The 55,559-nt window shown below is 72.2% G+C and carries 57 protein-coding genes and 1 pseudogene (2 of these 58 cut by a window edge); 27 read left to right on the top strand and 31 right to left on the bottom strand.

Annotated elements, in window-relative coordinates; genetic code table 11:
* A protein-coding gene (locus RM590_RS27425) for a TerD family protein (RefSeq protein ID WP_311707409.1) crosses the window boundary here: on the top strand, positions 1-421 show its 3' portion. 278 nt of this gene lie to the left of the window's left edge; the window shows 421 of its 699 coding nt (coding positions 279-699); its start codon lies beyond the left edge, outside the window; the stop codon is at positions 419-421.
* Positions 422-429: 8 nt separating this feature from the next.
* Here RM590_RS27425 and RM590_RS27420 read toward each other — a convergent pair whose 3' ends face one another.
* The 5 genes from RM590_RS27420 to RM590_RS27400 all read right to left on the bottom strand — a co-directional run bounded on the left by RM590_RS27420 (position 430) and on the right by RM590_RS27400 (position 4,131).
* Positions 430-1,182 (bottom strand): Tellurium resistance, encoded by a 753-nt coding sequence (locus RM590_RS27420; RefSeq protein ID WP_311707408.1) that lies wholly within the window; start codon positions 1,180-1,182, stop codon positions 430-432.
* Between the two features lie 90 nt (positions 1,183-1,272).
* Complete coding sequence (locus RM590_RS27415; RefSeq protein WP_311707407.1) at positions 1,273-2,403, bottom strand: DUF475 domain-containing protein; 1,131 nt, start codon at positions 2,401-2,403, stop codon at positions 1,273-1,275.
* A 48-nt stretch (positions 2,404-2,451) separates the two neighbouring features.
* On the bottom strand, positions 2,452-3,039 hold the full coding sequence (locus tag RM590_RS27410; protein ID WP_311707406.1) for a TerD family protein: 588 nt from the start codon (positions 3,037-3,039) through the stop codon (positions 2,452-2,454).
* Between the two features lie 87 nt (positions 3,040-3,126).
* Positions 3,127-3,585 (bottom strand): peroxiredoxin, encoded by a 459-nt coding sequence (locus RM590_RS27405; RefSeq protein WP_311707405.1) that lies wholly within the window; start codon positions 3,583-3,585, stop codon positions 3,127-3,129.
* A gap of 111 nt (positions 3,586-3,696) precedes the next feature.
* Complete coding sequence (locus tag RM590_RS27400; RefSeq protein ID WP_311707404.1) at positions 3,697-4,131, bottom strand: DUF3052 domain-containing protein; 435 nt, start codon at positions 4,129-4,131, stop codon at positions 3,697-3,699.
* Positions 4,132-4,521: 390 nt separating this feature from the next.
* On the opposite strand from RM590_RS27400, the gene aceE reads away from it, so the two are divergent.
* From aceE to RM590_RS27385, 3 genes are all read left to right on the top strand, one after another.
* Positions 4,522-7,254: a pyruvate dehydrogenase (acetyl-transferring), homodimeric type gene (aceE, locus tag RM590_RS27395; protein WP_311707403.1), complete on the top strand. Its 2,733-nt coding sequence runs from the start codon at positions 4,522-4,524 to the stop codon at positions 7,252-7,254.
* Positions 7,255-7,402: 148 nt separating this feature from the next.
* Positions 7,403-8,593, top strand: coding sequence for an alpha/beta hydrolase (locus RM590_RS27390; protein ID WP_311707402.1), 1,191 nt, complete (start codon positions 7,403-7,405; stop codon positions 8,591-8,593).
* Positions 8,594-8,667: 74 nt separating this feature from the next.
* Positions 8,668-9,540, top strand: a complete 873-nt coding sequence (locus tag RM590_RS27385) for a DUF4429 domain-containing protein (RefSeq protein ID WP_311707401.1) — start codon at positions 8,668-8,670, stop codon at positions 9,538-9,540.
* Between the two features lie 22 nt (positions 9,541-9,562).
* Here the strand turns inward: RM590_RS27385 and RM590_RS27380 are convergent, their stop codons facing one another.
* Positions 9,563-10,579 (bottom strand): aldo/keto reductase, encoded by a 1,017-nt coding sequence (locus RM590_RS27380; RefSeq protein WP_311707400.1) that lies wholly within the window; start codon positions 10,577-10,579, stop codon positions 9,563-9,565.
* Positions 10,576-11,076: a MerR family transcriptional regulator gene (locus tag RM590_RS27375; protein WP_311707399.1), complete on the bottom strand. Its 501-nt coding sequence runs from the start codon at positions 11,074-11,076 to the stop codon at positions 10,576-10,578. Before RM590_RS27375 ends, RM590_RS27380 begins: the two co-directional genes overlap by 4 nt.
* A gap of 89 nt (positions 11,077-11,165) precedes the next feature.
* On the opposite strand from RM590_RS27375, the gene RM590_RS27370 reads away from it, so the two are divergent.
* Entirely contained in the window at positions 11,166-11,978 is an 813-nt protein-coding gene (locus tag RM590_RS27370; protein ID WP_311707398.1) for a serine hydrolase domain-containing protein, read from the top strand.
* Between the two features lie 127 nt (positions 11,979-12,105).
* On the opposite strand, the gene RM590_RS27365 is transcribed toward RM590_RS27370, so the two are convergent.
* Entirely contained in the window at positions 12,106-12,510 is a 405-nt protein-coding gene (locus RM590_RS27365; RefSeq protein WP_311707397.1) for a type II toxin-antitoxin system VapC family toxin, read from the bottom strand.
* Positions 12,507-12,788, bottom strand: a complete 282-nt coding sequence (locus RM590_RS27360) for a type II toxin-antitoxin system Phd/YefM family antitoxin (RefSeq protein ID WP_311707396.1) — start codon at positions 12,786-12,788, stop codon at positions 12,507-12,509. The genes RM590_RS27365 and RM590_RS27360 overlap by 4 nt, the downstream gene beginning before the upstream one ends.
* An 88-nt stretch (positions 12,789-12,876) precedes the next feature.
* On the opposite strand from RM590_RS27360, the gene RM590_RS27355 reads away from it, so the two are divergent.
* From RM590_RS27355 to RM590_RS27330, 6 genes are all read left to right on the top strand, one after another.
* The gene (locus RM590_RS27355; protein WP_311707395.1) at positions 12,877-13,449 is read left to right on the top strand and encodes an AAA family ATPase; all 573 of its coding nucleotides are present in this window, start codon (positions 12,877-12,879) and stop codon (positions 13,447-13,449) included.
* 54 nt (positions 13,450-13,503) lie between these two features.
* Entirely contained in the window at positions 13,504-15,933 is a 2,430-nt protein-coding gene (locus RM590_RS27350) for a glycosyltransferase family 2 protein (RefSeq protein WP_311707449.1), read from the top strand.
* A complete protein-coding gene (locus RM590_RS27345; RefSeq protein WP_311707394.1) occupies positions 15,930-16,484 on the top strand; it encodes a SigE family RNA polymerase sigma factor in 555 nt (184 codons plus the stop codon). The genes RM590_RS27350 and RM590_RS27345 overlap by 4 nt, the downstream gene beginning before the upstream one ends.
* Positions 16,481-16,960, top strand: coding sequence for a hypothetical protein (locus RM590_RS27340; protein WP_311707393.1), 480 nt, complete (start codon positions 16,481-16,483; stop codon positions 16,958-16,960). Before RM590_RS27345 ends, RM590_RS27340 begins: the two co-directional genes overlap by 4 nt.
* 155 nt (positions 16,961-17,115) lie before the next feature.
* Complete coding sequence (locus RM590_RS27335; protein WP_311707392.1) at positions 17,116-17,445, top strand: hypothetical protein; 330 nt, start codon at positions 17,116-17,118, stop codon at positions 17,443-17,445.
* Between the two features lie 33 nt (positions 17,446-17,478).
* Complete coding sequence (locus RM590_RS27330; protein WP_311707391.1) at positions 17,479-17,988, top strand: NUDIX hydrolase; 510 nt, start codon at positions 17,479-17,481, stop codon at positions 17,986-17,988.
* On the opposite strand, the gene RM590_RS27325 is transcribed toward RM590_RS27330, so the two are convergent.
* The 6 genes from RM590_RS27325 to RM590_RS27300 all read right to left on the bottom strand — a co-directional run bounded on the left by RM590_RS27325 (position 17,918) and on the right by RM590_RS27300 (position 24,815).
* Positions 17,918-19,432, bottom strand: coding sequence for an ABC transporter ATP-binding protein (locus RM590_RS27325; RefSeq protein ID WP_311707390.1), 1,515 nt, complete (start codon positions 19,430-19,432; stop codon positions 17,918-17,920). The genes RM590_RS27330 and RM590_RS27325 overlap by 71 nt on opposite strands.
* On the bottom strand, positions 19,429-20,229 hold the full coding sequence (locus RM590_RS27320) for an ABC transporter permease (protein WP_311707389.1): 801 nt from the start codon (positions 20,227-20,229) through the stop codon (positions 19,429-19,431). The genes RM590_RS27325 and RM590_RS27320 overlap by 4 nt, the downstream gene beginning before the upstream one ends.
* Complete coding sequence (locus tag RM590_RS27315; RefSeq protein WP_394813983.1) at positions 20,226-21,170, bottom strand: ABC transporter permease; 945 nt, start codon at positions 21,168-21,170, stop codon at positions 20,226-20,228. The genes RM590_RS27320 and RM590_RS27315 overlap by 4 nt, the downstream gene beginning before the upstream one ends.
* Positions 21,167-22,732 (bottom strand): ABC transporter substrate-binding protein, encoded by a 1,566-nt coding sequence (locus RM590_RS27310; RefSeq protein ID WP_311707388.1) that lies wholly within the window; start codon positions 22,730-22,732, stop codon positions 21,167-21,169. The genes RM590_RS27315 and RM590_RS27310 overlap by 4 nt, the downstream gene beginning before the upstream one ends.
* Before the next feature lie 75 nt (positions 22,733-22,807).
* The gene (locus RM590_RS27305; RefSeq protein ID WP_311707387.1) at positions 22,808-24,037 is read right to left on the bottom strand and encodes an MFS transporter; all 1,230 of its coding nucleotides are present in this window, start codon (positions 24,035-24,037) and stop codon (positions 22,808-22,810) included.
* 109 nt (positions 24,038-24,146) lie between these two features.
* Positions 24,147-24,815, bottom strand: a complete 669-nt coding sequence (locus RM590_RS27300; protein WP_311707386.1) for a pirin family protein — start codon at positions 24,813-24,815, stop codon at positions 24,147-24,149.
* A gap of 179 nt (positions 24,816-24,994) precedes the next feature.
* On the opposite strand from RM590_RS27300, the gene RM590_RS27295 reads away from it, so the two are divergent.
* The 5 genes from RM590_RS27295 (at position 24,995) to fabF (ending at position 29,874) form a co-directional block, all read left to right on the top strand.
* Positions 24,995-26,134 (top strand): PucR family transcriptional regulator, encoded by a 1,140-nt coding sequence (locus RM590_RS27295; RefSeq protein ID WP_311707447.1) that lies wholly within the window; start codon positions 24,995-24,997, stop codon positions 26,132-26,134.
* 88 nt (positions 26,135-26,222) lie between these two features.
* A complete protein-coding gene (locus RM590_RS27290) occupies positions 26,223-27,188 on the top strand; it encodes an ACP S-malonyltransferase (RefSeq protein WP_311707385.1) in 966 nt (321 codons plus the stop codon).
* A gap of 11 nt (positions 27,189-27,199) precedes the next feature.
* Positions 27,200-28,198 carry a beta-ketoacyl-ACP synthase III gene (locus RM590_RS27285; protein WP_311707384.1) on the top strand — a complete coding sequence of 333 codons (999 nt, stop codon included), beginning with the start codon at positions 27,200-27,202 and terminating at the stop codon, positions 28,196-28,198.
* Positions 28,199-28,256: 58 nt separating this feature from the next.
* Entirely contained in the window at positions 28,257-28,505 is a 249-nt protein-coding gene (locus RM590_RS27280) for an acyl carrier protein (protein ID WP_311707383.1), read from the top strand.
* Positions 28,506-28,611: 106 nt separating this feature from the next.
* The gene (gene fabF, locus RM590_RS27275) at positions 28,612-29,874 is read left to right on the top strand and encodes a beta-ketoacyl-ACP synthase II (protein WP_311707381.1); all 1,263 of its coding nucleotides are present in this window, start codon (positions 28,612-28,614) and stop codon (positions 29,872-29,874) included.
* On the opposite strand, the gene RM590_RS27270 is transcribed toward fabF, so the two are convergent.
* From RM590_RS27270 to RM590_RS27260, 3 genes and pseudogenes are all read right to left on the bottom strand, one after another.
* Positions 29,816-30,676, bottom strand: a complete 861-nt coding sequence (locus tag RM590_RS27270) for an MFS transporter (RefSeq protein ID WP_311707380.1) — start codon at positions 30,674-30,676, stop codon at positions 29,816-29,818. The genes fabF and RM590_RS27270 overlap by 59 nt on opposite strands.
* 57 nt (positions 30,677-30,733) lie before the next feature.
* Positions 30,734-31,138, bottom strand: a pseudogene (locus RM590_RS27265) (Ada metal-binding domain-containing protein); the annotation flags it as partial.
* A gap of 91 nt (positions 31,139-31,229) precedes the next feature.
* On the bottom strand, positions 31,230-32,162 hold the full coding sequence (locus RM590_RS27260; RefSeq protein WP_311707378.1) for a beta-ketoacyl-ACP synthase III: 933 nt from the start codon (positions 32,160-32,162) through the stop codon (positions 31,230-31,232).
* 45 nt (positions 32,163-32,207) lie between these two features.
* Between RM590_RS27260 and RM590_RS27255 the strand changes: the two genes are divergently transcribed.
* On the top strand, positions 32,208-32,828 hold the full coding sequence (locus RM590_RS27255) for a TetR/AcrR family transcriptional regulator (RefSeq protein ID WP_311707377.1): 621 nt from the start codon (positions 32,208-32,210) through the stop codon (positions 32,826-32,828).
* Between the two features lie 134 nt (positions 32,829-32,962).
* Here the strand turns inward: RM590_RS27255 and RM590_RS27250 are convergent, their stop codons facing one another.
* On the bottom strand, positions 32,963-33,841 hold the full coding sequence (locus tag RM590_RS27250) for an NAD(P)-dependent oxidoreductase (protein ID WP_311707376.1): 879 nt from the start codon (positions 33,839-33,841) through the stop codon (positions 32,963-32,965).
* A 23-nt stretch (positions 33,842-33,864) separates the two neighbouring features.
* Positions 33,865-34,359, bottom strand: coding sequence for a DUF3145 domain-containing protein (locus tag RM590_RS27245; protein WP_311707375.1), 495 nt, complete (start codon positions 34,357-34,359; stop codon positions 33,865-33,867).
* A 235-nt stretch (positions 34,360-34,594) separates the two neighbouring features.
* On the opposite strand from RM590_RS27245, the gene RM590_RS27240 reads away from it, so the two are divergent.
* The 8 genes from RM590_RS27240 to RM590_RS27205 all read left to right on the top strand — a co-directional run bounded on the left by RM590_RS27240 (position 34,595) and on the right by RM590_RS27205 (position 44,142).
* A complete protein-coding gene (locus RM590_RS27240) occupies positions 34,595-35,515 on the top strand; it encodes an SGNH/GDSL hydrolase family protein (protein ID WP_311707374.1) in 921 nt (306 codons plus the stop codon).
* 134 nt (positions 35,516-35,649) lie between these two features.
* Complete coding sequence (locus tag RM590_RS27235; protein WP_311707373.1) at positions 35,650-36,816, top strand: mandelate racemase/muconate lactonizing enzyme family protein; 1,167 nt, start codon at positions 35,650-35,652, stop codon at positions 36,814-36,816.
* The gene (locus RM590_RS27230) at positions 36,813-37,832 is read left to right on the top strand and encodes a zinc-dependent alcohol dehydrogenase (protein ID WP_311707372.1); all 1,020 of its coding nucleotides are present in this window, start codon (positions 36,813-36,815) and stop codon (positions 37,830-37,832) included. Before RM590_RS27235 ends, RM590_RS27230 begins: the two co-directional genes overlap by 4 nt.
* A gap of 86 nt (positions 37,833-37,918) precedes the next feature.
* Positions 37,919-38,947 (top strand): hypothetical protein, encoded by a 1,029-nt coding sequence (locus tag RM590_RS27225; protein WP_311707371.1) that lies wholly within the window; start codon positions 37,919-37,921, stop codon positions 38,945-38,947.
* Positions 38,948-38,963: 16 nt separating this feature from the next.
* The gene (chvE, locus tag RM590_RS27220; protein WP_311707370.1) at positions 38,964-40,067 is read left to right on the top strand and encodes a multiple monosaccharide ABC transporter substrate-binding protein; all 1,104 of its coding nucleotides are present in this window, start codon (positions 38,964-38,966) and stop codon (positions 40,065-40,067) included.
* Between the two features lie 26 nt (positions 40,068-40,093).
* A complete protein-coding gene (gene mmsA, locus RM590_RS27215; RefSeq protein WP_311707369.1) occupies positions 40,094-41,653 on the top strand; it encodes a multiple monosaccharide ABC transporter ATP-binding protein in 1,560 nt (519 codons plus the stop codon).
* Between the two features lies 1 nt (position 41,654).
* On the top strand, positions 41,655-42,884 hold the full coding sequence (gene mmsB, locus RM590_RS27210; protein WP_311707368.1) for a multiple monosaccharide ABC transporter permease: 1,230 nt from the start codon (positions 41,655-41,657) through the stop codon (positions 42,882-42,884).
* A gap of 121 nt (positions 42,885-43,005) precedes the next feature.
* On the top strand, positions 43,006-44,142 hold the full coding sequence (locus tag RM590_RS27205) for an aldose epimerase family protein (RefSeq protein WP_311707367.1): 1,137 nt from the start codon (positions 43,006-43,008) through the stop codon (positions 44,140-44,142).
* A 16-nt stretch (positions 44,143-44,158) separates the two neighbouring features.
* Here the strand turns inward: RM590_RS27205 and RM590_RS27200 are convergent, their stop codons facing one another.
* Together RM590_RS27200 and RM590_RS27195 are read right to left on the bottom strand one after the other, a co-directional pair.
* On the bottom strand, positions 44,159-44,563 hold the full coding sequence (locus RM590_RS27200) for a PIN domain-containing protein (protein ID WP_311707366.1): 405 nt from the start codon (positions 44,561-44,563) through the stop codon (positions 44,159-44,161).
* On the bottom strand, positions 44,560-44,793 hold the full coding sequence (locus tag RM590_RS27195) for a hypothetical protein (protein ID WP_311707365.1): 234 nt from the start codon (positions 44,791-44,793) through the stop codon (positions 44,560-44,562). The genes RM590_RS27200 and RM590_RS27195 overlap by 4 nt, the downstream gene beginning before the upstream one ends.
* A gap of 80 nt (positions 44,794-44,873) precedes the next feature.
* On the opposite strand from RM590_RS27195, the gene RM590_RS27190 reads away from it, so the two are divergent.
* Complete coding sequence (locus RM590_RS27190) at positions 44,874-45,218, top strand: hypothetical protein (RefSeq protein WP_311707364.1); 345 nt, start codon at positions 44,874-44,876, stop codon at positions 45,216-45,218.
* Positions 45,219-45,294: 76 nt separating this feature from the next.
* Positions 45,295-46,167 carry an intradiol ring-cleavage dioxygenase gene (locus RM590_RS27185; RefSeq protein ID WP_311707363.1) on the top strand — a complete coding sequence of 291 codons (873 nt, stop codon included), beginning with the start codon at positions 45,295-45,297 and terminating at the stop codon, positions 46,165-46,167.
* Between the two features lie 6 nt (positions 46,168-46,173).
* Here the strand turns inward: RM590_RS27185 and RM590_RS27180 are convergent, their stop codons facing one another.
* Positions 46,174-46,746, bottom strand: coding sequence for a hypothetical protein (locus tag RM590_RS27180; RefSeq protein WP_311707362.1), 573 nt, complete (start codon positions 46,744-46,746; stop codon positions 46,174-46,176).
* Positions 46,743-48,464: a PHP domain-containing protein gene (locus tag RM590_RS27175; RefSeq protein WP_311707361.1), complete on the bottom strand. Its 1,722-nt coding sequence runs from the start codon at positions 48,462-48,464 to the stop codon at positions 46,743-46,745. Before RM590_RS27175 ends, RM590_RS27180 begins: the two co-directional genes overlap by 4 nt.
* A gap of 213 nt (positions 48,465-48,677) precedes the next feature.
* A complete protein-coding gene (arfA, locus tag RM590_RS27170) occupies positions 48,678-50,204 on the bottom strand; it encodes an arabinosylfuranosidase ArfA (RefSeq protein WP_311707360.1) in 1,527 nt (508 codons plus the stop codon).
* Positions 50,205-50,359: 155 nt separating this feature from the next.
* Complete coding sequence (locus RM590_RS27165) at positions 50,360-51,211, bottom strand: carbohydrate ABC transporter permease (protein WP_311707359.1); 852 nt, start codon at positions 51,209-51,211, stop codon at positions 50,360-50,362.
* Between the two features lie 88 nt (positions 51,212-51,299).
* A complete protein-coding gene (locus tag RM590_RS27160; protein ID WP_311707358.1) occupies positions 51,300-52,247 on the bottom strand; it encodes a carbohydrate ABC transporter permease in 948 nt (315 codons plus the stop codon).
* Complete coding sequence (locus RM590_RS27155) at positions 52,244-53,581, bottom strand: extracellular solute-binding protein (RefSeq protein ID WP_311707357.1); 1,338 nt, start codon at positions 53,579-53,581, stop codon at positions 52,244-52,246. Before RM590_RS27155 ends, RM590_RS27160 begins: the two co-directional genes overlap by 4 nt.
* 143 nt (positions 53,582-53,724) lie before the next feature.
* Positions 53,725-54,609 (bottom strand): carbohydrate ABC transporter permease, encoded by an 885-nt coding sequence (locus RM590_RS27150; RefSeq protein WP_394813985.1) that lies wholly within the window; start codon positions 54,607-54,609, stop codon positions 53,725-53,727.
* Between the two features lie 5 nt (positions 54,610-54,614).
* Complete coding sequence (locus tag RM590_RS27145; protein ID WP_311707356.1) at positions 54,615-55,559, bottom strand: carbohydrate ABC transporter permease; 945 nt, start codon at positions 55,557-55,559, stop codon at positions 54,615-54,617.
* On the bottom strand, positions 55,556-55,559 hold the 3' end of the coding sequence (locus RM590_RS27140) for an extracellular solute-binding protein (protein ID WP_311707355.1). The gene runs 1,343 nt beyond the window's last position; the window shows 4 of its 1,347 coding nt (coding positions 1,344-1,347); the start codon falls outside the window, past its right edge; its stop codon occupies positions 55,556-55,558. Before RM590_RS27140 ends, RM590_RS27145 begins: the two co-directional genes overlap by 4 nt.

Here is a 55,559-nt window from a genome sequence, read left to right as displayed (position 1 = left end):
CATCGAGGCGGATCTCGCGCGGCTGGACGCGTCGGTTTCGCGACTGGTGCTGGCCGCCTCGGCGGACGGCGGGTTCCGCGCGGCCGAGAGCGGCCCGCGGCTGGTGCTGGAGAACGCGGCGGGCGGCGCGCCGCTGGCCGTGCTCCCGCTGACTCCGGAGCCGGAGGAGACGGCGGTGGTGTGCGGCGCGGCGGTGCGCACGGCGAGCGGCTGGGAGTTCCACGCGGTGGGCCGCGGCTACCGGGGCGGACTGATCGCCCTGGCCGCCGACTTCGGGATCGGCGCGGCGAGCCGCCCGGCCGAGCCCGACCCGCGCAGCCAGCCGTCCTACGGCTACCCGCAGCCCGACCCGGCGTTCACCCTGCCCCCGCAGGGCCCGCAGTTCCTGCCGACCGGGCAGCGGCACCGCGCGCGGGGATGACCGGAGGCTCAGCGCTGGCGGCTCGGCTTGACCCCGCGGCCCCAGGACATGCCCCAGCCGTAGAGGCGGTCGATCTCGGACTGGAATCCGTAGACGTACTTGACCTCGCGGCGGGCGACCAACTGCCCCTTGTGGTGCTCGATCAGCGCCACCGCGCAGGCCCGGGCCTGCGGCACGGGGTCGGTCAGGCCGATCTCGACGTTCTTGCCGTCGGCGGTCACCAGCGTGACGACCACGTCGGCGCGGTCGAACGCGGGCACGCCGTCGTAGATGTAGACGAAGACCAGCAGCCGCTTGAACTCCTCGGCGTGGTCGAGGTTCACATAGATGCTCTCGCCGGACGCCGTGCCGAACCGGTCGTCGCCGCTGAGCTTGATGTACGGCGCGGCGCCGAAGTCGCCCAGCAGGTCGCCCAGGGACTGCACGACGCCCCGGGAGCCGTCCTTCAGCTCGTACAGGCAGGCCAGGTCGAAGTCGATGCTGGCGACGCCCTGGGAGTGGCCCTGGATCTCGGCGGGTTTGAAGATCTCCAGCGGGCGGCGCCAGAACGCGGACCGGGCGGAGCGGTCGAAGTCCGTGCTGCTGCGCATCCGCCAGGACAGGTCGACGCGTAACGTGCCGGTCTCGGACCCGGCGCCGGTCAGCGGGGCGGTCGGCGAGCGCTTGGTCAGCTCGACCGCGTAGCTCGACATGCCGCCGACGGTGTCGAACTTCTGCTTGGGCATGCCACCGTGCCGCCAGTACGACCACAGGGACGCCATGGCCGCGCCACCCCCTCGAAGATGTACCGCTACGCAGCGGGACGGCCGGTCACCGTCCCGCTACGTAAGGCTTCCGCGATCCGCCGGGGCTCACACCCCGGAGCTCACCGCCGGCTTCTTCCCCTCTTCCTCGGCCGCGTCGAGCCTGTTCTGCCGCACCGACGACCAGAACGACGCGCCGATCAGCGCCACGCCCAGCAGGCCCGTGATGACCTCGTTGATGTGCCAGCGGATGCTGATCAGGAGCAGCACGGCCAGCGCGCCGATGGCGTAGTGGGCGCCGTGCTCCAGGTAGCGGTAGTCGTCCAGCGTCCCCTGGCGGACCAGGTAGATGGTGAGCGACCGGACGTACATGGCGCCGATGCCGAGGCCGAGCGCCATCCAGAAGATGTGGTTGGTGATGGCGAACGCGCCGATGACGCCGTCGAAGGAGAACGAGGCGTCCAGGACCTCCAGGTAGAGGAAGAGGAAGAACGCGGCGCGGCCGGCCAGGCCCAGGGCGGTCGGCTCACCGGCGCGGTGCGCGGCCTCCTCGGCCTCCTCGGCCCGTTCCTGGTCCTCCTCCAGCCGGTGCTCGAAGAAGCCCGACAGGCCGCCGACCAGGAGATAGGTGAGCACACCCCCGACGCCGGAGAGCAGCACGGTGTCGGTCTTGTCGACGTAGTGGCCGCCGTGCTGGGCGGCGTTGCTGGCGATGGTGGTGGCGGTCAGCAGCAGCGCGGCGAGGGCGACGCCGACGGAGAAGCCGTCGATCTGGCCGAGCTTGGACAGCGGCTTCTCCAGCCACTTCAGCCACTTGTTCTCCCGCTCTTCGAAGATGAAGTTCAGGAAGATCATCAGCAGGAACATCCCGCCGAACGCGGCGATCGCCGGGTGGGCGTCGGTGACGAGCTGCTCGTACTGGTCCGGCTCGTCCAGCGCCAGCTCGACGGCCTCGACGGGCCCGAGCTGGGCGGTCATGGAGACGATCAGCACCGGGAACACCAGCCGCATGCCGAAGACGGCGATGAGGATGCCGATGGTCAAGAAGATCCGCTGCCAGAACTCGTTCATCCTCTTCAGGACACCGGCGTTGACCACCGCGTTGTCGAAGGAGAGGGAGATCTCCAGGACGGAGAGGATGGCGACGATGGCCAGGGCTTCCCAGCCCCAGAAGACGAGGGCGGCGACGAGGCCGGCCCCGGTGACGGCGAACGACCAGCCGAAGGTTTTCAGAATCACAAGAAGTCCAGTCTCCCGCGCGGGGTCGCGGATATGCAGGCTGACATGTCAGACGTTGACCCCGTAGTCCAGGGCGATCCCGCGCAGTCCTGAGGCGTATCCCTGGCCGATGGCGCGGAACTTCCACTCGCCAGCGTGCCGGTACAGCTCGCCGAAGACCATCGCGGTCTCCGTCGAGGCGTCTTCCGTCAGGTCGTAGCGGGCCAGTTCCCTGCCGTCGGCCTGGTTGATGATGCGGATGTAGGCGTGGGAGACCTGGCCGAAATTCTGATGCCGGGACTCCGCTTCGTAGATGGACACCGGAAAGACGACCTTGTCGACCTCGGGAGCCATGGCGGCCAGATCGACCTTGATCTCCTCCTCGTCCCCGTCGTCCTCCCCGGCCGAGCCGACCAGTTCGTCGCCGAGGTGCTCCACGGAGCCGTCGGGGGAGGTCAGGTTGTTGAAGAAGACGAAGTGCCGGTCACTGAGCACCTTGCCCCGGGCGTCGGTCAGCAGCGCGCTGGCGTCGAGGTCGAACGCGGCACCGGTGGTGGCCCGGGCCTGCCAGCCCAGTCCGACGGTGACCGCGGTCAGGTTCGGAGCCTGCTTGGTCAGCGAAACGTTGCCACCCTTGGTGAGACTGACTCCTGCCACGGGTCCTCCATTCCTTCCGGCGGGGCCGCGCGGACCCCGTGTGACCGTGCGCTGCTCGGGCGCCTTGAGCCGATCCTGCCCCAGGACTCACAAAGCGTTGAGCGCCGTGACGTAATCGTTCACATCGCGCGCGTCCGGAAGGCCGTTGACCACGGTCCAGCGGACCACTCCTTCCTTGTCGATGATGAACGTGCCGCGCACGGCGCAGCCCTTCTCCTCGTCGAAGACGCCGTACGCCCGGGACACCTCGCCGTGCGGCCAGAAGTCCGACAGGAGCGGGTACTCCAGCCCCTCCTGCTCGGCGAAGACCCGCAGGGAGAACGGGCTGTCGTTGGAGACGGCCAGGAGTTGGACGTCGTCGTTGACGAACTTCGGCAGCTCGTCGCGCAGCGCGCACAGCTCGCCCGTGCAGACGCCGGTGAAGGCGAAGGGGTAGAAGAGCAGGACGACGTTCTTCCCGCCGCGGTAGTCCGCGAGCGTGATGGTCTGGCCGTGCTGATTCCGGAGCTGGAAGTCAGGGGCCTTGGAGCCGGGCTCGATCGCCATGGGCGGGTAATCCATTTCCCAGTGGTGGGTAAAGTGACAGGCCCAGCCTACGACGCGGTCCCTGGCGGCTCGCATGCCCCCAGGGACCGTTGGCGTCTCCCGCGCGGTGCGCTACTTCTTGCCCGCCGCCTTCGGGGTGACCAGGCGGCTGCCGGACCAGTCCTTGCCGGCGCTGACGCTGCTGGTCTGGGCCAGGCCGGCGGTCTGCGCCGCCTCGCCGATCTCACTCGGCTCGACATAGCCCTCGCGGCCGGTCTTCGGCGTCATCAGCCACACCGGGGCGCCGGGGTCGATCATCGTGGTGGCATCCACCAGCGCGTCGGTCAGGTCGCCGTCATCCTCGCGGAACCACAGCAGCACCGCGTCGGCCACGTCGTCATAGCCCTCGTCGACGAGATCCTGGCCCGTGATGGCCTCGATTCCCTCGCGGAGTTCCTGCTCGGCGTCCTCGTCGTAGCCGAGCTCCTGGACCACCTGTCCGGGCTGGAAACCCAGCCGAGCGGCGGGATTGGTCCGCTCCTCCGCGTGGTCCGCGGTCGCGCTCACGGATAGCTCCTGTCCTGTGTAGGAAAAGTACGGGTGGGCCCGCGCGTGTGCGCGGCTTGGGCGTAGTCCACACGGGCGGGACGGATCGCGCAAGTACCCGGCCGCCGAGCCTGCCCAAACGTTGACGTCTTGGCCCACGACGGCCGCGTGATCTGCACCATAGTCTCGCGAACGGGTGTTCGCAGGGCGTCGCCCAGGGAGGCGTAGGGTGGCCGGTCGGCCCCCGTGTCGGCCCGGTCGGCATGCCGCCCCGGCAAGGCCCCGCTAAGGATCGGTGAGGATCATGAGGTGAGGATTACCGCCCAGTAGAGATGACGTTTCGCCGTCAGCGGTACACGATGGAGGCGGCGCGACACAAGCAGAGCAGACAACTCACAGTGAAGGAACAGCGTGGCTTCCGGATCAGATCGCAACCCGATCATCATTGGCGGCCTTCCCAGCCAGGTCCCGGACTTCGACCCTGAGGAAACTCAGGAGTGGCTTGACTCGCTCGACGCCGCCGTCGACGAGCGGGGCCGGGAACGGGCCCGCTATCTCATGCTCCGCCTGATCGAGCGCGCCCGTGAGAAGCGGGTGGCCGTGCCCGAGATGCGCAGCACGGACTACGTCAACACCATCGCGACCAAGGACGAGCCGTATTTCCCCGGTGACGAGGAAGTCGAGCGCAAGATCCTCAACGCGACCCGCTGGAACGCGGCCGTCATGGTCTCGCGCGCGCAGCGGCCGGGAATCGGGGTCGGCGGGCACATCGCCACCTTCGGCTCCTCGGCGTCGCTCTACGACGTCGGGTTCAACCATTTCTTCCGCGGCAAGGACGGCGGCGACGGCGGCGACCAGGTGTATTTCCAGGGTCACGCCTCGCCCGGCATCTATGCCCGGGCCTTTCTGCTGGACCGGCTGTCCGAGCAGAACCTGGACGCGTTCCGCCAGGAGCGGTCGAAGGCGCCGCACGGCCTGTCCAGCTACCCGCACCCGCGGATGATGCCGGACTTCTGGGAGTTCCCCACGGTCTCCATGGGCCTGGGCCCGATCAGCGCGATCTACCAGGCCCGGATGAACCGCTACATGCAGGCCCGGGGCATCGCCGACACCTCCAAGTCGCACGTCTGGGCGTTCCTCGGCGACGGCGAGATGGACGAGCCCGAGTCGCTGGGCCAGCTCTCGCTCGCCTCCCGCGAGGGCCTGGACAACCTGACCTTCGTCGTCAACTGCAACCTCCAGCGGCTCGACGGCCCGGTGCGCGGCAACGGCAAGATCATGCAGGAGCTGGAGTCGGTCTTCCGCGGCGCCGGCTGGAACGTCATCAAGCTCATCTGGGACCGCTCCTGGGACCCGCTGCTCGCGCAGGACCGCGACGGCGCGCTGGTCAACAAGCTCAACACCACGCCGGACGGCCAGTTCCAGACGTACGCCACCGAGACCGGCGCGTACATCCGCGAGCACTTCTTCGGCGGCGACCAGCGGCTGCGCACCATGGTCGAGGGCATGACCGACGACCAGATCCTGCACCTGGGCCGGGGCGGTCACGACCACCGCAAGATCTACGCGGCGTACAAGGCGGCCAAGGAGCACCAGGGCCAGCCGACGGTGATCCTCGCGCAGACGGTCAAGGGCTGGATGCTCGGGCCGAACTTTGAGGGCCGCAACGCGACCCACCAGATGAAGAAGCTGACGGTCGCCGACCTCAAGGGCTTCCGCGACCGGTTGCACCTGCCGATCCCGGACAGCGAACTGGAGTCCGGCCTGCCGCCGTACTACCACCCGGGCCGGAACTCCGATGAGATCCAGTACATGCACGACCGCCGCAAGGAGCTCGGCGGCTACGTGCCCACCCGTGTGGACCGCTCCAAGCCGCTGACCCTGCCCGGCGACAAGGCGTACACGGCGGTCAAGAAGGGCTCCGGGCAGCAGCAGGTCGCCACCACGATGGCGTTCGTGCGGCTGCTCAAGGACCTCATGCGGGACAAGGAGATCGGCAAGCGGTTCGTGCCGATCGCGCCCGACGAGTACCGCACGTTCGGCATGGACTCGCTGTTCCCCTCGGCCAAGATCTACAACCCGCTGGGGCAGACCTACGAGTCGGTCGACCGTGAACTGCTGCTGTCCTACAAGGAGTCGCCGACCGGTCAGATGCTGCACGACGGCATCACGGAGGCGGGCTGTACGGCCTCCCTGATCGCCGCGGGCTCGGCGTACGCGACGCACGGCGAGCCGCTGATCCCGGTCTACGTCTTCTACTCGATGTTCGGGTTCCAGCGCACCGGTGACCAGTTCTGGCAGATGGGCGACCAGCTCGCACGTGGTTTCGTCCTGGGCGCGACCGCCGGGCGCACGACTCTGACCGGTGAGGGCACGCAGCACGCGGACGGCCACTCGCAGCTCCTCGCCTCCACGAACCCGGCCTGTGTCGCCTACGACCCGGCGTTCGGCTTCGAGATCGCGCACATCGTCAAGGACGGCCTGCGCCGGATGTACGGCGAGAACGCGGAGGACGTCTTCTACTACCTCACCGTCTACAACGAGCCCATCACGCAGCCCGCCGAGCCGGCGGACGTGGACGTGGAGGGCATCCTCAAGGGCCTGTACCGCTACCAGGCGGGCACGGCGGGCAGCGTCCCGGCGCAGATCCTGGCGTCCGGCGTGGCCGTGCCGTGGGCGATCGAGGCCCAGCGGATCCTGGCCGAGGAGTGGAACGTCAAGGCGGACGTATGGTCCGCCACCTCCTGGAACGAGCTGCGCCGGGACGCCGTGGCGGCCGAGGAGCACAACCTGCTGCACCCGGAGGAGGAGCAGCGCGTGCCGTACGTGACCCGCAAGCTCCAGGGCGCGCAGGGACCGGTGGTGGCCGTTTCCGACTGGATGCGGTCGGTTCCGGACCAGATCGCGCGCTGGGTGCCCGGCACGTACCAGTCGCTGGGCGGCGACGGCTTCGGCTTCGCCGACACCCGCGGCGCCGCGCGCCGTTTCTTCCACATCGACACCCCGTCGATCGTGCTGGCCGTGCTCACCGAGCTGGCCAAGGACGGGAAGATCGACCGCTCGGTGCTCAAGCAGGCGATCGACCGCTACCAGCTCCTCGACGTGGCGGCGGCCGATCCCGGCCCCGCGGGCGGGGACGCCTGACGGCACTCCCGCACATGTGACAATCGTCGCGCCCGGACCCTAAAGTCCGGGCGCGACGCCGTTGTGCGGCCGCCGGGATTCGGGAGCACGCGCTGCCGCCCCCTAGGATGCATACGCAGTGCGCGAAGAAGTCCGTTCCCTTGTCCGAGTGTCCACTGCCAGACGGGTCCTGTTGCCGCTGGCGGTGGTTTTCGTCGTCCTGGCCACCGCCGGCTGGATCGCGCGGGGGGCCGAGGCCAGTCCCGACGCCTACGAGGTGGAGCTGCGGGAGTGGGACCGCGGGACCGTCGCGGGAAGACCGCTGCCGGATCCCGACGCCCCGCCCGACCGGATCTCCGGGTTCTTCGCCGGACTGACCCGGGCTCAGCGCGACCGGCTGGCCGACCGCTATCCGCTGGTCGTGGGGAATCTGGCCGGCGCGCCCGTGACGCTGCGCTACCGCGCGAACCGGCGCGCGCTCGCCGAGGCGCGGGACGCCGAGCGCCGCCGGATGACCGATCCGCGCCTCTCGCCGGCCGGCCAGCACGAGGCGGGCCGCCGCATGCACCGCTTCGAGTCGATGCTCACGCCCGGGCGGCAGTTCCTGTCGTTCGACCCGACCGGCCGGGGCCGGGCCGCGGAGGTCTTCGGGGACCTGACGACCGCCGACCGCATCTCCGTGGTGGTGCCCGGCGTGGACACCGAACTGCTCACGTTCGAACGCACCCAGCGCAAGTACACCGCGCCCTCCGGCATGGCCGAGGCCCTCTACCAGCAGGAACGCGCGGTGGCTCCCGAGGAGTCCACGGCGGTGATCGCCTGGGCCGACTACGACAGCCCGGTCGGCCTCGCGATGTCCGCCGCCACCGCCGAGCTGGCCGCGCACGGCGCCGACCGGCTCGTCGAGTCCGTCCGCGCGCTGCCCGGCGACGCGCCCGTGGCGCTGTTCTGCCACTCCTACGGCTCCGTGGTGTGCGGCGTGGCCGCCTCCGAACTGCCGCGCCGCGTCAGCGACATCGCGGTGGCGGGCAGCCCGGGCATGCGCGCCTCGGACGTGGCGGACCTGGACACCACGGCGCGGGTGTGGGCGATGCGCGCGGAGGACGACTGGATCCAGGACGTCCCGCATTTGGCGATCGGCCCGCTGGGGCACGGCACCGATCCGGCGACGCCCTCGTTCGGCGCCCGGCTGCTGAGCACGGGCGACGCCGAGGGGCACAGCGGCTACTTCGAACCGGACGCGCGAAGCCTGGAGAATCTGGCGCTGATCGGCGCCGGATCCGTTAACGACGTCACATGCGCCCCGGGCGTCGCAGGCTGCGCACCGGCCGACCCGTGCGCCCGCCGGCAGGACGCCTGAGCTGGCCGAGCTGTCAGGAACACACCCATCCGGGGGAAGCCGTTTCGTCAGCCCCGGCGCATACGATGACCCGCATGGGTGATGTGCTGGCCGGAATCCACTCCACTTGGGAGTTCGACACCGACTCCGTGCTCATCCGCTTCGAACGGGGAATACGCACACCGAAGCTCTTCCAGGTCTTGGGCGAGCGCCGGATCCCCTACGAGGCGCTGAGTACGGTCGACCTCGCCCCGGGGACGCGGAAGGGCACGGTGGTCCTGCACGCCGTGCCCCGCCCCGGGGCCGATCCGCTGCTCGACGCCGCCGCGGGGCAGTTGCGGCAGGCCGCAGACCCGTACCGCCTGGTGCTCCCGGCGGAGCGCGAGACGCTGGGCGACTACTACGCCACCGAGCTGCGCTCGGCGCTGGGCCTGGCCGCAGACCAGGAGGCCGACCAGTATCTGGTGGCGGCGCCGACCGCGCCGCTCCAGTTCAAGGCGTTCGACGGGAAGGTGTCCTTCGACGGGAAGGTGGTCTCGTTCCGCTGGTTCTGGACGGGCGCCTCGTCGGCCAAGTGGAAGGCGGGCGACCAGTCGTTCCAGGTGAGCGAGCTGGCCGAGGTGGAGTGGCGCTCCCCCGAGATCGCCGGCGGCCATCTGCGCCTGCGCCGCCGCGGCCCCGACGGCAAGCCGGAGTCCCACGACGGCCCGGCCGACCAGGACCCGGCCGCGGTGGTCTTCGGCCTCGGCTACGGCCTGGTCCACGAATCCCTCCCGCTGGCCGCCGCCGTCCTGGAGGCGGTGCGCGCCGCGGACCCCACGCCCAGCACCGCCCTGGACACCCGCCGCCGCGCGGACCCCGCCGACATCGCCAACAGGATCCGCCACCTGGGCGAACTTCACGCGTCGGGCCTGCTGACGGACGACGAGTTCTCGAAGAAGAAGTCCGAGCTGCTCGCCGAGCTGTGACCGCGCGGGCCCCGGCCCGCGGCTACTCGCGGCCGGCCGAGGTGAAGCTCATGTCCGCGTAACGGTCGCCCGTCACCCGCCCGGCGATCGTGTCCAGCTCCGCCAGCTCGGCCGCGGTCAGCGCCACGCGCGTGGCCGCGGTGTTCTCCTCGACGCGGGTGCGGCGCCGGGTGCCGGGGATCGGGATCACCGTCAGGCCCCGGGCGCTGGCCTGGGCGTGGACCCAGGCGAGCGCGATCTGGCCCGGGGTGGCGTCGTGCGCGGCGGCGATGCGGCGGATCGGCTCCAGCAGGGCGGCGTTCGCGGCGGCGTTCTCACCGGTGAAACGGGGCTGCCCGCGGCGGAAGTCGTCCGCCGTGAGGTCGGTCGCGGCGTTCGCGAACGAGCCGGTCAAAAAGCCCCGGCCCAGCGGCGAGTACGGCACGAACGCGACACCCAGCTCACCGGCGGCCGGCACGGCGGTCCGTTCCACGTCGCGCGAGAACAGCGACCACTCGGACTGGACCGCCGCGATCGGGTGCACGGCGTGCGCCGCGCGCAGCTCCGCGCCGGTGACCTCGCTCAGGCCCAACTGCCGGACCTTGCCCTCGGCGACCAGCTCCGCCATCGCGCCGACCGTGTCCTCGATCGGCACCTGTGGGTCGCGGCGGTGCATGTAGTACAGGTCGATGACGTCGACGCCCAGCCGGCGCAGGCTGCCCTCGACGCTCTCCCGGATGTAGGGGCGGTCGTTGCGGACGCCGCGCGCGGCCGGGTCGTCGGGGTCCAGCACGATGCCGAACTTGGTGGCGATGGTGATCTCGTCGCGGTGGGCCCGGACGAACGGCGAGAGGAACGTCTCGTTCTCCCCCGACCCGTACATGTCGGCGGTGTCGTAGAACGTGACGCCCAGTTCCAGCGCCCGCTCCAGCGTGGCGCGGGCCTCGTCCGCGTCGGTGGGGCCGTAGGCGAAGCTCATGCCCATGCAGCCCAGTCCCTGGATCCCGATCCGGGGTCCGGTGCTGCCCAGCGTTGCGGTGTCGATCTTCGTGGTGCTCATGCGGTTGCGTCAGCCCTTTCCGACACCAGCACGGTGTCAGCGGCGGGTTCGGTGTATTCGGTGTAGATGTCGATCTTGAAGTCCAGAACGGAGAGCGTGCTCCGCAGCTCGGCGATCCGGCGCAGCACGTCCTCCCGCGTGGCGATGAGCAGCGCGCGCCGCTCGGGGAAGGTGTGGTCGCCCTGCCGCACCAGGTCGGCGTACCGGACCATGTCCGCCACGGCCATCCCGGTCAGCCGCAGCTTGTTGACGAGGGCGAGCCAGTCCAGGTCCCGGTTGCGGTACCGGCGCTGGCCGGTGTGCGAGCGGTCGATGTGCGGCATCAGGCCGATGCGTTCGTACCAGCGGAGCGTGTGCACGCTCAGCCCGGTGTGGTCGGCCACCTCGCTGATCGTGTAGCGGTCCTGCCCGTCCGGGCGCGGATGGGGCCGCTCGACGGTCGCGCAGTGGTCGGCGCGCTCCTCCAGTTCCGGAAGCTCCTGCTGTGTCAGGGTCATACCCGCACGCTAAGGAGCTGGAGTGCACTCCAGGCAAGTGCCCCCGGCCAGGAGTCGGCGAGCCTTTCCGCCACGCTACGCTCGAACGCATGCGAAGCCTGGAGCTGATCGACAACTGGCCGGTGCCCACCGCTGCCGCCGCCGTGGTCACCGCCGACGGCCGGCGGGCCGCCCGCGGCCCCGGCGGGCAGCCGTTCGCGCTCGCCTCGGTCACCAAGCCGCTGACCGCCTATGCCGCGCTGATCGCGGTCGAGGAGGGCGCGACGGAGCTGACCGAGCCCGCCGGCCCGCCCGGCTCCACGGTGCGCCATCTTCTCGCACACGCCTCGGGCCTGGCGTTCGACGAGCACCGGGTGATGGCGCCGCCCGGCACCCGCCGACTCTATTCGAACGCGGGCTTCGAGGTGCTGGGCGACCACATCGCCAAGGCCACCGGCATGCCGTTCGCCGAGTATCTGCGGCAGGCGGTGCTGGAGCCGCTGGGCATGACGGCGACCCAGCTCCCCGGCTCCCCGGCGAAGGACGGCGTGGCCACGCTGGACGACCTCGCGCGGTTCGCCGCCGAGCTGCTGAACCCGCGGCTGCTCGCCCGCGAGACGCTGGACGAGGCCACGGCCGTGGTCTTCCCCGGGCTGAACGGCGTGCTGCCCGGCTACGGCCACCAGAAGCCGAACGACTGGGGCCTCGGCTTCTCTCTGCGCGACCACAAGTCGCCGCACTGGACGGGCGCCACGTCCTCGCCCCGGACGTTCGGCCACTTCGGCCAGTCCGGCACGTTCCTGTGGGTCGACCCGGACGCGGCGGCGGCGTGTGTGGCGCTGACGGACCGGGCGTTCGGCAACTGGGCGGTGGAGGCGTGGCCGCCGTTCACCGACGCGGTGCTGGCCGAGCTGCGGGGCTGACCGGACGGCACCGCCGGGCCCTAGTCCCGGATACTCGCTATTCCCGGATGATGGCCAGGAGTTGGAGCGCGGCGGTGGTCAGCGCCGTGTCCCCGCACAGCGTGGCGCGGCGCCCTGGCCGCGGAATTCACGAGGGGGCCCAGACCGGCAGTCCGAGGTCTTCGGCGGCCTGCGTCAGCTCCCGGTCGTAGGTGACGAACTGAGTCAGCTCCACCCGGAACGGGTCGGCGGTCGCGAGGTGGATGGAATCCAGCGAGCCGAGCCTGCGGGTCTGATAGGCCATGGCGCGCGCCAGCACGGTGCTGGTGAGGTCGATGAGGTAGACCCCCCGCACGGCCTGTCCAACGTGGTACGGCACTCGCTGCGGGTCGACCCCCGCGCGGTGGAGGGTGCGGGTGATCTCCAGACGGGACAGGTCACTGGTGAGGAGTTCGGCGCCGTCCGGCAATCCGGCCCGCCAGGAACGCAGGCTTTCGGACTCCTTCTCCGGCTTGATGAACTTGAGCAGGGCGCAGGCGTCCAGGTAGATCAACGGCGCCGCTCCCGCTCGCGTTCTCCCAGCAGCAGGTCGGAGAGGCTCTCCACATCGGGAGCCAGCTCGGGCTGGAGGTCCGGCATGCCCCGTTCGGCCGGGGGGGTCGCGTCCCCGGATTCGAGCATGCGCCGCAACGGGTCGGGGGTCTGCGTCTCCGGCACCATGCGCAGCACCGGGACTCCTCTGTCCGTGACGAGTATCGGCACGCCGGACCGGACCCGGGCTACCGCCTTGGAAGGGTTCTGGTTCAGTTCGCGCAGGCCGATGGTCTCCATTCGGCAAATGTAACTACATGAGGTAGGTACCGCAAGGCCGGCCTCCCGCCGAACGGCCGCCACGGAGATTGCGGCTACCGTGTCGCTGGTGGAACGCGCCGCACCGACCGTTGTCGTCAACGGACTTCCCGGCTCGGGCAAGTCGACGCTCGCCCGGGACCTAGCCGCCGAGCTGGGGCTGCCGCTGTTCTCCAAGGACGCCGTGAAGGAGACGCTGGCCGACGCCCTGGCCACGGCCCGGCCGCCCGGTCTCTCGCCCCTCGAGTGGAGCCGCGCGCTGGGCGCCGCCGCCGCCGAGGCGCTGTGGACGCTGCTCGGGGACGCCCGCGGGCGGGCCGTGCTGGAGAGCCCGTGGCTGGCCCATCTGCGGCCGGTGGCGGCCGCCGGGCTGGCGCGGGCGGGCGTGCCCGCGGAGCAGGTGGTCGAGGTGTGGTGCGCGGTGCCGCCCGCGCTGGCCCGGGCCCGGTTCGCCGAGCGGGCCGGCGGCCGGCACGCCGTGCACGTCGCCGGCAGCGGCTCGGCGGACGAGGAGTGGCGCTTCTGGGAGCGGAACGCCCGGCCGCTGGCGTTCGGAACGGTGCACCGCGTGGACACCACCCGTCCGGTGGACGTGCCCGAGCTGGCTCGGCTGATCGCCGACGGCGGCACCCGGCCGGTGTGACGAGGCACACACAACCTCCGGGCGCTCCGGCGTGGTCACCAGCGCGTGCCACACATCTCACCCGATCTCACGGTCGTCGTCCCGGCGTTCAACGAGGAGCACAGGCTGCGCCGCACGCTGGACGCGATCTGCCGTTATCTGCGCGCCTCCCCTGGCCGGCACGGCGCGTGGGAGCTGATCGTCGCCGACGACGGCTCGACCGACGCGACCGCCGCGCTGGTGCGCGAGGCGGCGGCCACCGAGCCGCGCATAAGGCTGCTCGGCGGCGCGGGCACGCCCGCAGCGCCGCTCACCGGCAACCACGGCAAGGGCCACGCCGTGCGGCTGGGCGTGCTGGCCTCGCGCGGCCGGCGGGTCCTGGTCACCGACGCCGACCTGGCCACGCCCATCGAGGAACTGGCCGCGCTGCACGACCACTTGGACGCCGGTTTCGCCGCGGCGATCGGCTCGCGTGCCCACCCCGGGGCCCGGATCGAGGTGCGCCAGCACGCGGTGCGGGAGTGGCTGGGGCAGGCGGGCAACCGGCTGATCCGCGCGGTCGCGGTGCCCGGGGTGCGGGACACCCAGTGCGGCTTCAAGCTGTTCGACGGCGACCGGGCGCGGGCGGCGTTCGCGCGCTCCCGCCTGGACGGCTGGGGCATCGACGTCGAGATCCTGCGGATGTTCCGGCGCGCCGGGTGGCCGGTCGCCGAGGTGCCGGTGCGCTGGTCGCACCGCGCGGGCTCCAAGGTGACGGCGCTGGGCTACGCGCGGACGCTGGGCGAGCTGGCCCGGCTGGTGGCGCGCCCGGCCGACGTGCTGGTGGTGACGGCGTACGCGCTGCTGTCGCTGCTGCTGTTCCACGGCCTGTGGGCGGACCCGGCCGGGCGCCATCTGGTGGACGGCGGCTTCGACCAGCCGCAGTGGGAGTGGTTCTTCGCGGTCACCGCCCGGAACGTCCTGGAGTGGGACGACCCCTTGTTCACCACGCTCCAGAACACCCCGCTGGGCGTGAACCTGATGGCGAACACGGCCATGTTCGGGCTGTCCGTGCCGCTCACGCCCGTCACCGCGCTGCTGGGCCCGGCCGTCACCTGGGCGCTGGTGCTCACCGGCGGCCTGACCGCCACCGCCGCCGCCTGGTACTGGCTGCTGGTGCGGAACGTGACCCCGCACCGGCCGGCCGCCGCGCTCGGGGCGGCCCTGTGCGCGTTCGCGCCGCCGATGATCTCGCACGCGAACGCGCACCCCAACTTCGTGGTGCTGTTCATGCTGCCGCTGATCGTGGACCGGCTGCTGCGGCTGTGCCGCGGCGGCGGCACGCGCGACGGCGTGCTGCTGGGCCTGTTCGTCGCCTATCAGGTGTTCCTGGGCGAGGAGGCGCTGCTGCTGGGCGCCGTCGGAATGCTGCTGTTCGCGGCCGGTCACGCGGCGGCCCGGCCCGCCCGGGCCCAGGCGGCGCTGCGCCCGCTGGGCCGGGGGCTGGCGGTGGGCGCGCTGGTGGCGCTGGCGCTGCTCGCCTACCCGCTGGCCCATCAGTTCTTCGGCGAGCAGAGCTACACCGCCATTCACCACGGCTCCACGGGCAATCCGCCGCGGGCGCTGGTGGAGTTCGCCGGCCGGTCGCTGGCCGGGGACGCGGCCACCGCCGACGCGCTCGCGCTCAACCGCACCGAGCAGAACGCCTTCTTCGGCTGGCCGCTGCTGTGCCTGGCCGCCGTCGTCACCGGGTGGCTGTGGCGGGACGCGCTGGCCCGGGCGCTGGCCTGGACGGCGCTGGCCGCCATCGTGCTGTCCCTGGGCCGGTCGGTGCCGCTGCCCGGCACGGACGCCGAACTGCCCGGTCCCTGGCTACTGCTGGACCGGCTGCCGCTCTTCGAGTCCGTCATCGAGTCGCGGGTGGCGATGGTGGCCGTGCCCGCCCTCGGCGTCCTGCTGGCCCTCGCCTGCGCCCGGCTCGCCGCCGGCCGGGACCGCGCCCTGGCGGTGGCGGGCTGGGCCGCGGTGGCCGCCGCCCTGGTGCCCATCGCGCCCACCCCGCTGGCCACCGCGGAACGGCCCGAGGTGCCGGCGTTCGTCGCGGACGGCACCTGGCGGTCGTATGTGCCGGAGGGCCGGAGCCTCGTGCCCGTGCCGCTGCCCGCGCCGGACAACGCCTGGCCGCTGCACTGGCAGACCACGGCCGACCTCGAATTCCCGCTGCCCGGCGGCTACTTCATGGGCCCCTACGGACCCGACCGGCGGGGCATCTACGGACCGGTGCCGCGCCGCACCAGCGCCCTGCTGCGCGAGGTGGCCGCCACCGGCGAGATCCCCGCGATCGGACCGGCCGAACGGGCTGCCGCCGCCGAGGACCTGACCTACTGGCGCGCCGGGGCGGTTATCCTCACGCCGCAACCCGCCGCCGCCGAACTGCGTGTCACCCTGCGCCGGCTCCTTCAGCGGCGCGAGGAGTGGATCGGGGGCGTATGGGTGTGGGTCTGGGAGGCGGGCGCGAAGACATGACGGGATCCCCGGCGGCGGAGGAGGCGGCGTACACGGCGTACGTCTCCGCGCGGCTGCCCGCGCTGCGCCGCATGGCGCATCTGCTGTGCCGGGACCCGCACCGCGCCGACGACATCGTGCAGGCGACGCTGACCAAGCTGTATGTGCACTGGCGCCGGGCGCGCGCCGCGGACGACCTCGACCGTTATGTGCACACCATGCTCGTCCGGGCGTTCCTCAACGAGCGGCGGCTGGGCTGGGCACGGGTGCGGCTGTCGGGCGCGCCGCAGGAGACGCCGGGCCTGCCGCCCGCGGCCGGCGGGCCGGACATCGAGACGCGGGCGCTGGTGCACACGGCGCTGTCGCGCGTGCCGCCCCGGCAGCGGGCGGTGCTGGTGCTGCGCTTCCTGTGCGATCTGCCGGTGGCCGAAGTGGCGCGCGTCCTGGGCTGTTCGGAGGGGAACGTGAAGAGCCAGTCGGCGCGCGGCCTGGCCCGGCTGCGGGTGCTGCTGGGCGCCTCGGCGCCCGCGTCGCTCGGCGCGGAACTGTCCCTCGGGAAGGAGCGGCCGTGACACGGGACGACGACGTGGCCCGGGAGGCGGCCCGGCTGCTGTTCCCGCTGCGCGACGCGGGGCCGGGCGGCCCGGGCGTCGATGTGGCGCGCGCCGTGCGGGAGGGGCGCAGGCGGCGGCGGGTGCGCCGGGCGGCGGCGCCCGTGGTGGCGGCGCTGGTCGTGGCGCTGGTGACCGCCGCGCTGGCCCTGCTCGCCGGGCTTGTGCCGGGCGGCACCGAGACTCCGCCGGCCGACGACCGGAGCCGGGTGACGCCGACGGACCCGCCGGTGCCGACCGGCCCCGCCGAACCGTCCTGGACGGACGGGGGATCCCTCACCCGCTCCCCCGGCGCCTCGGCCGACGAGGGATCGCCCAGCAGCTTCTCGGGCTCGCCGGCAGACGACGCCTTCTCGGGCTCGCCGACGGACGACGGCACCGCCACCGACAACGGCTTCTCCAATGCCCCCACCGGCCGCGCCACGCCGACCGGCTGACCCCGGGTCCCCGCCGCCTGTCGAAGCGGCGCGTTCGACACCGTTCCAGGGGCACTTTCCGGCCACCCGCCGCCCAAGCGCTTCCCCGTGCCCCCGCTCGCCTCCACGATGGCGGCGAACAGCCCGGACGGGGCCCGAGTGAAGAGGAGAGACGCATGAGACGGACCGTGAGAGCCGCCGTGCTGACCGGCGCGATCTCGCTGCTGGCGGCGTCCGGCGCGGTGCTGGCGACCCCGGCGGCGGCCGACCCCGCCGACTGCGTGACCGGCTCCGACAACGACACCTACCAGGCGTACGCCGAATGCCCGGCCGGCGCGGGCGACTTCGAGTTCCGCGTGGTGGCGGACGGCGCCGGCATCTCCGGCTTCCACACCGTCTACGGTCCCTGGGTGCGGGCCTCGGCCGACACCGCGGTGCGCTCCGAGGTCGTCTGCCAGTACGCGCCCAAGTGCGAGGTCATCTCCGCGTCGATCGAGTTCCGCTAACGGCGGTTCCGGCGCCCTCGTTATCCTGGCCGGATGCGAACTCCCCGGCGCGCGGCGCGAATGGCCGTGCTCGATCCCGACGGCTCGGTCTTCCTCTTCCGCTACGACAACGAAGAGGTCGGCGTCCACTGGGCCATGCCCGGCGGCGGCCTGGATCCCGGGGAGACGCCCCGCGAGGGCGCCCGGCGCGAGCTGCGCGAGGAGACCGGCTGGAGCGATCTGGAGCCCGGGCCGCTGCTGTGCACCTGGGAGCACGACTACACCAGGTCGGGCATACCGGTGCGCCAGCACGAGCACATCTATCTGGCCCACGGGCCGCGCCGCGAGCCGGCCGGCGATCTGACCGCGGCGCACACCGAGGACGGCATCCTGCGCTGGCGCTGGTGGACCCCGGCCGAGCTGGCGGCGGCCGACGAGGCGCTGTGGCCGCCGCAGTTGGCCGCCGTGCTCGCGGGCGCGGCCCGGACGCCCGTCATCCCGGTCGATCTGGGTTTCGTGCCGAACGAGCCGCGCCGTCCGGGGACTTCACCAGTTCGGCCGTGAACGGGTGCCGGGGCACCGTGAGTACGTCCCGCGCGGCACCCCGTTCCACGATCCGGCCGCCGTCCAGCACGATGGCCCGGTCGGCATGGGCCGCCGCCGCCAGGTCGTGGGTGACGAACACCACGGCGGGGACGTCCCGTTCGCCGGGCGGGGCGGTGAGCAGGCCGAGCACGGCCGCCCGGGTGCCCGCGTCCAGCCCCGAGGTGATCTCGTCGCAGACGAGCACGCGGGGCCGCGCCAGCAGCGCGCGGGCCAGGGCGGCGCGCTGAAGCTCGCCGCCGGAGAGCTTCCCCGGCCGGCGGCCGGCGACCTCCTCGGACAGCCCGGTGCGGGCGAGCGCCGCCCGCGCCTCCTCCAGCGCGGCGGCCGGGCGCAGTCCGCGCAGCCGCACCGCGGTGCGCGCCACTTGGCCGGCCACCGGGCGATGTTCGTCGAACGCGGCCGACGCGTCCTGGAACACGTACTGCACGGCGGCCAGTTGGGACCGGGACCGGTCACGGAGGCTGCGCGGCAGGGCCGTTCCGTCGAGCAGCACCTCCCCGGAGTGGTGCCGGTGCAGCCCGGCCAGGCAGCGGGCCAGCGTGGTCTTCCCGCTGCCGGACCGGCCCAGCACCGCCAGGAACTCCCCGTCCGCCAGCGTCAGTTCGGCGTCGCGCAGCACGATGTGGCGGCCGTGCCGGGCGGTCAGCGCGGTAACCCGCAGCAGCGGGCGCGCGGCCGGCGGCCGGCGGGGCGGCGGCTCATGGCGAGCGGCCGGTGTCCGCGCCGCCGGGCCGGACGCCACGACGCGGCCCGCGCGCAGCTCGACGACCTCGTCGGCGAGCGCGTTCACCACGTCGGCGTCGTGGCTGAGCAGCAGCACCGCGATGCCCCGGCGGGCGACGGCCGCCAGTTCGCCCACCACCCGCCGTTTGGTCAGGGCATCCTGGCCGGTCGTCGGCTCGTCCGCGATCACCACCCGGGCGCCGAGCAGCAACGCCTGGGCGAGCACCAGCCGTTGCTGCTGGCCGCCCGAGAGCTGGTGCGGGAAGCGCCGCAACAGCTCGGGCCCCTCAGGGAGTTGGGCGGCCTCCAGAGCGGCGGCGACGCGTTCGGCGGCGGCCCGGGCGCGCTCCCCGCGGGGCAGCTCGCGCACGTGGGCGCGGGCGATGTCGAAGAGCAACGCGCCGCAGCGCCGGACGGGGTTGAGCACGGCGGCGGGATGCTGCGGCACATAGCCCACCAGCCCCTCGGGGGCGCGGACGGTGCCCGTCACCTCGGCCCCGGCCGGGTACTCGCCCAGCAGCGCCAGGCCGGTGGTCGTCTTGCCGCTGCCGGAGGCGCCGACCAGGGCGGTGACGCGGCCGGCCGTCAGCCGCAGGCTCACCCCGTCGACGATCGCCCGGCCGCCCACCACGACGCGCAGCCCGGACAGTTCGGCCACCGCGGCGCCGGTCGCGTTCATCGTTCTCCTCCTCGCGCGGCCCGCCGCCGCCCCAGCGCGGCGTCGGAGATCAGGTTGGTGCCCATCGACAGGGCGACGATGAGCAGCGCGGGCACCACGACGGCCCACGGCTGGAGGAAGAGCCCGGTGCGGTTGCGGTCGACCATGACGGCCCAGTCGGCGGCGTCCGGTGCGACGCCCACGCCGAGGAACGCGGCGGTGGCGACCAGGTACAGCGTGCCGGTCAGCCGGATCCCGGCGTCGGCGGCCAGCGTGCGCAGCACCGAACGGCCCAGGTAGCCGAGGGCGATCCGGGACCGGCTCTCCCCCTGCATACGCAGCGCCTCCACGGCCGGGCGGGCGGCGGCGGACGCGGCGGCGGCCCGCGTGATGCGGGCGGCGTCGGGCACGTTGACGACCGCGACGAGCACCGCGAGCCCGGCCGGTCCGGGCGAGTGGACCGCGGCGACGAGCAGCACGAACAGCAGCGTGGGCACGCCGAGCAGCACGTCCAGCGGGCGCATCAGCACCTCCTCCAGCCAGCCGCGCGCGGTGAGCGCGGCGGCGAAGCCGACCGGCAGCGCCACGGCGTAGGCGAGCAGGGTCGCGGCCAGCGCGATGAGCACCACGGAACGGCCGCCGAGCAGCACCTGCTGCCACACGTCGCGGCCCACGAAGTCGGTGCCCAGCCAGTGGCCGTCGCCGGGCGCGGCGAACGACTGGGCACGGTCCCCGGGTTCGCCGGCGAACAGCGGCCCGAGCAGGGCGACCAGCAACGGTGGCGCGGCCAGCAGCAGGCCGGGCAGGAAGCGTTTCACGCGGCGGCTCCGGCACGCGGGGCGAGGCGGTGGGTCACCAGGTCGGCGCCCAGGTTGAGCAGCACGGTGGTGGCGCCGAAGACGATGGCCAGGCCCTGCATCACCGGCACATCGCGGGCGGCCACCGCGTCCAGCAGGACGGTGCCCAGCCCGGGTATCACGAACAACGCCTCGACCACGATCACGCCGCTCAGCAACCAGTCGACAGTGCGGGCCAGTTGCTGGGCGGCGGGGGCGAGCGCGTTGGGCAGCGCGTGGGCATAACGGACCCGGGCCGGGCGGATCCCGTACCGGCGGGCCTGCGCGGTGTAGGGCGCGGCCAGCGCCTCGGTCATCCCCGCGCGGATCAGCCGGCTGATCGAGCAGATGGGGCGGGCGGCGAGCACCAGGACCGGCAGCACGAGCGCGGCCGGGTGGGCGAGCAGGTCGGTGCCGTAGCCGACGGCGGTCGGCGGCAGCCAGTCCAGCCGCAGCGCGAACACGACGACGAGCAGCACCCCGAGCGCGAACTCGGGCACCGCGTACACGCCCATGGTGACGGCGCTGACGGCCCGGTCCACGACGCCGCCCTCGTGCCGGGCGGCCAGCACGCCCAGGGCCACCGACACCGGCACCAGCAGCACCAGGGTCAGCGCGGCGAGCAGCAGGGTGGGGCCGAAGGCGTCGGCGAGGTAGGCGGTCACCGGCCGGCCGGACACCAGGGAGGTGCCGAGGTCGCCGCGCGGCAGGCCGGTGACCCAGTCGGCGAACCGCTCCACCGCGGGCCGGTCCAGGTCCATCGCCTCGCGGATCGCGGCGATCCGTGCCGGGTCGGGCTGGTCACCGGCGAGCGCGACGGCGGCGTCGCCGGGCAGCGCCTCGGTGAGCAGGAAGATCAGCGCGGCGACGGCGGCGATCTGCGCGGCGCCAAGCAGCAACCGCCGTGCCAGGAAGGCACTCACGCGAGCCAGACCTTGTCGAACCGGGCCCAGTTCAGGGAGTTGGCGGGGGCGGTCTCGGAGACGCCGCGCACGTGGTTCGCCACGCCCAGGATCCAGTCGGCGAACCCCCAGATCAGAAAGCCGCCCTCGGCGTGCAGGCGGCGCTGCATCCGAGCGTAGACGGCGGTGCGTTCGGCCTCGTCGGCCGTCGCCTGGGCCTGCCGGTGCAGCTCGTCGAAGTCGGCGTGCCGCCACTGCGTGGCGTTGGTGGGCGAGTCGCTGAGCAGGCGCTGCGCGATGTGGGTGCCGATGGGCATGGCGCCCGAGCGGTAGGAGGCGAGGGTGCCGGAGTCGAGGATGTCGCTCCAGTAGCTGTCCTTGCTGCCGGTGCGCACCTGGATGGTGACGCCGGCCTCGGCGGCCTGGTCGCGGAAGATGCCGGCGGCCTCGACGAAGCCGACGGCGACGTCCGAGGTGTCGAGGGTGACCTCCAGGTTCTCGGCGCCGGCCTCGCGCAGCAGTTGCCGGGCGCGCTCCACGTTCCGTGTCCGCTGCGGCAGTTCGGCGGCGTAGTACTGGTAGCCCTTGCCGAACAGGTCGTTGCCGATCTCCCCGGCGCCGGACAGCGCGCCGTCGATCAGCTCCTCGCGGTCGGCGATGAGGAAGAACGCCTCGCGGACGCGCGGGTCGTCGAACGGCGGCCGGTCGGTCTTCATCACGAACGCCTGCATCGCGCTGTTGGCCAGCCGCACGACGCGGATGCCGCCGCCGTTCTCGTGGGCGCGGGCGGTGGCCGGATTCAGCTCGTGGGCGTACTCGATCTGGCCGCCGAGCAGCGCGTTGACGCGAGCGGACTCCTCGTTGGCGACGGTGAGTTCGATCTCGTCGACGTGGGGCGCGCCGTCCCAGTGGTCATCGAAGCGCTCGAAGACGGCGGAGCGGCCGGGGGTGAAGGACCGGAAGCGGAACGGGCCCGAGCCGACCGGGTTGTCGAAGCTGTCCGTGTCGGCCGGGACGATGTACGCGCCGAACGCGGCGAGCACGGCGGGGAAGTCGGCGGTGGGCCGCTTCAGCCGGAACTCAACGGTGCGCTCGCCGGTGGCGCGGCTGGCGGTCAGGTCGATGGGCTCCAGGTCGGCCCGGGCGCGGAAGGTCTCGTCCGGGTCGGCGATGCGGCGGTAGCTGTGGAGGACGTCCTCCGCGGTGACCGGGCGGCCGTCGTGGAACACCGCCTCGCGCAGGGTGATCGTCCAGCGGTCCAGTCCGGCGGCCGGCTCCCAGCTCTCGGCCAGCCGGGGCTCGGCGGACATGTCGTCGCCGTAGTCGGCCAGTTTGTCGAATATCGCCTTGGCGCGGGCGGCGTCCACGAAGAGGTTGGCCCGGTGCGGGTCGAGCGTCTCGCCGGCGCCGCCGCCCGCGAAGGCGGCGCGCAGCCGGCCGCCCCGGCGCGGCTCGCCGTCGTCGCCGCCGCCGTCCGAGCCGGAGCCGCAGGCGGCCAGCGGGCCCAGCGCGGCGGCGCCCGCGGCGGCGAGGACGCTGCGGCGGCGCGGTGAACGGGTCGGGAACTGGGGTGCGTTGGGCATGCGGGGACGTCCTTCGGTGCGGTGGTGCGGGTCGGGGAGCGGGGGTGCGGGTGGGGAAGGGGGCGGTCGGGGTGGTCAGGTGCGCCGGCCCGCCGCCGGGGGCGGGCCGGCCACCGGCTCCGGCGCGGGGGGCCCGCCCGGCGCGGGGAGCCGGCCCGAGCGGTGCAGCCGCAGCACGGCCGCGGCGCAGGCCAGGCCCAGCGCGGTGGCACACAGCCAGGGCAGCCGGTCGCCGGTGTCCAGGGCCCAGCCGAGCCCGGCGTTGCCCGCGGCGGCGATCAGGCCGCAGATGCCGTAGTGGACGCCGAAGCGGGTGCCGGTCAGCCCGCCGCCGAAGGCCGGCACCAGCTCCATCACCAGCGGCTGCGCGGCCATCACGCCGAGTTGGAGCAGCAGGGCGGCGGCCAGCACCGGCGGCAGGCCGGGCGCCAGCGGGAGCAGGAACGCCACGCCCATCAGGGCCAGCCCGGCGGCGATCCACGGCCCGCGGGCGCCGCGCCGCGCGATCGCCCGGGTGAGCGGGATCTGCAGGGCGAGGCCGGCCACGGTGCCGGTGAGGAACACCGCGCCGACCGCGATCTCCCGGCCGGTGGCGGCGCGGGCCGCCTCCGGCAGCAGCAGGTAGACCTGGCTCTCCAGCGTGAACATCCCCGAAGTGGCCAGCGAGAACGCGAGGAAACGGCGGTCGCGCAGCACCTCGCGCCAGTCGCCGAGCAGGCCGCGCGTGGCCGGCGGCACCGGCCGGTCGGGCAGGACCAGCGCCTGGGCGACGGTCAGCACGGCGAAGATCCCGGCGGCGACGAGCGCGCAGGCGGTGAACCCGACCAGCAGCAGGGCGCTGCCCAGCAGCGGGCCGAGCAGGGTGCCGGCCGTGGCGAAGACGTTGAACAGCGCGAACGCCTCGGCCTTGCGGTCACCCGCCTCCTGCGCGAGATAGGCGCGCACGGCCGGGTTGAACAGCGCGCCGGCCAGGCCGCTGAGCACCGAGGCGGCCAGCAGCACGGGCAGCCCGTCGCCGAGCGCGAACAGGCCGAAGCCCAGGGTGCGCAGCGCGCAGCCGGCGATGATGACGCGGCGCGGGCCGAGCCGGTCGGCGGCCGAGCCGCCAAGGAGGAACAGGCCCTGCTGGCTGAGGTTCCGGGCACCGAGCACGATGCCGACGACCGCCGCGGACATCCCCAGCCCCTCGCCCAACTGCCAGGCGAGATAGGGGATCAGCAGGTAGAAGCCGGTGTTGACGCCGAGCTGGTTGACCAGCAGCAGCCGGATCGGGTACGGGAACGAGGAGGTGGCTGTTGTGCGCACGCGGCGAAACGCTATCGACAGTCATTTTCATTGTCACTGTGCGATGGGCCACACTGCTTCCCGAGCCGCACCGCTGCCCAGGTCACCACGCCGGACCCGCGCCGCCGCGTTACCGCGCCGCCCCCAGCTCCCACATCAGCAGCTCCGCCGCCCCGCCCACGGCCCGCACCGCCGGCTCCCCCGCCTCCCGCAGCCGCGCCGCGTCCCCCGCCGCCAGCCGGGTGTCGCCGCCCAACTCCACGGCGCCGCAAACCACATGGAGGTAGACCAGGGGCGCCACCGGCACCGCCGTCGGCTCGTCCTCGCGCAGCCGCCGCACATGCAGCACCGCGTCGGTGCGCGGCAGGGCGTACGGGGTGCCGTCCGCGATCCCGCGCACCACCTCGTACTCCGGGTCGCCGCCCGGCCGGTCGGGCACCAGCCACATCTGCACGAAGCGCAGCGGGACATCGCCCGCGTTGCGCTCCACATGCCGGGTCCCGGAGCCCGCCGTGAGCCGCTGCACATCGCCCGGCCCGACGACGGTCGCCCGCCCCCGCGCGTCCTCGTGCGTGAGCCGGCCCTCGATCACCCAGCTCACGATCTCCACGTCGCGGTGCGGGTGCGCGCCGAACCCGGCGCCGGGCGCGAGCCGTTCCTCGTTGCAGGCGGTCAGCGGGCCGAACCGCACGTTGTCCGAGTCGTAGAAGCCGCCGAACGAGAACGCGTGCCGGGTCTCGATCCCGCCCGCCGGATCACCGCCCCGGTAGCGCTCGGCGGAACGCTGCACCTGAAGCATGCGTCCCACCGTATCCACCCCGCACTCACCCCCGCCGGGTATGAGCCGGGAGGAAATGAGGCAGGCTGGTCCTCGTGTCCGATGCCGAAGAAGCAGCCCCGAAGGCCACCGCGCGCGATGAGGCGGCCGCGTTCGACGAGGCCGCCGCGTTTGATGAGAAGAAGGCGCACGCCGCCACCGTGCGCCGCCTGGAGCAGTCCTCGGGAAAGCTGGCCGCCGCCGCGATCGCGCGGATGGACGAGCAGCTCCCGTGGTACCGCGCGATGCCCCCGGAGAACCGCTCCTGGATCGGCTTGGTCGCCCAGGCCGGCATCGCGGCGTTCACCGAGTGGTTCCGGCACCCGGACACGCCGCAGGCGATCAGCACCGACGTCTTCGGCACCGCCCCGCGCGAGCTGACCCGCGCCATCACGCTGCGGCAGACCGTCGAGATGGTGCGCACCACCATCGAGGTGGTGGAGTCCGCCGTGGACGAACTGGCCCTGCCCGGCGGGGAGTCCGCGCTGCGCAACGCCCTGCTGGTGTACGCGCGGGAGATCGCGTTCGCCACCGCGCAGGTCTACGCCCAGGCCGCCGAGGCGCGCGGCGCGTGGGACGCCCGGCTGGAATCCCTCGTGGTCAACGCGGTGGTCTCCGGCGAGGCGGACGAGAGCGACGTCTCCCGCGCCGCCGCCCTGGGCTGGAAGGCACCCGAACATGTGACGGTCGTGTTGGGCAACGCCCCCAACGGCGACAGCGAGCTCACCGTGGAGGCGATCCGCCGCGCGGCCCGCTACGCCAAGCTCCAGGTCCTGACCGGGGTGCTCGGCAAGCGGCTGGTGGTCATCGCCGGTGGCAGCGACGACCCGGTGCAGGCGGCCAAGGCGCTGATCGGCCCGTTCGCCTCCGGCCCCGTGGTGGCCGGCCCGCTCGTCGGCGACCTGCTGGCCGCCACCCGGTCCGCGCAGGCCGCGGCGGCCGGCCTGCGCGCCTGCGCCGCCTGGCCGGACGCGCCGCGCCCGGTGCTCGCCGACGACCTGCTGCCCGAGCGCGCGATGGCGGGCGACCCCGCCGCCCGCACGCTTCTGGTGGAGGAGATCTACAGACCGCTGCAGGAGGCGGGCTCCGCGCTGCTGGAAACGCTGAGTGTCTATCTGGAGCAGGCCAGCAGTCTGGAGGGGGCGGCCCGCATGCTTTTTGTGCATCCCAACACCGTTCGCTACCGCCTCCGCCGTGTGACTGATGTCACCGGGTGGCCCCCTTCCGATGTCCGATCGGCCTTTACTCTGCGCATCGCACTGATGCTGGGCCGCCTCGCCGATGAGGACCATTCCGCCTAGGGTTTGTGCGATGCCCACAAATCCCTCGACGGTTCTTCGTTCTCGCCCCCACCGGCGGTGAACGGCGCCGCCGGGAGAGAGTGAGAGCGTGCTCGTACTCGTCGCTCCCGGCCAGGGCTCCCAGGCGCCTGGCTTCCTGAACCCCTGGGTGGAACTGCCCGGCGTGGCCGACCGCCTGGGCGCCTGGTCGGACCTCGTGGGTCTGGACCTCATCCACTTCGGCACCAAGGCCGACGCCGACGAGATCCGCGACACCGCGGTGGCCCAGCCGCTGCTCGTCGCCGCCGCGCTGGTGTCCGCCGCGGCGCTCTTCGACGACGAGGCCGTGCCCGCCCCGCGGGCGGCCGTCGGCGCCGTAGCCGGGCACAGCGTGGGCGAGCTCGCCGCCGCCGCGATCGCCGGGGTGCTGTCCGAGGAGGACGCCATGGCGCTGGTGCGCCGCCGCGCCCAGGCGATGGCCGAGGCCGCCGCCGTCACCGAGACCGGGATGTCCGCGGTGCTCGGGGGCGACCCCGACGCCGTCGCGGCCCGCCTGGCCGAGCTGGAGCTGACCCCCGCGAACAACAACGGCGGCGGGCAGATCGTCGCCGCCGGCACCGTCGGCCGGCTGGCCGAACTGGCCGCCGGCAAGCCGGAGCGGGCCCGGGTCGTGCCGCTCAAGGTGGCCGGCGCGTTCCACACGTACCACATGGCGCCCGCCGTGGCCGAGATGAACGCCGCCGTCTCGGACATCTCCGTGGCCGATCCGGGCATACGGTATGTGTCGAACGCCGACGGCGCCGTCGTCGCCGAGGGACGCGAGGTGGTCCGCCGCCTGGTGTCCCAGATCTCGAACCCGGTCCGCTGGGACCTGTGCATGGAGACGTTCCAGAAGCTGGGCGCCACCGCCATCGTGGAGCTGTGCCCCGGCGGCACGCTCACCGCGCTGGCCAAGCGGAACCTGCCCGAGGTCGAGCGGGTGGCCATCAAGGGCCCGGATACGCTGGCCGCGGCCCGCGAGCTGATCACCGGACTCTCCGCCGACACAGCCGCAGCGGCCGACGCCGCCGAATAGGAGCAGGGAGCATGTCCGCCTCACTCAAGGCCGGCCCGGGCGCGCCGTTCGCGCGCATCCTCGGCGTCGGCGGCTACCGCCCCACCCGCGTCGTGCCCAACGAGGAGATCCTGAAGCACATCGACTCCTCGGACGAGTGGATCCGGTCCCGCTCCGGCATCGTGACCCGGCACTGGGCCGGCGAGGACGAGACCGTGGCCGAGATGGCGCTCGCCGCCTCCGGCAAGGCGCTCGCCGACGCGGGCATCGCCGCCGAACAGATCGACGCGGTGATCGTGTCGACCGTCTCGCACTTCGCGCAGACGCCGTCCGTCGCCACCGAGATCGCGCACCGGCTGGGCGCGGTCCGGCCCGCGGCGTTCGACATCTCCGCGGCCTGCGCCGGGTTCGGCTACGGGCTGACCATCGGCAAGGGCCTGATCATGGGCGGCAGCGCCACCCATGTGCTGGTCATCGGCGTCGAGCGGCTGTCCGACCTGACCGACAGGACCGACCGGTCCACCGCGTTCCTCTTCGGCGACGGCGCGGGCGCGGTCGTGCTCGGCCCGGCCGAGGAGCCCGGGATCGGCCCCACGGTGTGGGGCTCGGAGGGCGACAAGGCCGGGGTCATCGGCCAGACGGTGCCCTGGGACCGGTACGCGCCCGGGGACCCGTTCCCGGCGCTGCGGCAGGAGGGCCAGACGGTCTTCCGCTGGGCGGTGTTCGAGATGGCCAAGGTGGCGCAGGAAGCCCTGGACGCCGCCGGGATCACCGCCGACCAACTGGACGTCTTCATCCCCCACCAGGCGAACATGCGCATCATCGACTCCATGGTGAAGACGCTCAAGCTGCCGGACGGTGTCGCGGTCGCCCGCGACATCGAGACCACCGGCAACACCTCGGCCGCCTCCATCCCGCTCGCCATGGAGCGGATGCTGGCGACCGGGCAGGCGAAGAGCGGCGACACCGCACTCGTCATCGGCTTCGGGGCGGGTCTCGTGTACGCCGCGACGGTCGTTACCCTCCCCTAAGCAAGACCCGATCACCATCCACGCGGTACCCCACCGCAGTACACAAAGGAGCGCCGCAATGGCTGCCACCAGGGAAGAGATCGTCGCCGGTCTCGCCGACATCGTGAACGAGATCGCCGGGATCCCCAACGAGGAGGTGACCGAGGAGAAGTCGTTCACCGACGACCTCGACGTCGACTCGCTGTCCATGGTCGAGGTGGTCGTCGCCGCCGAGGAGCGCTTCGGCGTCAAGATCCCGGATGATGACGTCAAGGGTCTGAAGACCGTGGGCGACGCCGTCGGCTACATCGAGTCCCACCAGGGCTGACCGGCACCTCACCGCATACGCGAGATACACGAGTTACCCGAGCGCTTGTCGCCACCTTCCGGGGTGGCGCGGCACACCATCCCACAACTAGCGGAGTAGTCATTCTGTGAACGCGACCAATCGAACGGTGGTTGTCACCGGTGTCGGCGCAACCACACCGCTGGGTGGCGACAGCGCGTCGACCTGGGAGGGGCTTGTCGCCGGCCGGTCCGGCGTGCGGCCCCTGACGGCGGACTGGGCGGCCGAGCTGCCGGTCCGTTTCGCCGCCACCGCCGCCGTCGAGCCCTCCGAGGTGCTGCCCCGGCCGCAGGCCCGCCGACTGGACCGCACGGCCCAGTTCGCGCTGCTCGCGGCCCGGGAGGCGTGGGCCGACGCGGGCTTCACCGCGAAGGCCGGCGAGGACGAGTCGGTCGACCCCGCCCGCCTCGGCTCGGTGATCGCCTCCGGCATCGGCGGTGTCACGACGCTGCTGGAGCAGTACGACGTCCTCAAGGACCGCGGCGCGCGGCGCGTTTCCCCGCACACCGTGCCGATGCTCATGCCGAACAGCCCCGCGGCCAACGTCGGCCTGGAGTTCGGCGCGCAGTCGGGCGTGCACACGCCCGTCAGCGCCTGTGCCTCGGGCGCGGAGGCCGTCGGCTACGCCGCGGAGATGATCCGCACCGGCCGCGCCGACGTGGTGATCGCGGGCGGCACGGAGGCGTGCGTCCACCCGCTGCCCATCGCGGCCTTCGCCAACATGATGGCCATGTCCAAGAACAACGACGAGCCGCAGCGCGCCTCGCGGCCGTACGACACCGGGCGCGACGGCTTCGTCCTCGGCGAGGGCGCCGGGGTGATAGTGCTGGAGTCCGCCGAGCACGCGGCGCGGCGCGGCGCCCGCGTGTACTGCGAGATGCTGGGCCAGGGCCTGTCGGCCGACGCCCACCACATCGCGCAGCCCGAGCCGTCCGGCCGCGGCATCGCCGCCGCCCTGCGCAACCTGCTGGACGCCACGGACCTCAAGCCGGAGCAGATCGCCCACCTCAACGCGCACGCGACGTCCACCCCGCAGGGGGACATCGCTGAGGTCAAGGCGCTGCGCATGGTGCTGGGCGACGACCTGGCCCATGTGGCGGTTTCCGCGACCAAGTCGATGACGGGCCACCTGCTCGGCGGCGCGGGCGGCGTGGAAACGGTCGCCACGGTGCTGGCGCTGCACCACCGCACGGCCCCGCCGACGATCAACGTGGACGAGCTGGACCCGGAGGTGGACGCGGACATCGTCCGGGACACCGCCCGCGAACTGCCGTCCGGCACGATCGCCGCGATCAACAACTCGTTCGGCTTCGGCGGGCACAACGTGGTGCTGGCCATGCGAACGGTCTGATTTCAAACGGTCTGATTTTCAAGAAGTCGCCGGGATCCCGTCCGATCGATGCGATCGGACGGGATCCCGGCGTATCCGGCCCCGCCCCCGGCGGCCCGTCGCGAACTGTCAGCCCGCCGGGAGGCGTTCGTTCGACTCCCCGGGTCCCGGCGTTCTCCGGTGCGTCCCGGAAGGCGGCCCACAGATACAGCCCCGGCAGTCCCGCGAGCCCGGTCATGACCAGCACGGACGCGCCGAGCCCGCCGTGCACCAGCAGCGGCGCGGCCATCGCCGTCCCCAGCGGCGGGGTGCCCTGCATCAGGGTGCGCAGCGTGGCGAACGAACGGCCGTGCAGCTCGGGCGGGATGCGGCGCATCCGCAGGGACTGCGCCCACACGGTCATCGGCGCGCTGAGCAGCCCGACCCCGAAGAAGCCGACGCCCACCACCACGGGCCGGGACACGTCCAGCACGGGCAGGATGGCCAGGGCCGCGCCGACCTGGCACAGGCCGATGCGCCGCACCGACGCCGGCCCGGCCCGGCCGCTGCCGGCCAGCGCGGCCCCGGCGAACTCGCCCGCCGCCATCGCCGCGATCAGCACGCCGAGCGAGGCGGCGCCGCCCGCCAGTTCGTTCTTCACCAGCCAGGGACCGACCACCAGCAGCAGCATTCCCTCCGCGACGTTGAACAGCATGAACGCGGCCGTGGTCACGACGATCACCCGGTCGCGGCGGACCGCCGTCAGCCGGGGCCGCGCCCCCGTCGCCTCGCCGGGGGCCGAGCGCGACCGCGACGGCGGCAGCGGATCCCGGAGGGTCGCCACGGCGCCCGCGAAAGACCAGGTAGGTGGCGGCGTCGATCAGCAGAACGCCGGGCGCGCCCGGTTCACGGCCAGGGCGAGCGGCCCCACTCCGACTTCCGCGACCAGTTGCCGGTGCAGATGGCGCTCGCTCACCGCGAGCTGTCAGGCCACGCCCCCCACCCCGATGGTGTCGACGGCCCCGCTCGCGATCAGCCGCAGCGCGCGGGCCACGAGATCCCCGCGGACGTTCCACTCCCGGGACGACGGCGCGACCTCGGGGCGGCAGCGGCGGCAGGCCCGGAAGCCTGCCGCCTCCGCCGCCGCGGCCACGCGGTAGAAGCGGACGTTCTCCGGCCTCGGGGTGCGCGAGCCGCAGACGGGACGGCAGTAGACACCGGTGGTCGTCACGGCGACGAGGAAGTCCCCGTCGAAGCGCTCGTCGCGACTGGCCATCGCCCGGTAGCAGGTATCGAAATCGAGCACCCGCGCATTCTTGCCCCCGCTCCGCGCCGCCGTCTGGCGGTGATCGGACCAGGTGATTCCGGCCGGTCCCGGGACGTCGCCGATCCCCGGGTCAGGGGCAGCGCACGACCTGTCCGGCCCAGGACAGTCCGCCGCCGAACGCGAAGAGGAGCACCGGGGCACCGGCCGGGATCTCGCGGCGTTCGACCAGCTTCGCCAGGGCCAGCGGCACGGACGCCGCGGAGGTGTTGCCGGACTGCACCACGTCCTGGGCGACCACGGCCTGCGGGGCGCCGATCTGGCGGACCAGCGACTCGATGATGCGCAGATTGGCCTGGTGGGTGACGATGCCGCCCAGCTCGCCGGGCTCGATCCCGGCGCGCTCGCACGCCTGGCGGGCGAACGGCGCCAGCTCGGTGGTGGCCCAGCGGAAGACGCTCTGCCCGTCCTGCGAGAAACGCGGCTGCCAGGCGTCCAGCATCCGCACCGTCTTGCCGCGGCTGGGGTCGGAGCCCCACACGACCGGCCCGATGTGGTCCTCCTCGGCGGCGCTGACCACGGCGGCGCCCGCGCCGTCGCCGAGCAGCACACAACTGCTGCGGTCCGTCCAGTCGGTGACGTCCGACATCTTCTCGGCGCCCACGACGAGCGCGTGCCGCGCGGCGCCGGCCCGCACGGTGTGGTCGGCGGTGGCCAGGGCGGTGGTGAAGCCGGCACAGCCGTTGTTGAGGTCGAAGGTGACGGCGGACGGTATGCCGAGCCGCCCGGCGACCTGGGCGGCGATGGACGGCACCCGGTCGATGGCGCTGCACGTGGCGACGATCACCTGGCCGATGGCGTCGGGCCCGACCCCGGCGGCGGCGAGCGCCTTCCCGGCCGCCGCCGCGGCCAGGTCGGTGACGGACTCGTCGCGGGCAATGCGCCGGGCGGCGATGCCCGTGCGCTTCTTGATCCACTCGTCGCTGGTGTCCACCAGCTTGCCGAGGTCGTCGTTCGTCATCACGTGCTCGGGCTGGTGGTGACCGAGTGCGGAGATTCGCGTCATGGAGGCAATATAGCGACCGATCGGTCGGACTCTATAGTGGGTGCCATGAGTCCCCGCCACTCCGCCGCCGAGGCCCGCCGCACACGCGAGCGGATCATCGAACGCGGTCTGGACCTGGCCTCCCTGGAAGGGCTCGAAGGATTGACGATCGGCCGTCTCGCGGCGGATCTGGGCATCAGCAAGTCGGGCCTGCTCGGCCACTTCGGCACCAAGCAGGCCCTGCAACTGGCCGCCATGCAGCGGGCGGCGGTCATCTTCAACCGCGAGGTCTGGCACCCCGCGGCGTCCGCGCCTCCCGGCCTGCCCCGGCTGCGAGCGGTGTGCGCGGCGTGGATCTCGTATCTGACCGGCGGGATTTTCCCCGGCGGCTGTCTGTTCGTCAGCTCCACCTTCGAACAGGACGGCCGCACGGGTCCGGTCCGCGCCCTGCTCCAGCGCCAGTTCCGCGCCTGGAACCGCCGCCTCACGGCGGAGGTCCGCACGGCCGTGCGGAACGGCGAGCTGCCGGACGGGACGAACGCGGAGCAGTTGGTGTTCGAGCTGTACGGCGTGATGATGAGTCTGAACCACACGATCCAACTGCACACCGACACCCGGGCCATCACCCGAGCCCAAACGGCCATCACCCGCCTGCTCCCCCGTGACCCCGCCGCGCCACCGGCCTGACCTGGCCTCAACTCCCCGCACGGCATACGCCGTTGTTCTCCCCAGCGGGCCGCGCCGTTGTTCTTCCCCACCCGCCCGCCCTTGAAAGGGCGGGCGGGTGGGGAAATCCCGGGCGCGCAGCGCTCGGGGGTGGCTCAGTCCGCGGCCAGCGGGAAGCTCGCGTAGTACGACGCCACCATGTCCTCCCCGCCGTGCCCCAGTTCCGCGGCGCGGCGGAAACGTTCCGCTCCCGCCGCCGCGACGTCCAGCCGGACCCCGGCCGCGTCGCCCGCGGCGACGATCAGCCGGGTGTCCTTCTCCGCCGTGTCCACCGTGAAGCTGGGCGTCGGCTCCCCGGACCGGATCAGCGCGGACTTGGCGCGCAGATACCCCATGTCCAGCGGCCCGCCGGCCACCGCGTCGAGGAAGTCCTGGGGATCCACGCCCAGTCCGTGCGAAAGGGCCAGCGCCTCGGCCACGCCGTGCGTGACGGCCAGCACCCAACTGTTGCAGACGAGCTTCAGCCGGGTCGCCGCCCCCGGCTCCTCGCCGGTCCACACGGTGCGCGCGCCGATCGCGTCCAGCACCGGCGCGGCGGTCGCGCGGGCCTCGGCCGGCCCGGCGGCCAGCACCGTCAACTGCCCGGCCTCGGCGGGCTGCCGGGTGCCGAGCACGGGCGCGTCCACGAAAAGCAGCCCCTGGTCCCCGGCGAAGCCGGCCAGCGGCGGCAGCCCGTCCAGTCCGGCGGTCGTGCACTGCAACCACACCGCCCCCGCCGCCAGCCCGGGCGCCGCGGCCCGCATCGCGGCCAGCGTGGCGGCGCTGTCGAACAGGATCGTCAGCACCACGTCCGCGCCGTCCACCGCCTCGGCCGGCTCGTCGCAGACCCGGGCGCCCTCCTCGGCCAGCGGCTCGGCCCTGGCCCGGGTGCGGTTCCACACCCGGACGTCCAGACCGGCCCGGCACAGGTTGCGCGCCATGGCCGCGCCCATGATGCCGGTGCCAAGAACCCCCACGGAAGTCTGATTCGTCATGCTCGAACGGTAGACGCCGGGCCCTACACCACCTGGTGCAGCCAGCGCACCGGCGCGCCCTCCCCGGCGTGCCGGAACGGCTCCAGCTCGTCGTCCCACGGCTTCCCCAGCAGCCGGGCGATCTCGGCCTGGAGGTCGCTCTCGCCGCGCGCGGCCCGCGCCGCGGCGGCGCGCAGCCGGTCCTCGGGAATCATGATGTCGCCGTGGATGCCGGTGACGGCGTGGTAGATGCCGAGCTCGGGGGTGCAGCTATAGCGCTCGCCCTCGGTGGCCGTCGACGGCTCGGAGGTGACCTCGAACCGCAGCAGATGCCAGCCGCGCAGCGCGGAGGCGAGCTTGGAGGCGGTGGCGGCCTCGCCCTGCCAGGAGAGCTCGGAGCGCCAGGTGCCCGGCGAGGCGGGCTGTCTGGTCCAGTCCAGGCCGACCCGGGCGCCCAGGACCCCGGCCACGGCCCATTCGATGTGCGGACACAGGGCGCGCGGGGCGGAGTGCACATACAGAACACCACGTGTCGTCATCGGGACCTCCACTCTTCCCAGCCTGCGCCCGCTGCGATCCTCAAGGCGCCCCCTGTGACCCCGATACCGCACAACGAACAGTAAACAGCATTCATACCTTTTCTCGGCAAATTGGACAGCGTGTGACGTGAGGTCATCTTTTACTCTTGTCTCGGGCGCACATCACCGCGCCGCCGCTTGCCTGGACCCAAGCTACCGCCCCCGGTCCGTGACGACAGAGACACAAGGAAGCTGAATGCCGGTCAGCCGCCGCACCCTCGCCCTGCCGATCGCCGCCGTCGCCCTGCTCGCCGCATGCACTTCCTCCTCCGGTGACTCCGCCCCGGACGCCGCCGGGGCCACGGCCGGCGGTTCCCCGGAGTCGGGCGGCGCCGGGGACGCCGGGCCACAGGCCGAGGCGGCGCCCGAGTGGGACACCAGCCCGGAGTCGATCGCCGCCATCGGGGACTCCATCACCCGCGCCTTCGACGCCTGTTCGCTGCTCGCGGACTGTCCGGAGGCGTCCTGGGCCACCGGCACCGACGCGTCGGTGGCGAGCCTGGCCCAGCAGTTACTGGGCGACGGCCCCGAGGCGGAGCGCCACTCGTGGAACCTGGCGGAGTCGGGCGCCACCGTCGCCGATCTGCCGGCCCAGGCCCGGGAGGCGGTCGCCCATGAGCCGCAGTTGGTGACGGTCCTCATCGGGGGCAACGACGCCTGCGCGTCCGATCTGGGGTCGATGACCAGCGCGGCGGACTTCCGGGCAGACTTCACCGAGACGATGGACATCATCCGCGGCGAGTTGCCGGAGACACAGGTGTATGTGTCCAGCGTGCCGGACCTGATGCGGCTGTGGTCGGAGGGCAGCGAGTCGCTGATGGCCCGCGCGGTGTGGCAGATGGCGAACATCTGCCCCTCGATGCTCAGCGACGCGGGCGACGACTCGACGGACGCGGCCGAGCGGCGCGAGGCGGTGCGCGAGCGGGTCACGGAGTACAACGAGGTGCTGGCCGACGTGTGCGGCGAGGACGCGCTGTGCCGCTACGACGGGGGCGCGGTGTTCGAGTACGACTTCACCACCCACCACCTCAGCGACTACGACTGGTTCCACCCGAGCCGCGAGGGCCAGTCCACGCTGGCGGCGCTGGCCTATGAGCAGGTCACGATGGCCGAGTAGCTCCCCGGCACGCGGGGTTCCCAAGGGGCCCCGACTGGCGTAACCATTGACAGGGTGAGGCCACGCTCATTACGTTCTCGTCAGCATTTCGAACGACTGACGAAATCTCGAACAGACGTGGAGGGTTGGCCCCCGTGCGCATCACCGGAATCAGTACGCATGTCGTCGGTACCCCGTGGCGGAACCTCACCTATGTGCAGGTCCACACCGACGAGGGACTGACCGGCGTCGGCGAGACGCGCATGCTCGGTCACACCGACGCCCTCCTCGGGTACCTGCGCGAGGCCGAGGCGAACCACATCTCCGGCTCCGACCCGTTCGCCGTCGAGGACCTGGTGCGCCGGATGAAGTACGGCGACTACGGACGGGCCGGCGAGATCGTCATGTCGGGCATCGCCTGCATCGAGATGGCCTGCTGGGACATCAAGGGCAAGGCGCTCGGCGTCCCCGTCTGGCAGCTCCTCGGCGGCCGGGCGAACGCCTCCGACAACCGGGTCAAGGCGTACGCCAACGGCTGGTACACCGTCGAGCGCACCCCCGAGGCGTTCCACGAGGCAGCCAAGAAGGTCATCGAGCGCGGCTACCGCGCGCTGAAGTTCGACCCGTTCGGCACCGGCAGCTTCGAGCTCGACCACGCCGAGACGCTGCGTTCCCTGTCGCTGGTGGAGGCCGTCCGGGACGCCATCGGCCCGGAGACCGAGCTGCTGCTGGAGATGCACGGCCGGTTCTCGCCGGCGACCGCGATCCGGCTGGCCAAGGAGATGGAGCGGTTCCAGCCGTCCTGGCTGGAGGAGCCGGTGCCGCCGGAGAACCTCAAGGCCCTGGCGAAGGTCGCCGAGAAGACCACGCTGCCCATCGCCACCGGCGAGCGCATCCACGACCGCATAGAGTTCCGCGAGCTCTTCGAGTCGCAGGCCGCCGACATCATCCAGCCCGACCTCGGGCACATCGGCGGCATCGGCGAGATGCGCAAGCTCGCCGCCACCGCCGAGACGCACTACGTCCTGGTCGCCCCGCACAACGTCGGCGGCTCGGTGCTCACCGCCGCCAGCCTCCAGCTCGCCGGCTGCACGCCGAACTTCAAGATCCTGGAGCACTTCAACGACTTCGCCGACGCCGACATCAAGAAGGTCGTCGACGGCGCCCCGCAGGTCGTCGACGGCTACTTCACGCTCTCCGAGGCGCCCGGGCTCGGTGTCGAGCTGAACACCGAGGCCGCGGCCGAGTTCCCGCAGCAGCGCGCCCGGTTCGACCTGTGGGCCGAGGGCTGGGAGAAGCGGGAAGGGTCGGCCGGCCGATGACCGCCGCGCGGAGCATCGTCGTCGAGCGCCCCGGCACGTTCCGGCTGGCCGCCGCCGGCGCGCCGCCCGAGCCGGGGCCCGGCGAGGTGCGCGTGGCCGTGCACGCCGCCGGGGTGTGCGCCAGCGACCGCGAGGTGTACGACGGGACCCGGGCCGACGGCTATGTCCGCTACCCCGTGGTGCCCGGGCACGAGTGGTCCGGCACCGTGGCGGCGGCCGGGCCCGGCGTGGACCCCGCGCTGGTGGGCCGCAAATGCGTCGGCGAGGGCTTCCGCGCCTGCCAGACGTGCGAACGCTGCCGGTCCGGCGAGACCAGCCTGTGCACCGCGGGCTACGAGGAGACCGGCTTCACCCGGCCCGGCGCGTTCGCCGACCACCTGGTGCTCCCCGCGCGACTGCTGCACCTGCTGGACGACGACGCCAACCTGACCGCCGCCGCGCTGCTGGAGCCGGCGGCGGTGGTGGCGGCGGCCGTGCTGCGCGCCGCGCCGCGCCCCGGGGAACGGGTCGCCGTGGTCGGCGCCGGCACGCTGGGGCTGCTCGCCGTCCAGTTCCTGGCCGCCTCCACCCCCGCCGAGCTGCTGGCCGTCGACCCCCGGGACCGGCCGCGCCGGCAGGCCCTGGACCTCGGCGCCGGCCGCGCCGCGGACCCGGCCGAGGCCAAGGAACTGCACGGCCGCTACGACCTGGTGGTGGAGACCGCCGGCGCGCCCGGCACCGCGCGCGACTCCTGTCTGCTGGCCCGCCGGGGCGGGCGCGTCGTGCTCACCGGCATGCCGGAGCCGGGCGCGCACGGCATCGACCCCGTGCACCTGTCCGTGAGCCAGTTGACGATCGCGAGCGTCTTCGGCGCCCCTCCGAGCGCCTGGGCGTACGCCACCCACGCCTTCAACCACGGCCTCCTGCGGCCGGCGGCGCTGATCACGCATCAGCTACCGCTGGAATCGTTCGGAGAAGCCGTGCGACTGGTCGGTAGCGGAGACCCGGAAGTGGGCAAGGTCCTGCTGAAGCCCTAGGGGACGAACGCCCGCCGACCGCTGCCCGCCGGCTGCCGAACCGAACCGCATACGAGATATCGAACCACCGCGAACAATGGAGCATCGTGTCTGAGTCCGCCCCCGCCCATCCCCGCCGCCCGGGCGACACCGCCCTGGCCTCGCTCGGCTACGCAGCGCCGGTGGACGACCCCGCCGACGCCTCACCGCACACCTTCCCCGACGGCGGGACCTGGCGCACCGAGATCCCCTCGGTCGAGGGCCCCGAGGCGCTGACCACCGTTCTCAAGGAGGCCGCCCAGCTCGGCGTGCCGATCCACCGCATCAGCCAGGGCAGCGGCGTGTGGATGCTCACCGACGCGGAGATCACCGAGATGGTCGACGCGTGCGCCCAGGCGGGCACGGAGCTGTGCCTGTTCACCGGTCCGCGCGGCACCTGGGACATAGGCGCCTCGACCCGCACCCTGTCCGGCGGCGCCGGGCTGCGCGCCCGGGGCCACGGCGCGGTGGCCGGCTGTGTGGAGGACGCCCTGCGCGCCACCGAGCTCGGCGTGCGCTGCCTGCTGGTGGCCGACGAGGGCGTGCTGTGGCTGCTGCACCAGTTGCGCGCCGAGGGCACGCTGCCGGCCGACACGACGATCAAGGTCTCCGCGCTGATCGGCCCGGTGAACCCGGCGGCCGTGGCCGTGCACGAGCGGCTGGGCGCCGACTCCGTGAACATCCCCTCGGACCTGACCCTGGACCACCTCACCGAGATCCGCCGGGTCAGCCGGGTGCCGCTGGACTTCTACCTGGAGGCCCCCGACGACCTGGGCGGCTATGTCCGGATGTACGAGATCGCCGAGCTGATCCGCCGCGGCGCCCCGATCTACCTCAAGTTCGGGCTCAGCAAGGCGCCCGGCATCTACCCCTTCGGCGCCCACATGCGCGACGTCACCCTGGACACCGCCCGGGAGCGCGTCCGCCGCGGGCGTCTGGCCCTTGATCTTCTGGCCCGCCTGGGCGCCGACACCGGCATGTCGCCGCTCGGCTCCCGGCTTCCCGGCCAGTTGCACCGATTCACCGTCACCGACAGCACGACCGGTAACGCCGGAACCACCGGCAGCACCGGCCCAGAAGAGGTTCCATCTGTCTGAAAGGACGTGACCCGTCATGTCTCCTGCACGAGCCGCAGCACGCGCCACCGCCGTGGCCGCCGTTCTCGCCCTGTCCCTGGCCGCCTGTGGCCAGGACAGCGGGGGTGGCGAAGAGAGGGACCCCGATGAAGAGGGCGGCACGATCGGCATAGCCATGCCCACCAGGTCTTCCGAGCGCTGGATAGCGGACGGCGAGAACATGGTGGAGCAGTTTGAACAGGCGGGTTACGACACGGACTTGCAGTACGGCGAGGACCAGATCGAGAACCAGATCAGCCAGATCGAGAACATGATCGCGCAGGGCGTGGACCTGCTGGTGATCGCCGCGATCGACGGCGCCTCGCTGGGCAACGTGCTCCAGCAGGCGGCCGACGCGAACATTCCGGTGGTCGCCTACGACCGGCTGCTGATGGAGTCCGAGCACGTCGACTGTTACGCCACGTTTGACAACGAGCAGGTCGGCCAGCTCCAGGCCCAGTACATCGTCGATGCGCTGGCCCTGGAGGAGAACCCCGACGAGTCGTTCAATATCGAGCTGTTCGCCGGTTCCCCCGATGACAACAACACCCGTTACTTCTTCGAGGGCGCGATGAGCGTTCTCCAGCCCTACCTGGACAGCGGGCAGTTGGTCGTGCGTTCCGGGCAGACCGAGCAGAGCGCGGTCACCACGCAGCAGTGGTCGGGCTCCGAGGCGCAGGACCGGATGGACGACCTGCTGACCGCCGACTACCGCACCGAGCGGCTGGACGCGGTCCTCTCGCCCTACGACGGCATCTCGCTGGGCATCCTCGCGTCGGTGAAGGGCGTCGGCTACGGCACCGAGGCGCAGCCGTTCCCCGTGGTGACCGGGCAGGACGCCGAGGTGGCGTCGGTCCAGTCGATCGTCGCCGGGGAGCAGACGCAGACCGTCTACAAGGACTTCCGCCTGCTGGCCGAGCAGGCGGTCGCGATGAGCGACGCGCTGCTGGGCGGCCAGGAGTGCGAGGCCAACGACACCGAGTCGTACGACAACGGCGTCAAGGTCGTGCCGTCCTACCTGCTGGAGCCGGTCAGCATCGACGCCTCCAACTGGGAGCTGCTCGTCGACGAGGGCTTCTACACCCAGGAGGAGCTGGGCTAGCAGGGCCCGGATAGGGAGTGTGTGCCATGGAGCAACACGTACTGGAGATGCGGGGCATCGGAAAGTCCTTCCCCGGCGTGCGCGCCCTGGACGGGGTGAGCATGTCCGTGCGCGCCGGGGAGGTGCACGCCGTCTGCGGGGAGAACGGCGCGGGCAAGTCCACGCTGATGAAGATCCTCAGCGGCGTGCACCCGCACGGCACCTACGACGGGGAGATCCTCTTCGAGGGGCAGCCGTGCGCGTTCAAGGACATCCGGGCCAGCGAGCGGCGCGGGATCGTCATCATCCATCAGGAACTGGCGCTGATCCCGCATCTGTCGATCGCGGAGAACCTCTTCCTGGGCAACGAACGGACCGGCCGCGGCGGGATCATCGACTGGTCCGCGACGCTGCGGGAGACCGAGCGGCTGATGCGGCGGGTCGGTCTCGGGGGCGAGCATCCGCAGACCCCGGTCGCGGGTCTCGGCGTCGGCAAGCAGCAACTGGTGGAGATCGCCAAGGCGTTGGCGAAGCAGGTGCGGCTGCTGATCCTGGACGAGCCGACCGCGGCGCTGAACGACGAGGACAGCCGCAAGCTGCTGGAGCTCATCGGCGAGCTGCGGGACCAGGGGATTGCCTGCATCCTCATCTCGCACAAGCTGAACGAGGTCCGCGAGATCGCGGATTCGGTGACGATCCTGCGGGACGGGCGCACGGTGGAGACCCTGCCGGCCTCGGTCCCGGAGGACCGCATCATCCGCGCCATGGTCGGGCGCGAGCTGACCCAGTACTACCCCGAACGCACTCCCTACCGGGGTGAACGGGCCGGGCAGGTCGCCCTGTCGGTGACCGACTGGACGGTCCGCCACCCGCTGGACACCGAGCGCCGCGTCGTCGACTCGGTGTCGTTCGAGGTGCGGCACGGCGAGATCCTGGGCCTGGCCGGGCTGATGGGCGCCGGCCGCACCGAGCTGGCCATGAGCGTCTTCGGGCGGTCCTGGGGCCGGTTCGAGCGCGGATCCGTCTCCGTGCACGGCCGGCCGGTCTCCACCCGCACGGTCGCGGACGCGATCGAGAACGGGATCGCGTACGTCACCGAGGACCGCAAGACCTACGGTCTCAACCTGATCGACACCATCAGCCGCAACATCTCCATGGCCGGCCTGCCCAGGCTGGCCAGGCGCGGGGTGGTGGACGAGCACGCCGAGACCCGGGTCGCGGAGCGGTTCCGCACGTCGATGAACATCAAGACGCCCACCGTCTTCGAGCAGGTCGGACGGCTCTCCGGCGGTAACCAGCAGAAGGTCGTGCTGTCCAACTGGATCAACACCGAGCCCGAGGTGCTGATCCTGGACGAGCCGACCCGGGGCATCGACGTCGGCGCCAAGTCGGAGATCTACACCGTCATCGACCGGCTCGCCGCCGAGGGCAAGGCCGTCGTGTTCATCTCCTCCGAACTGTCCGAACTCCTGGGCGTGTGCGACCGGATCGCCACCATGTCCGCCGGCCGCCTCACCGGCGTACTGGACCGCGCCGAGGCCACTCAGGAAGCTCTCATGCGGCTCATGACCGGAATGGACGCCGCGTATTCAGACGAGGAACGTTGACATGACCCAGGCCACCCCCGCCACCAAAAAGGGCCCGGCCACCAAACCGGGCCCGGCCGCCCTGGTGCGCAACGCCCTGCGCACCAACATGCGGCAGTACGGAATGCTGATCGCGCTGGCCGCGCTGCTGATCGTCTTCCAGATCTGGACCGGCGGCGACGTGCTGCTGCCGCGCAACGTCAGCAACATCATCAACCAGAACGGCTACATCCTGATCCTGGCGATCGGGATGATGATCGTCATCATCAACGGCCATATCGACCTGTCCGTCGGGTCGATAGCCGGCTTCTCCGGCGCCGCCGCCGCGGTGATGATGCTCGAACACGACATGCCCTGGCAGCTCGCCCTCACCATCGCGCTGCTCATCGGCGCCGTCATCGGCGCCTGGCAGGGCTTCTGGATCGCCTATGTGGGCCTGCCATCGTTCATCGTCACCCTGGCCGGCATGCTCCTCTTCCGGGGCGCCACCCGCATCCTGCTGGAGGGCCGCACCTGGTCCGGCCTGCCCCAGGGCTTCCAGGACATCAACCAGGGCTTCCTCCCCGAGGTCGGGCCGGACACCAACTATCACAACCTCACCCTCCTGCTCGGCATCGCCGTCTGCGCCGTCGTCGTCCTCCAGGAGTGGCGGCGCCGTGCCCAGCAGCGTGAATACGACTTGAACGTGCTGCCGTTCAACCTGTTCGCGCTCAAGTGCGCCGCCATCGTCGCCGCGGTCATGGCGTTCTCGCTCACCCTGGCCAGCTACCGCGGCGCGCCCGTCGTCCTGCTCATCCTGGGCGGGCTGATGGTGCTGCTGGGCTTCGTGATGCGCAACTCCGTCATCGGCCGGCACGTCTACGCGCTGGGCGGCAACCGGCCGGCCGCGCAGCTGTCCGGCGTGAAGGACCGGCGCGTCACCATGGCCGTCTTCATCAACATGGGCGTGCTGTCCGCCCTGGCCGGCTGTGTGTTCACCGCCCGCACCGGCACCGCCACCACCGGCGCCGGCAACCTCTTCGAACTGGAGGCCATCGCCGCGTCGTTCATCGGCGGCGCCTCGATGAGCGGCGGGGTGGGCACCGTCCTGGGCGCGGTCATCGGCGGCCTCGTCCTGGGCGTGCTGGACAACGGCATGCAGTTGCTGAAGATCGGTGAGGACTGGCAGCAGGTGATCAAGGGCCTGGTGCTGCTCGTCGCCGTGGCCTTCGACGTCTGGAACAAGCGACGGGGTCTGGCCGGCCGCTCCTGACCGGTCTCCGCTCCGCTCCGCGCCGCGCCGGCCCGTGGGCATTCGTGGGTACCCGTGCCCCGGGTGCCCACGGGCCGGCCCCGTTCGTTCCCTCTCATCCCCCCATCCAAGGAGCCGCTCCATGTCCACCTCACGCAGAACCGTGATCGCCACGGCCGCGGCGGCCGGGCTGACCGCCGCCACCGTCGGCAGCGCCGCCGCCTCGGGCGGCGCGCCGCGGAGCGAGCCGTTCGGACAGCTCGCCGACGGCACCGAGATATCCCGCTGGACCCTGGCGCGCGGCGGCACGCGCCTGAAGGTCCTCAGCTACGGCGGCATCGTGCAGTCGCTGGAGATCCCGGACCGCGCCGGGCGGCGGGCCAACGTCTCCCTCGGCTTCGACCGCATCGACCCGTACGTCACCGACTCGCCGTACTTCGGCGCGCTGATCGGCCGTTACGGCAACCGCATCGCGCGCGGGCGCTTCACCCTGGACGGCACCGAGTACCAACTCCCGCTCAACGACGGCCAGAACAGCCTGCACGGCGGCGACGCCGGGTTCGACAAGCGGGTCTGGGACGTCACCCCCAACGGCCCGGCCGGGCTCACCCTGCGCTACACCAGCCAGGACGGCGAGATGGGCTACCCGGGCACGCTGGACGTCCGGGTCGACTACACGCTGACCGACAGCGGCGACTTCCGCATCGACTACGAGGCCACCACCGACGCGCCCACCGTGGTCAACCTCACCAGCCACATCTACTTCAACCTCGCCGGGGAGGGCAGCGGCGGCATCTACGACCACCGGCTCAGCCTGGGCGCCGGCCGCTACACCCCCGTGGACGCGACGCTCATCCCCACCGGCGAGCTGGCGCGGGTCGCCGGCACCCCGTTCGACTTCCGCCGTGCCAAGCCCATCGGCAGGGACATTCGCGAGGGCCACGAACAGCTCATCCGCGGCCAGGGGTTCGACCACAACTTCGTTCTCGACAAGGGCATCACCGGCCGGCCCGAGCGGGCGGCCACCCTCTACGACCCGGCGTCCGGGCGGCTGATGACCATCGACACCACCGAGCCGGGCCTCCAGTTCTACAGCGGCAACTTCCTCGACGGCACCCTCACCGGCACCTCCGGGCGGGTCTACCGCCAGGGCGACGGCCTGTGCCTGGAGACGCAGCACTTCCCGGACTCCCCCAACCAGCCGGACTTCCCCAGCACCGTCCTGCGTCCGGGGCAGACGTACCGCTCCACCACCGTCCACTCGTTCGCGGCCCGCTGAGCGAAGGCGACCGCGGCTACCCCGGCAGCAGCTCGATGGCGATCGACGGGTAGAGGGCCCGCAGTGGCTCGGGGGTCATGGTGATCACCGGCCACTGGCGGGCCGCCGCGAGATAGGCGACATGGCCCGGGGTGAGGCCGGCCGGGCGGTGGGCGGACCGCAGGATGCCGGAGCCGACGGCGTGCGACTCGTCCAGCGGCGCGAACGTGACCAGCGGGAACCGCAGGATGGCGGTGAGCGCGTCCCGGCCGTGCGGATGCAGGTCCACCGCCGCGTCGGACACCGCCGTGGCCGGGGCGAGCAGCGGGATGACGTGCTCGTGCGCGGTGGCCAGCAGGGCCCGCATGTACAGGTCCCCGCGGGCGGCGGCGATCAGCGCCGAGGTGTCGAGAATGCGACCGCCTATGGCGTCGGCCGTCACGCGGCGTCGAGACCGAGCGCGCGCTCCGCCCACTTGACGTGCTCGGCGCCCGGCGTCTCGTCCCCGAACAGCCGGCGCAGGGTCTCGCCGACCTCGGCCAGCTCCTCGTCGCGCCGCAGCAGCTCCTGGATATGGCCGGACACGCTCGGGATGCGGCCGGCCGCCTCCGCGGCCTTCAAACGCCGGAGCTGCTCCTCCGGCAGGGAGATCGCCGTCTTCCGCATGGTCATACCCCAGTATTACCCGGGGCGCGTGGTGATCGCCAGCCCGCGCGGTTGCGGGACGGGCGGCGCGTTGGTGCACTGAGGGAGTGCGACAGGCCCAGCCCCTCACCCCCGACGACCGCGGCCGGATGGTCGATCTGCTGCTGGACCGCGACGCCCGCCGGCTGCGTTCCCGGGGCGTGCGCCTGGAGGTCACCGAGGCGGCCCGCGAGCTGCTGGCCGAGCCGAGCCCCCAGCCGTTGCACCGCACGATCCGGACCCAGGTGAACGACCGGCTCGACGCGCTGCTGGCCAGCGCGGAGGCGCGGCCCGGGGACACGGTGGTGGCGGACACCCGGGACGGCCACGTGGTGTGCACGGTGGCCCGGGAGGACGTGGAGGAGGCCGAGGCCGCCGCCGAGGCGGAGGGCATGCCGCCGCCCATGTCGTAGGCCCCGCCGCGACCCACTGGGCGATTCTCACCCGACGCTCAAAGAATTCTCATTCGTGAACCGTAGCGTGCGCGTCATGAGCACGAACGAGACTCCCTGCGAATTCAGCAGACGCCGCATGCTCGCCCTCTCCGGCGCGGGCGTGGCCGGCCTCGCGCTGGCCGCGTGCGACTCCTCCGCCCCCGCCGGCTCCGGCGCGGAATCCACCGGCGAGGCCGCCGCGACCGAGGGCGGTGCCACCACCTCCGCGCAGTGCGTGCTGACCACCAACCTGACCGAGGGGCCCTACTACCTGGACGGCGCGATGATCCGCGCGGACATCACGGACGGCAAGACCGGCGTGCCGCTGACGCTGCGCCTGACCGTCCAGGACACCACCGAGGCCTGTGCCCCGGTGCCCGGCGCGGCGGTGGAGATCTGGCACTGCGACGCCTGGGGCTACTACTCGGGCTACACGGAGAACTCGCCCGGCGGCGAGGTGCCCGCCGAGAGCGAGGACGGCAGCGGCGCGGACCCGGAGACGTTCCTGCGCGGCTTCCAGGTGGCGGGCGAGGACGGGACGGTGGAGTTCACCACGATCGTGCCCGGCTGGTACAGCGGGCGCACCACGCACATCCATGTGAAGGTGCACACCGGCGGGGAACGGGAGGACGGCGGTTACGAGGGCGGCACCGTGAACTTCACCGGCCAGCTCTTCTTCGCGGACGACATCGTCACGAGCGTGAACCAGAGCGAACCGTACTCCCGGCACACCGGGGACGGGCCGATGACCCTGGACGAGGACTCGATCTATCAGGGCGGCGGCACCGCCGACGGGCTGCTGGCCATGGAGAAGTCCGGCGACGGCTATCTGGGCACGCTGATCCTGGGCATCGATCCGGACGCGGAGAACGACGGGGGCGGCGGGGCGGGCGGCGGCGAGGAGCCGCCCGCGCCACCCCAGTCCTAGCGTTTCCTAGTGAACGCCGCAGCAGGGGTGCGGGTCGGGGATCTCGAACGGGACATAGCCGCCGCCGCGCACCGGCATCAGCCGCAACAGCAGGGCGCCGTCCGCCCGTTCGGGCCGCACATGGCCGCGGGTGTCCAGCACGGCCGACGCCTCGGGCACCGTGCCGCCCAGCACCTCGGCGCGGCTGATGGCCGTCCGGTCGAACAGTTCGGCCAGCGTGAGGCTGCCGGTGAGCGAGTCCCAGCCGGGGAACAGCACCGCCCGGCCGGTCCCGGAGGCGGCGGCGGTGGCCGCCGCCTCGGCGCCGGCCCGGCTGCCCGCCGCGCCGGGCAGCCACCGCTCGCCCCACACCGCGGAAGGGGCGTCCGCCCCGGCGCCGCGCAGCCGGTCGAGGACCGACCGCGCGGTGCCCTCGTCGGGCAGCGTCAGGGAGACCGCGAGCCGCGGCTCGGGGGCGCGCACCTGGTGGGTGCAGCCCAGCGCACCGGCCGGCAGCGGGAGCAGGCCGGCCAGCCGGTGCAGCAGGTGGTCCGCCTCGCGCGGGGTCCGGGCGCCGCCGTCCAGGCCGATCACGGTCACTCGGGCAGCACCCAGATCGGGTTGGTGTAGAACCACAGGTCCAGCCACGGGTCGGCGTCGCCCAGCACGTCCAGCGCGGGGCCGGCCGGGTCCACGTCCGAGCCGTTCAGACCGGGCTGGGAACGGTTGCCGTCGGTGCCGCGCACCCGGAGGTACAGCGGGTTCTCGACGCGGCCGAGCCGGTAGGTCAGCCGGACGCTGCCGGTGGACTCGTTGACCTCGAACGACTTCACGACCTTCGTCTCGGGCGCGTGGAAGGTGTCCTTGTCGCTCACCGCGCCGGTGACCGCGCCGCGGATGACGTCCACCCGGGCCAGCTTCGGCACGAACTGCGCCCAGTTGGGGCCGTTCGCCAGGGAGATCTCCAGGCTCAGCTCGACGTCCGTGCCGCGCCGGACGTGCAGCGAGCCGCCCAGGGTCGCCGAGCGGTTGCCGCCGCGCACGCGGGCGTTGATGCCGGAGATCAGGCCGCCGTGGTCGACCCAGATCCGGCCGGCGCGGATGCCCTCCATCACGGCGGCGTAGGAGAAGCCGTAGGAGCCGACGTGGGTGCGGCTGTACTGGCCGGGCCAGAAGTCGCCGGCCGTCAGGTTGAGCCCGGAGCCGCGGTAGACGGGGTCGCCGTGGTAGCCGTTGGCGTCGTAGTTGGAGCCCGCCGGGCGGCTGGAGGTGTCGGCGTAGTTGACGTGCGAGTCCGAGTTGGCGGTGATCCACCACGGCTTGCCCTCGGCGAGCAGGCTGTCCCACAGGCCGCCGACGGTGGCGGTCATCCAGTCGAAGCCGCCCCAGGTGCGGTAGCTCTCGGCCGGGTAGCCGGGGAAGGACCGGGCGCCGGGGCTGCTGGTGTAGTAGCCGCGGCCGCTGCCGGCACCGTGCGGGGCGGGGATGCCGGAGGCCTGGTGGCCGGGGGCGCCCTCGAAGCCGACGGCGATGCGCGGCTGCGCGTCGCGCCAGCCGCGGATCTCGTGCGGGGAGTCCACGCCCTGCCGGGCGGGGTGGTTGGCCAGCATGAGCGCGTCCTTGACCTTGCGGCGCTGGATCTGCTCGGCGAGGAAGTTGAGGCCGGCGATCGCCAGGGCCTCGTTGGCGGGCGTGTTGTCGGTGGCGCCCTTGACGCCGCCGTCGTAGTCCGTCTCGAACTGCTTGAGGACGGAGACCTCGTTGTTGCCCGGGTGCACGAAGACGGTGCCGTGCTCGGCGGCCGGGATGTTCCACTCCAGGCCCTGGAAGACGAGGGTGTCCTCGTAACGGTCGCGCGCCTCACGGATGTCCGGGTTGACCTTCTCCACGCCGATGCGGGAGTGGTTGACGTTGCCGTGGTCGGTGATGACCATCCAGTCCAGGCCGAACCGGGCGCCGTTGCCGACCTGGTCGACGACCCGGTACTGGCCGTCGGGGCTGTACTGGGTGTGGATGTGGTGGTCGCCGGCCAGCCAGAGCAGCCGGTCGCCACGCTCGTCGCCGCCGCGCCCGGCCGGGGCGGCCAGGGCCTGGGCCGCGGCGCTGCCCGCGCCCGCCAGGACGCTCGCCCCGGCGGCGCCGGCGCCGAGCAGACCGGCCCGGCGCAGCATGGAGCGGCGGGACATCTGGTCGGGGGTCAGTTCGCCGTCCGGCACGGACAGGTCCAGCGCCGCGGGCAGCGGTCTGGACTCCGTCTCGTGGTCGTGATCGTGGTCGTGGTCGTGATGGTGGTGATGATGCCCGTGGCCGTGGCCCATGCTCGCTCCCCAGGTGGTTCGTGGCTGCGTTGCTGCCGGACGCACTCTTGAGGTGTGGGGTGAACGGCGGGTGATGTCCACGGGTCGTCCGCCCGCCGATTGCCTGACCGGCCAGCCGGGACTGACCGGAGGGACGGCCGGAATTGAGGGACCGCCGCGGCCCGGCTCAAGGCTCCAGAGGCGGCGGCGGTCCCGGCATGGGGTCGCTTGGCGTCAGGCCAGCCGGATGACGTTCCAGGAGAGCGGTTCGAGGGTGGCGGTCAGCACGCCGTCGGACAGCGCCGTGCCGGTGCCCGCGTGCGGGGTGACCCGGTCCGGCTCGGCGGCGGTGTTGCGGGCGTCCGCGTCTGCGTCCGACAGAACGCTGTGCTCGGCCACTTCGGTCAGGCCGAGGCCGTGCAGGGTGACCTCCAGCGGCAGCGCGCGGTGCTGGTCGCGGTTGACGGCGAAGACGGTGACGGCGCCGGTGGCCTCGTCGCGCACGGCCGTCGCGTGCAGCAGGTCCACCTCACCGAACTGCTTGGTGGTGTGCCGGGGGCTCTCGGCCCGGACGTCGAGCACCGTGCCGCGGCCGTACTTCGACGCCTGGGCGAACGGGTGGAACGTGGTCTGCTTCCACGCCGCGCCGCCGGGCTCGGTGGCGATGGGGGCGATGACGTTGACCAGTTGGGCCAGGCAGGCGACCTTGACGCGGTCGGCGTGCCGGAGCAGGGCGATCAGCAGCGAGCCGAAGACGACGGCGTCGGTGACGCTGTAGTTGTCCTCCAGCAGCCGGGGCGCCTCGGCCCAGTCCTCGCCCCGGCCCTCGCCGGAGAGGGTGGGGGCGCTGCCGTCCTGGTACCAGACGTTCCACTCGTCGAAGGAGAGGTTGATCCGCTTCTTCGACTTCAGCTTGGCGCCCACGTGGTCGGCGGTGGCCACGACGTTCTCGATGAACGACTCGGTGTCCACGGCGGAGGCGAGGAACGAGTCCCGGTCGCCGTCGCGCTCGTAGTAGTAGGCGTGCAGGGAGATGTGGTCCACCAGGTCGTAGGAGTGCTCCAGGACCGTCGACTCCCAGGCGGCGAAGGTGGGCATGCCCTGTGCCGAGCTGCCGCAGGCCACCAGCTCCACGTCCGGGTCGATCTGCCGCATGGCGCGGGCCGTTTCGGCGGCGAGACGGCCGTACTCCTCGGCGGTCTTGTGGCCGGTCTGCCAGGGCCCGTCCATCTCGTTGCCCAGGCACCACAGCCGGATGCCGTAGGGGTGCTTGTCGCCATGGGCGATGCGGCGCTCGGACAGCTCGGTGCCGCCGGGGTGGTTGGCGTACTCCTGGAGCTCGATGGCCTCGGCGACGCCGCGCGTGCCGAGGTTGAGCGCCATCATCGGCTCGCCGCCGACCTTGCGGACGAAGTCGATGAACTCGCCCAGCCCGAACTGGTTGGTCTCGGTGGACCGCCAGGCCAGGTCCAGCCGGCGCGGGCGCGACTCCTTGGGGCCGACGCCGTCCTCCCACTTGTAGCCGGAGACGAAGTTGCCGCCCGGGTAGCGCAGGGCGGTCACGCCCAGCTCGCGGATCAGGTCCAGCACGTCCCCGCGCAGCCCGGCCTCGTCGGCGGTGGGGTGCCCGGGCTCGTAGATGCCCGTGTAGACGCAGCGGCCCAGGTGCTCCACGAAGGAGCCGAAGAGCCGCGGATCCACCGGTGAGACGGCGAAGGCGGGGTCGAGGGTGAAACGGGCGGTGTGCGGTGCGTCGCTCATGCGGGTCCCTGGAATCGCTCGCGGGTTGTTCGCGATTGTTCGTAATTTCGTGCAACGGTCGCTACTTCGAACAAAAAAGAACTTAGAACGGGAACGATCCGCCGTCAACGGGTCGACGGCGGATCGCTCCCACGGGTCCGGGACGTGTCCCGGCGCTACTGCCCGGCGATGCCGGTGTGCGCGACACCGCGCACGATCTGCCGCTGGAAGAACACGAACACGATCAGCAGCGGCAGCGCGGCCAGCAGCGCCCCGGACATCAACTGGGCCCAGCGGATGCCGAACGAGGACTGCACGGTGGCCAGGCCGACCGGGAGGGTCGCCAGATCCGGGTCGGTGGTCACCAGATAGGGCCACATGAAGTTGTTCCAGGACCCGATGAAGGTGAAGATCGACACCGCGGCCAGCACCGGCCGGGACAGCGGCAGCACCACCTGGAGGAAGATCCGCCAGCGCCCGGCGCCGTCAATCGTGGCGGCCTCCTCCAGCTCCCGGGGTATCCCCTGGAAGAACTTGAACAGGATGAAGACCATCGCCGGCGCCGACACCTGCGGCAGGATCACGCCCCAGTACGTGTCCACCAGGCCCATGGTCCGCACATTGGCGAACAGCGGCGCGGTGATCACCGTGCCGGGCACCATGATCCCGGCGAGCGTCAGGCCGAACAGGGCACGTTTGAAACGGAAGTTGGTGCGGGCGAAGCCATAGGCGGCCAGCGCCGAGACGACCACCGTCAGGACGGTCACCCCGGTGGAGATGATCACGGAGTTGAGCAGCCACTTGGGGAGGTTGCCGGTGCTGAGGACGCTGCGGTAGGCGTCCAGGTTCATGTTGGACTGGATCCAGCTCAGCGGCAGTTTCTGGGTGTCGCCCTCGGGCTTGAACGAGGTGGACAGCGCCCAGGCGAACGGCACCAGCCACAGCGCGGCGAGCAGGGTGCCGATCGAGGTCAGCACGATCTGGCCAGCGTTGCGGCGCACCTTCACGGCGAAGCCGGGCGAACTCATCGCATCTCCTCATTGTTCGTTTCTCCGCCCGCGCGGCATTCCGCGGGAATCGTCGTTGGCCGCGGCTGGGCAGCCGCGCGTGCGTCACTCACGAGTTCTCCTCGGAACGGTTGCGCACCATCCACAGCCGCAGCAGCGTGACGGCGACGATCAGGACGAAGACGATGTACGAGATGGCGGAGGCGTAGCCGATCCGGTAGCCGGTGAAGCCCTGCTGGATGATGTACTGCACCACCGGCCGGGTCTCGTTGTTCGGACCGCCCTCGTTGATCAGGAAGATCTGGTCGAAGACCTGGAGCGACGCCAGGATCTGGAGGACCACGATGAGGCCGGTGATGTTGCGGACCATCGGCACCGTGATGTGCCACATCCGCTTGAACGGACCCGCGCCGTCCAGCGCCGCCGCCTCGTAGAGGTGGTCCGGGATGGACTGGAGGGCGGCGAGGTAGAGCAGGAAGCTGAAGCCCACGGTCCACCACAGCGTGGCCAGCACCATGGAGAACATCGCCCAGTCGCCCTCCAGCAGCCAGGGCACGCGCTCGTTCAGGGTGTTGTTGAGCAGCCCGAAGTCCGGCTCGTACAGCCAGCGCCACAGCTCGGCCATGACGGCCGAGGGCAGCAGGAACGGCGCGAAGAAGGCCAGCCGCCAGAACCACTTGCCGTGCTTGATGTTGTGCGCGAGCAGCGCCAGGCCGAAGGCGACGATCACGATCAGCGGCGTGATCATGGCGGTGAACCTGAGGGTATTGCCGAGGGAGTCCCACATCTGGTCGTCGCCCAGCGCCTCGCGGTAGTTGTCGAGGCCGATGAACTCGGTGTTGATGCCGGCCAGGTTGGTCTCGTTGAGGCTGTACCAGAGCCCGGAGACCAGCGGCCAGATCAGGAACAGCGCGTAGACGACCAGGAACGGCGCGACGAACCAGCCGCCGTGCTGGAAGACGCGGCCGAGCCGGGCGCGGACGCCGTCCCCGGCGGCGCGCTCGCCGGCCGGGCGGGTGGCGGAGGAGGCCGGGGTGGCGGGGGCGATGGTGGTCACGACGAGATCCCTTCGCCGAAGGGGTTACGGGTGTCGAGCAGGTCGCGCAGGGCCGAGCGGATGTTCGCGACGCCCTCGGCGGGGGTGACCGAGCCCATGGCCGCGGCGGAGAGGTACACGCCGACGTCGGCCTGGACCCGGGAGGAGGTCCCGCAGAACCAGGCCGGCGGGTCGAACGCGGCGATGTCCATGGCGCCGCGGTACTCCGACTGCGGTTCCATCGCCAGGTACTCGGGGTCCTGGAGCACCGGCAGATAGGCCGGCACATGGCTGGCCTCCGCCCAGGACAGGCTGTTCTTGACCAGCCAGGAAATGAGCGTGTGCGCCGCCTCGTTGGCGCCGCCGCCGCGGCCCTCCTGGTGGGGCAGGACGAGGATGTGGGACTCGGCCTGGGTGGCGGGCTGCCCGAAGAGCGTCGGGTAGGGCCGGGCGCCGAAGTCCAGGCCGGCCATCTGGAAGTCGACCACGAGCCAGTTGCCGAAGAGGACGAAGCCGCCGCCGTTGACGAGGTAGCCGACCAGGTCCTGGCCGGGGACGGCGTATTCCTCGGCGACCAGCCGGGCCATGAACGCGAGCACTTCCTCGGCCCGGTCGTCGTCCAGGGTGATCTCGGCGCCGTCGTCGCTGAGGATGGTGCCGCCGGTCTGGGCGTACAGGCCGACAAACGTCCACCAGCACTCGCCCGGCATCAGCGCGTTCCAGCCCAGCGGGGACTGGCCGATGACCTCCCGCACGGCGTCCAGCGCGTCGAGGAACGCCTCGGTGCCGGTGAGTTCGACCAGCCGGCCGTCGCCGTCGAGCAGCCCGGCCGGCTCGCACGCGGCCCGGTTGTAGTAGAACGTCGAGGGGTGGATGTCCAGCGGCAGCCCGTAGAGCTGGCCGTCGATGGTCGCCCGGTCCCACAGCGTGGCGTTGAAGTCCTCCTGGCGCACGCCCTGTTCGGCCAGCAGCCCGGTGTCGATCGGGTCCAGCAGCCGCCCGGGGGCGAACCCGGCGAGCCGCCCGAGGTGCAGCACGCCGACCTCCGGCGCCCGGCCGCCCGCGCCCGCCATGGCGAGCTTGGTGTAGTAGCGGTCGCCCCAGGCCAGGGTGGTGTCCTCGACCTGGATGCCGGGGAACTCGGCCCGGAACCGGTCCAGCATGCCCCGCATGTTCGCGCCGTCGCCGCCGCTGAAGAGATTCCAGAACTGGATCCGGTTCTCCCCTCCGGCCAGGGAGGCGGCCGAGCCGCAGGCGGCTGTGGAGCCGAGGGCGGCGAGCGCACCCAGACCGGCCACGCCGCGCAGCAGGCCGCGGCGGCTCGGTCCGGGGGGCGGCAGGGAGCGTTGGGACATGCGACTCATCCCCACTGTCCTTTGCTTGTTCGAGATATCGAAGAGCGATCGGTGATCCGAACGGACGCTAGGAGTTGAATCGACTCAGGTCAACAGATTGAACAGCACTCCCCGAAAAAAGTTTCGGGGAGCGCTGTCGGCGGCTACTGCCCGGCGATGCCGGTGTGCGCGACACCGCGCACGATCTGCCGCTGGAAGAACACGAACACGATCAGCAGCGGCAGCCCGCCGATGATCACGGACGCCATCACCTGGGCGTACCGGACGCCGTACGTGGACTGGACGTTGACCAGGCCGACCGGCAGCGTCATGGCGTTGGGGTCGGTGGTGACCAGGAACGGCCACAGGAAGTTGTTCCAGGTCTGGATGAACGTGAAGATCGCCACGGCCGCCAGCACCGGCCGGGACAGCGGGACGACGATCTGCCAGAACACCCGCCAGCGCCCGGCGCCGTCCACGTAGGCGGCCTCCTCGAGTTCGCGCGGCAGCCCCTCGAAGAACTTGACCAGGATGAACACCATGGCGGGCACGGCCACTTGGGGCAGGATCACACCCCAGTAGGTGTCCACCAGGTTCAGCGCGACCATCTCGGCGAACAGCGGGGCTATCAGCACCTGCGGCGGCACCATGATGCCGGCCAGCACCAGCCCGTAGAGCACCTTCCGGCCGCGGAACTCGGTCCGGCTGAACCCATAGGCCGCCATCGCCGTCAGCACCACGGTCAGCAGCGTGGTCATGGACGCGATATAGGCGGTGTTGAACATCCAGCGCGTCAGATCGCCGGACTCCCACACCTGCCGGTAGGCGTCGAACGTGATCCGCGAGCCGATCCAGTTCAGCCCGGTGTCGGTGGTCTCGTCCTCCGGCTTGAGCGAAGTCGCCAGCGCCCAGGCCAGCGGCAGGACCCACAGCACGGCCAGCACGAGGGAACAGATCAGCAGGGCGACACGCCCCCGCGTCCAGCGGGCCCGGCGCCCGCCGTCGTCCTCGTCGCCGCCCGGCCGGATGACGTTCCGCACAACGGTCAACGCGCTCACGATGCATTCTCCTCACGGGACCGGCGGGTCAGCCGCAGATGGATCAGCGAGACGATCACGATCAGCGCGAAGAAGATGTACGAGATCGCCGACGCGTAGCCGATCCGGTAGCCGGTGAAGCCCGACTGGTAGACGTACTGGAGGATCGGCCGGGTCGACTCGTCGGGCCCGCCGCTGGTCATGATGTAGACCTGATCGAAGATCTTCAGCGAGGCCAGCAGTTGGAGGACCAGCACGACCCCCGTGGTGCGGTTCAGCATCGGCAGCGTGATCGTGCGCAGCCGCTGCCAGGGCCCCGCGCCGTCCAGTTCGGCGGCCTCGTACAGATGCTTCGGGATGGCCTGGAGGGCCGCCAGGTACAGCAGGAAGTTGAAGCCGACCGTCCACCAGATGGTGGTGATCACGATGGAGAGCATCGCGTACCGGGTGTCGGTCAGCCAGCCGATGCCCGGCTGGAGCCCGAAGGCGTTGAGCAGTTGGTCCGCGAAGCCGAAGTCGGCGGGGTAGATCACCCACAGCCACAGCAGGCAGACCACGCCGGACGGCAGCAGGAACGGCGCGAACCAGCTCAGCCGCCACAGCCAGCTCACGAACCGCAGATGGTGCGCGAGCAGCGCCAGCACCAGGCCGACGACGACGAGCGGCACGGTGGACAGGACGGTGAACCAGACGGTGTTCCACAGCGAGGACCAGACGTCCGGGTCCTGGATCGCCTCGACGTAGTTGTCCAGGCCGACGAACTCCGACTGGGTGCCGGCGATGTCGTTGTTGCCCAGGCTCATCCGCACGCCCCACAGCAGGGGCCACACCAGGAAGAGCGCGTAGACGATCAGGAAGGGCAGGGTGAACGCGAGGCCGTGCTCGCTCCAGTGGCGGCGTATGCCGCGCGGCGGGGCGGTCGCGCCGGCCGCCTCGGCGGGCCGCTGGGCGGTGATGGTCAT

The organism is Streptomyces litchfieldiae (assembly GCF_031845365.1).
GTDB lineage: Bacteria > Actinomycetota > Actinomycetes > Streptomycetales > Streptomycetaceae > Streptomyces > Streptomyces litchfieldiae.
This window is presented reverse-complemented; position numbering and strand designations above follow the sequence as displayed.

Coding starts and splice junctions, on each gene's coding strand:
- RM590_RS27345 (WP_311707394.1), top strand. CDS start 15,930: ATGACGGGATCCCCGGCGGCGGAGGAGGCGGCGTACACGGCGTACGTC.
- RM590_RS27195 (WP_311707365.1), bottom strand. CDS start 44,793: ATGACCATGCGGAAGACGGCGATCTCCCTGCCGGAGGAGCAGCTCCGG.
- arfA (WP_311707360.1), bottom strand. CDS start 50,204: ATGAGCGACGCACCGCACACCGCCCGTTTCACCCTCGACCCCGCCTTC.
- RM590_RS27330 (WP_311707391.1), top strand. CDS start 17,479: ATGCGAACTCCCCGGCGCGCGGCGCGAATGGCCGTGCTCGATCCCGAC.
- RM590_RS27370 (WP_311707398.1), top strand. CDS start 11,166: ATGCGAAGCCTGGAGCTGATCGACAACTGGCCGGTGCCCACCGCTGCC.
- RM590_RS27175 (WP_311707361.1), bottom strand. CDS start 48,464: ATGGGCCACGGCCACGGGCATCATCACCACCATCACGACCACGACCAC.
- RM590_RS27155 (WP_311707357.1), bottom strand. CDS start 53,581: ATGTCCCAACGCTCCCTGCCGCCCCCCGGACCGAGCCGCCGCGGCCTG.
- RM590_RS27165 (WP_311707359.1), bottom strand. CDS start 51,211: ATGAGTTCGCCCGGCTTCGCCGTGAAGGTGCGCCGCAACGCTGGCCAG.
- RM590_RS27285 (WP_311707384.1), top strand. CDS start 27,200: ATGTCCGCCTCACTCAAGGCCGGCCCGGGCGCGCCGTTCGCGCGCATC.
- RM590_RS27420 (WP_311707408.1), bottom strand. CDS start 1,182: ATGGCGTCCCTGTGGTCGTACTGGCGGCACGGTGGCATGCCCAAGCAG.
- RM590_RS27205 (WP_311707367.1), top strand. CDS start 43,006: ATGTCCACCTCACGCAGAACCGTGATCGCCACGGCCGCGGCGGCCGGG.
- RM590_RS27380 (WP_311707400.1), bottom strand. CDS start 10,579: ATGAGCACCACGAAGATCGACACCGCAACGCTGGGCAGCACCGGACCC.
- RM590_RS27300 (WP_311707386.1), bottom strand. CDS start 24,815: ATGCTTCAGGTGCAGCGTTCCGCCGAGCGCTACCGGGGCGGTGATCCG.
- RM590_RS27250 (WP_311707376.1), bottom strand. CDS start 33,841: ATGACGAATCAGACTTCCGTGGGGGTTCTTGGCACCGGCATCATGGGC.
- RM590_RS27325 (WP_311707390.1), bottom strand. CDS start 19,432: ATGAACGCGACCGGCGCCGCGGTGGCCGAACTGTCCGGGCTGCGCGTC.
- RM590_RS27360 (WP_311707396.1), bottom strand. CDS start 12,788: ATGGAGACCATCGGCCTGCGCGAACTGAACCAGAACCCTTCCAAGGCG.
- RM590_RS27255 (WP_311707377.1), top strand. CDS start 32,208: ATGAGTCCCCGCCACTCCGCCGCCGAGGCCCGCCGCACACGCGAGCGG.
- RM590_RS27230 (WP_311707372.1), top strand. CDS start 36,813: ATGACCGCCGCGCGGAGCATCGTCGTCGAGCGCCCCGGCACGTTCCGG.
- mmsB (WP_311707368.1), top strand. CDS start 41,655: ATGACCCAGGCCACCCCCGCCACCAAAAAGGGCCCGGCCACCAAACCG.
- RM590_RS27185 (WP_311707363.1), top strand. CDS start 45,295: ATGAGCACGAACGAGACTCCCTGCGAATTCAGCAGACGCCGCATGCTC.
- RM590_RS27260 (WP_311707378.1), bottom strand. CDS start 32,162: ATGACGCGAATCTCCGCACTCGGTCACCACCAGCCCGAGCACGTGATG.
- chvE (WP_311707370.1), top strand. CDS start 38,964: ATGTCTCCTGCACGAGCCGCAGCACGCGCCACCGCCGTGGCCGCCGTT.
- RM590_RS27335 (WP_311707392.1), top strand. CDS start 17,116: ATGAGACGGACCGTGAGAGCCGCCGTGCTGACCGGCGCGATCTCGCTG.
- RM590_RS27240 (WP_311707374.1), top strand. CDS start 34,595: ATGCCGGTCAGCCGCCGCACCCTCGCCCTGCCGATCGCCGCCGTCGCC.
- RM590_RS27245 (WP_311707375.1), bottom strand. CDS start 34,359: ATGACGACACGTGGTGTTCTGTATGTGCACTCCGCCCCGCGCGCCCTG.
- RM590_RS27375 (WP_311707399.1), bottom strand. CDS start 11,076: ATGACCCTGACACAGCAGGAGCTTCCGGAACTGGAGGAGCGCGCCGAC.
- RM590_RS27310 (WP_311707388.1), bottom strand. CDS start 22,732: ATGCCCAACGCACCCCAGTTCCCGACCCGTTCACCGCGCCGCCGCAGC.
- RM590_RS27405 (WP_311707405.1), bottom strand. CDS start 3,585: ATGGCGATCGAGCCCGGCTCCAAGGCCCCTGACTTCCAGCTCCGGAAT.
- RM590_RS27280 (WP_311707383.1), top strand. CDS start 28,257: ATGGCTGCCACCAGGGAAGAGATCGTCGCCGGTCTCGCCGACATCGTG.
- RM590_RS27385 (WP_311707401.1), top strand. CDS start 8,668: ATGGGTGATGTGCTGGCCGGAATCCACTCCACTTGGGAGTTCGACACC.
- mmsA (WP_311707369.1), top strand. CDS start 40,094: ATGGAGCAACACGTACTGGAGATGCGGGGCATCGGAAAGTCCTTCCCC.
- RM590_RS27145 (WP_311707356.1), bottom strand. CDS start 55,559: ATGACCATCACCGCCCAGCGGCCCGCCGAGGCGGCCGGCGCGACCGCC.